This is a genomic window from Bradyrhizobium hereditatis (assembly GCF_020329435.1).
In the GTDB taxonomy this organism is placed as follows: Bacteria; Pseudomonadota; Alphaproteobacteria; order Rhizobiales; family Xanthobacteraceae; genus Bradyrhizobium; species Bradyrhizobium hereditatis.
Map to the genome: position 1 here is coordinate 331,300 of NZ_JAGKJK010000008.1, position 56,322 is coordinate 387,621.

General features: G+C 62.6%; 52 protein-coding genes and 2 pseudogenes (2 of these 54 cut by a window edge). 31 read left to right on the top strand and 23 right to left on the bottom strand.

What is annotated here, in order from left to right; translation table 11 throughout:
* Positions 1-86 carry the end of a TetR/AcrR family transcriptional regulator gene (locus tag J6524_RS20900; protein ID WP_225673908.1) on the top strand. The gene continues 568 nt to the left of window position 1, outside the view, so 86 of the gene's 654 nt are visible here — the last part of the coding sequence; its start codon lies beyond the left edge, outside the window; its stop codon occupies positions 84-86.
* 331 nt (positions 87-417) lie between these two features.
* Here J6524_RS20900 and J6524_RS20905 read toward each other — a convergent pair whose 3' ends face one another.
* The 9 genes from J6524_RS20905 to J6524_RS20945 all read right to left on the bottom strand — a co-directional run bounded on the left by J6524_RS20905 (position 418) and on the right by J6524_RS20945 (position 14,673).
* Positions 418-633, bottom strand: coding sequence for a hypothetical protein (locus J6524_RS20905; RefSeq protein WP_225673910.1), 216 nt, complete (start codon positions 631-633; stop codon positions 418-420).
* Positions 634-635: 2 nt separating this feature from the next.
* Positions 636-1,058 (bottom strand): type II toxin-antitoxin system VapC family toxin, encoded by a 423-nt coding sequence (locus J6524_RS20910; protein WP_225673912.1) that lies wholly within the window; start codon positions 1,056-1,058, stop codon positions 636-638.
* A gap of 314 nt (positions 1,059-1,372) precedes the next feature.
* Entirely contained in the window at positions 1,373-2,515 is a 1,143-nt protein-coding gene (locus tag J6524_RS20915) for a T6SS phospholipase effector Tle1-like catalytic domain-containing protein (RefSeq protein WP_225673913.1), read from the bottom strand.
* A 286-nt stretch (positions 2,516-2,801) separates the two neighbouring features.
* Positions 2,802-4,874, bottom strand: a complete 2,073-nt coding sequence (locus tag J6524_RS20920) for an SWIM zinc finger family protein (protein ID WP_225673914.1) — start codon at positions 4,872-4,874, stop codon at positions 2,802-2,804.
* Between the two features lie 13 nt (positions 4,875-4,887).
* Positions 4,888-6,057: a VWA domain-containing protein gene (locus J6524_RS20925; protein ID WP_225673916.1), complete on the bottom strand. Its 1,170-nt coding sequence runs from the start codon at positions 6,055-6,057 to the stop codon at positions 4,888-4,890.
* The gene (locus J6524_RS20930) at positions 6,054-8,483 is read right to left on the bottom strand and encodes a DUF5682 family protein (protein ID WP_225673918.1); all 2,430 of its coding nucleotides are present in this window, start codon (positions 8,481-8,483) and stop codon (positions 6,054-6,056) included. The genes J6524_RS20925 and J6524_RS20930 overlap by 4 nt, the downstream gene beginning before the upstream one ends.
* A gap of 10 nt (positions 8,484-8,493) precedes the next feature.
* Entirely contained in the window at positions 8,494-9,597 is a 1,104-nt protein-coding gene (locus tag J6524_RS20935) for an ATP-binding protein (RefSeq protein ID WP_225673920.1), read from the bottom strand.
* Positions 9,597-13,382: a DUF4132 domain-containing protein gene (locus J6524_RS20940; protein WP_225673923.1), complete on the bottom strand. Its 3,786-nt coding sequence runs from the start codon at positions 13,380-13,382 to the stop codon at positions 9,597-9,599. Before J6524_RS20940 ends, J6524_RS20935 begins: the two co-directional genes overlap by 1 nt.
* 502 nt (positions 13,383-13,884) lie before the next feature.
* Complete coding sequence (locus tag J6524_RS20945; protein ID WP_225673925.1) at positions 13,885-14,673, bottom strand: type 2 periplasmic-binding domain-containing protein; 789 nt, start codon at positions 14,671-14,673, stop codon at positions 13,885-13,887.
* Between the two features lie 274 nt (positions 14,674-14,947).
* Between J6524_RS20945 and J6524_RS20950 the strand changes: the two genes are divergently transcribed.
* Together J6524_RS20950 and J6524_RS20955 are read left to right on the top strand one after the other, a co-directional pair.
* A complete protein-coding gene (locus J6524_RS20950; RefSeq protein WP_225673926.1) occupies positions 14,948-15,376 on the top strand; it encodes a hypothetical protein in 429 nt (142 codons plus the stop codon).
* A 459-nt stretch (positions 15,377-15,835) separates the two neighbouring features.
* Complete coding sequence (locus tag J6524_RS20955; protein ID WP_225673928.1) at positions 15,836-16,210, top strand: hypothetical protein; 375 nt, start codon at positions 15,836-15,838, stop codon at positions 16,208-16,210.
* Positions 16,211-16,299: 89 nt separating this feature from the next.
* On the opposite strand, the gene J6524_RS20960 is transcribed toward J6524_RS20955, so the two are convergent.
* Positions 16,300-17,619: a polysaccharide deacetylase family protein gene (locus J6524_RS20960; protein WP_225673930.1), complete on the bottom strand. Its 1,320-nt coding sequence runs from the start codon at positions 17,617-17,619 to the stop codon at positions 16,300-16,302.
* 143 nt (positions 17,620-17,762) lie between these two features.
* The gene (locus tag J6524_RS20965; protein ID WP_225673931.1) at positions 17,763-18,557 is read right to left on the bottom strand and encodes a polysaccharide deacetylase family protein; all 795 of its coding nucleotides are present in this window, start codon (positions 18,555-18,557) and stop codon (positions 17,763-17,765) included.
* Positions 18,558-18,661: 104 nt separating this feature from the next.
* Between J6524_RS20965 and mgtE the strand changes: the two genes are divergently transcribed.
* The 4 genes from mgtE (at position 18,662) to tolA (ending at position 22,341) form a co-directional block, all read left to right on the top strand.
* Complete coding sequence (mgtE, locus tag J6524_RS20970; RefSeq protein WP_225673933.1) at positions 18,662-20,095, top strand: magnesium transporter; 1,434 nt, start codon at positions 18,662-18,664, stop codon at positions 20,093-20,095.
* 65 nt (positions 20,096-20,160) lie between these two features.
* Positions 20,161-20,493: a helix-turn-helix domain-containing protein gene (locus J6524_RS20975; RefSeq protein ID WP_225674045.1), complete on the top strand. Its 333-nt coding sequence runs from the start codon at positions 20,161-20,163 to the stop codon at positions 20,491-20,493.
* A gap of 134 nt (positions 20,494-20,627) precedes the next feature.
* Positions 20,628-21,446 (top strand): aldo/keto reductase, encoded by an 819-nt coding sequence (locus tag J6524_RS20980; protein WP_225673934.1) that lies wholly within the window; start codon positions 20,628-20,630, stop codon positions 21,444-21,446.
* Positions 21,447-21,510: 64 nt separating this feature from the next.
* A complete protein-coding gene (tolA, locus tag J6524_RS20985) occupies positions 21,511-22,341 on the top strand; it encodes a cell envelope integrity protein TolA (RefSeq protein WP_225673936.1) in 831 nt (276 codons plus the stop codon).
* A gap of 573 nt (positions 22,342-22,914) precedes the next feature.
* On the opposite strand, the gene J6524_RS20990 is transcribed toward tolA, so the two are convergent.
* Complete coding sequence (locus tag J6524_RS20990) at positions 22,915-23,589, bottom strand: DUF599 domain-containing protein (RefSeq protein ID WP_225673938.1); 675 nt, start codon at positions 23,587-23,589, stop codon at positions 22,915-22,917.
* Positions 23,590-23,690: 101 nt separating this feature from the next.
* Here J6524_RS20990 and J6524_RS20995 point away from each other — a divergent pair, with 101 nt between their 5' ends.
* From J6524_RS20995 to J6524_RS21010, 4 genes are all read left to right on the top strand, one after another.
* Positions 23,691-24,347, top strand: a complete 657-nt coding sequence (locus J6524_RS20995) for a glutathione S-transferase family protein (protein ID WP_225673940.1) — start codon at positions 23,691-23,693, stop codon at positions 24,345-24,347.
* A 292-nt stretch (positions 24,348-24,639) separates the two neighbouring features.
* Entirely contained in the window at positions 24,640-24,843 is a 204-nt protein-coding gene (locus J6524_RS21000; RefSeq protein WP_171712330.1) for a hypothetical protein, read from the top strand.
* 151 nt (positions 24,844-24,994) lie between these two features.
* Positions 24,995-25,966, top strand: a complete 972-nt coding sequence (locus J6524_RS21005) for a hypothetical protein (protein ID WP_225673942.1) — start codon at positions 24,995-24,997, stop codon at positions 25,964-25,966.
* Positions 25,967-26,006: 40 nt separating this feature from the next.
* Positions 26,007-26,447: a DUF1489 family protein gene (locus J6524_RS21010; protein ID WP_225673944.1), complete on the top strand. Its 441-nt coding sequence runs from the start codon at positions 26,007-26,009 to the stop codon at positions 26,445-26,447.
* Positions 26,448-26,465: 18 nt separating this feature from the next.
* On the opposite strand, the gene panC is transcribed toward J6524_RS21010, so the two are convergent.
* A complete protein-coding gene (gene panC, locus J6524_RS21015) occupies positions 26,466-27,317 on the bottom strand; it encodes a pantoate--beta-alanine ligase (RefSeq protein ID WP_225673946.1) in 852 nt (283 codons plus the stop codon).
* A gap of 316 nt (positions 27,318-27,633) precedes the next feature.
* Here panC and J6524_RS21020 point away from each other — a divergent pair, with 316 nt between their 5' ends.
* The gene (locus J6524_RS21020; RefSeq protein ID WP_225673948.1) at positions 27,634-28,569 is read left to right on the top strand and encodes a division plane positioning ATPase MipZ; all 936 of its coding nucleotides are present in this window, start codon (positions 27,634-27,636) and stop codon (positions 28,567-28,569) included.
* 14 nt (positions 28,570-28,583) lie between these two features.
* Here the strand turns inward: J6524_RS21020 and J6524_RS37730 are convergent.
* Positions 28,584-29,665: pseudogene (locus tag J6524_RS37730) on the bottom strand (zinc-binding dehydrogenase).
* Between the two features lie 105 nt (positions 29,666-29,770).
* Here J6524_RS37730 and J6524_RS21030 point away from each other — a divergent pair.
* The 4 genes from J6524_RS21030 to J6524_RS21045 all read left to right on the top strand — a co-directional run bounded on the left by J6524_RS21030 (position 29,771) and on the right by J6524_RS21045 (position 33,413).
* Entirely contained in the window at positions 29,771-30,556 is a 786-nt protein-coding gene (locus J6524_RS21030; protein WP_225673952.1) for a helix-turn-helix transcriptional regulator, read from the top strand.
* Positions 30,557-30,859: 303 nt separating this feature from the next.
* Entirely contained in the window at positions 30,860-31,759 is a 900-nt protein-coding gene (locus J6524_RS21035; RefSeq protein ID WP_225673954.1) for an alpha/beta fold hydrolase, read from the top strand.
* 105 nt (positions 31,760-31,864) lie between these two features.
* Positions 31,865-32,629 carry a VWA domain-containing protein gene (locus tag J6524_RS21040; protein ID WP_225673956.1) on the top strand — a complete coding sequence of 255 codons (765 nt, stop codon included), beginning with the start codon at positions 31,865-31,867 and terminating at the stop codon, positions 32,627-32,629.
* 70 nt (positions 32,630-32,699) lie between these two features.
* A complete protein-coding gene (locus tag J6524_RS21045) occupies positions 32,700-33,413 on the top strand; it encodes a DnaJ domain-containing protein (protein WP_225673958.1) in 714 nt (237 codons plus the stop codon).
* A 250-nt stretch (positions 33,414-33,663) separates the two neighbouring features.
* Here the strand turns inward: J6524_RS21045 and J6524_RS21050 are convergent, their stop codons facing one another.
* A complete protein-coding gene (locus J6524_RS21050; protein ID WP_225673960.1) occupies positions 33,664-35,523 on the bottom strand; it encodes a serine hydrolase in 1,860 nt (619 codons plus the stop codon).
* A 402-nt stretch (positions 35,524-35,925) separates the two neighbouring features.
* On the opposite strand from J6524_RS21050, the gene J6524_RS21055 reads away from it, so the two are divergent.
* Entirely contained in the window at positions 35,926-36,264 is a 339-nt protein-coding gene (locus tag J6524_RS21055) for a phasin family protein (RefSeq protein ID WP_225674047.1), read from the top strand.
* Positions 36,265-36,341: 77 nt separating this feature from the next.
* Here the strand turns inward: J6524_RS21055 and J6524_RS21060 are convergent, their stop codons facing one another.
* Positions 36,342-37,745: a vWA domain-containing protein gene (locus J6524_RS21060; protein ID WP_225673962.1), complete on the bottom strand. Its 1,404-nt coding sequence runs from the start codon at positions 37,743-37,745 to the stop codon at positions 36,342-36,344.
* 438 nt (positions 37,746-38,183) lie between these two features.
* Between J6524_RS21060 and clpS the strand changes: the two genes are divergently transcribed.
* Positions 38,184-38,582 carry an ATP-dependent Clp protease adapter ClpS gene (gene clpS / locus J6524_RS21065; RefSeq protein ID WP_225673964.1) on the top strand — a complete coding sequence of 133 codons (399 nt, stop codon included), beginning with the start codon at positions 38,184-38,186 and terminating at the stop codon, positions 38,580-38,582.
* Between the two features lie 267 nt (positions 38,583-38,849).
* Positions 38,850-41,255, top strand: a complete 2,406-nt coding sequence (gene clpA / locus J6524_RS21070) for an ATP-dependent Clp protease ATP-binding subunit ClpA (protein ID WP_225673966.1) — start codon at positions 38,850-38,852, stop codon at positions 41,253-41,255.
* A gap of 58 nt (positions 41,256-41,313) precedes the next feature.
* On the opposite strand, the gene J6524_RS21075 is transcribed toward clpA, so the two are convergent.
* Both J6524_RS21075 and J6524_RS21080 read right to left on the bottom strand, forming a co-directional pair.
* Entirely contained in the window at positions 41,314-41,499 is a 186-nt protein-coding gene (locus tag J6524_RS21075; RefSeq protein ID WP_376712054.1) for a DUF1737 domain-containing protein, read from the bottom strand.
* Between the two features lie 52 nt (positions 41,500-41,551).
* Positions 41,552-41,932: a PilZ domain-containing protein gene (locus J6524_RS21080; protein ID WP_225673968.1), complete on the bottom strand. Its 381-nt coding sequence runs from the start codon at positions 41,930-41,932 to the stop codon at positions 41,552-41,554.
* Positions 41,933-42,165: 233 nt separating this feature from the next.
* Here J6524_RS21080 and J6524_RS21085 point away from each other — a divergent pair, with 233 nt between their 5' ends.
* The 4 genes and pseudogenes from J6524_RS21085 (at position 42,166) to tsaA (ending at position 45,035) form a co-directional block, all read left to right on the top strand.
* Positions 42,166-43,119, top strand: a complete 954-nt coding sequence (locus J6524_RS21085) for a lytic transglycosylase domain-containing protein (RefSeq protein ID WP_225673970.1) — start codon at positions 42,166-42,168, stop codon at positions 43,117-43,119.
* A gap of 262 nt (positions 43,120-43,381) precedes the next feature.
* Positions 43,382-44,126, top strand: a pseudogene (locus J6524_RS21090) (AzlC family ABC transporter permease).
* Entirely contained in the window at positions 44,123-44,467 is a 345-nt protein-coding gene (locus J6524_RS21095; RefSeq protein WP_225673972.1) for a branched-chain amino acid transport AzlD family protein, read from the top strand. Before J6524_RS21090 ends, J6524_RS21095 begins: the two are co-directional and overlap by 4 nt.
* 76 nt (positions 44,468-44,543) lie before the next feature.
* Positions 44,544-45,035: a tRNA (N6-threonylcarbamoyladenosine(37)-N6)-methyltransferase TrmO gene (tsaA, locus tag J6524_RS21100; RefSeq protein WP_225673973.1), complete on the top strand. Its 492-nt coding sequence runs from the start codon at positions 44,544-44,546 to the stop codon at positions 45,033-45,035.
* 104 nt (positions 45,036-45,139) lie between these two features.
* Here tsaA and J6524_RS21105 read toward each other — a convergent pair whose 3' ends face one another.
* From J6524_RS21105 to J6524_RS21120, 4 genes are all read right to left on the bottom strand, one after another.
* On the bottom strand, positions 45,140-45,562 hold the full coding sequence (locus J6524_RS21105; protein WP_225673975.1) for an HIT domain-containing protein: 423 nt from the start codon (positions 45,560-45,562) through the stop codon (positions 45,140-45,142).
* Positions 45,563-45,608: 46 nt separating this feature from the next.
* Positions 45,609-46,841, bottom strand: coding sequence for a GNAT family N-acetyltransferase (locus J6524_RS21110; protein WP_225673977.1), 1,233 nt, complete (start codon positions 46,839-46,841; stop codon positions 45,609-45,611).
* Between the two features lie 103 nt (positions 46,842-46,944).
* Positions 46,945-47,715 (bottom strand): glycerophosphodiester phosphodiesterase family protein, encoded by a 771-nt coding sequence (locus J6524_RS21115; protein WP_225673979.1) that lies wholly within the window; start codon positions 47,713-47,715, stop codon positions 46,945-46,947.
* A 14-nt stretch (positions 47,716-47,729) separates the two neighbouring features.
* The gene (locus J6524_RS21120) at positions 47,730-48,197 is read right to left on the bottom strand and encodes a RidA family protein (protein WP_225673981.1); all 468 of its coding nucleotides are present in this window, start codon (positions 48,195-48,197) and stop codon (positions 47,730-47,732) included.
* Positions 48,198-48,453: 256 nt separating this feature from the next.
* On the opposite strand from J6524_RS21120, the gene J6524_RS21125 reads away from it, so the two are divergent.
* From J6524_RS21125 to J6524_RS21155, 7 genes are all read left to right on the top strand, one after another.
* Entirely contained in the window at positions 48,454-49,320 is an 867-nt protein-coding gene (locus J6524_RS21125) for a cell envelope integrity EipB family protein (RefSeq protein ID WP_225673983.1), read from the top strand.
* 441 nt (positions 49,321-49,761) lie between these two features.
* On the top strand, positions 49,762-50,847 hold the full coding sequence (pdhA, locus tag J6524_RS21130) for a pyruvate dehydrogenase (acetyl-transferring) E1 component subunit alpha (RefSeq protein ID WP_249789565.1): 1,086 nt from the start codon (positions 49,762-49,764) through the stop codon (positions 50,845-50,847).
* Positions 50,840-51,820, top strand: a complete 981-nt coding sequence (locus J6524_RS21135; protein WP_225673987.1) for an alpha-ketoacid dehydrogenase subunit beta — start codon at positions 50,840-50,842, stop codon at positions 51,818-51,820. Before pdhA ends, J6524_RS21135 begins: the two co-directional genes overlap by 8 nt.
* An 18-nt stretch (positions 51,821-51,838) precedes the next feature.
* The gene (locus tag J6524_RS21140; protein ID WP_225673989.1) at positions 51,839-52,939 is read left to right on the top strand and encodes a dihydrolipoamide acetyltransferase family protein; all 1,101 of its coding nucleotides are present in this window, start codon (positions 51,839-51,841) and stop codon (positions 52,937-52,939) included.
* Positions 52,940-53,024: 85 nt separating this feature from the next.
* Positions 53,025-54,434 (top strand): NfeD family protein, encoded by a 1,410-nt coding sequence (locus J6524_RS21145; protein WP_225673991.1) that lies wholly within the window; start codon positions 53,025-53,027, stop codon positions 54,432-54,434.
* On the top strand, positions 54,424-55,188 hold the full coding sequence (locus tag J6524_RS21150) for a slipin family protein (protein WP_225673993.1): 765 nt from the start codon (positions 54,424-54,426) through the stop codon (positions 55,186-55,188). The genes J6524_RS21145 and J6524_RS21150 overlap by 11 nt, the downstream gene beginning before the upstream one ends.
* Positions 55,189-55,313: 125 nt before the next feature.
* A complete protein-coding gene (locus tag J6524_RS21155; RefSeq protein ID WP_225673995.1) occupies positions 55,314-55,607 on the top strand; it encodes a GYD domain-containing protein in 294 nt (97 codons plus the stop codon).
* 18 nt (positions 55,608-55,625) lie between these two features.
* On the opposite strand, the gene J6524_RS21160 is transcribed toward J6524_RS21155, so the two are convergent.
* Positions 55,626-55,973: a hypothetical protein gene (locus tag J6524_RS21160; protein WP_225673997.1), complete on the bottom strand. Its 348-nt coding sequence runs from the start codon at positions 55,971-55,973 to the stop codon at positions 55,626-55,628.
* 303 nt (positions 55,974-56,276) lie between these two features.
* Between J6524_RS21160 and J6524_RS21165 the strand changes: the two genes are divergently transcribed.
* Positions 56,277-56,322, top strand: partial view of a RidA family protein gene (locus J6524_RS21165; RefSeq protein ID WP_225673999.1) — the 5' portion only. It continues 356 nt past the right edge of the window; the window shows 46 of its 402 coding nt (coding positions 1-46); its start codon is at positions 56,277-56,279; its stop codon lies off the right edge, out of view.

Here is a 56,322-nt window from a genome sequence, read left to right on the forward strand (position 1 = left end):
TCCGAGGAGGCCGTGTTAATCGGCAAACACTCCGCCTTGGGCGCAAAAAAGCATCCAATAAACGTCGAACAAAGCGTCCAACATGAAAATGAAGCCTCGATCTAAGTAAATTGTTGGAGCAACGAAAAATCGAACAAAAATTCCGACTGCGAGCGCTTCACCCGCTTCGTCGGACGACGAGAGGCGATGGGCTGATGGGATGGCTGCGTGACGGTTAGCGCAACAGGAGTTGAGGCTGGATATCAACTCGCAAAAGGCACCCTTGGGCTTGATAGGCACCTTTCAATTCGGCTCATTCCGAGCCATTGAAATCGCAAAAATGCGACCGCCCTCCGAGCGCTCTCTAAGCGACGGCCTTCGGCATCAACGGGGCTTGGAGATCGACACGAGAAATGTCGTCAAAATCTGTTTCAAACATCAATGGTTATTCGAACGATATAACAGCGCTCGTCCGGTTGGTATGAGCTGGAAAAGAATATCATAGTCGCCGACATTTGCAGTCAGGACAACGAGGCCGAACTTTTGCGCCTGCAGGAAGAGCACGCAGTCTTGAAGCGCGCGCAACTTGCCGTCCTTTTCATATCCCTGGAGGCGGCTGAGGATCCCCGATAGCAGCGCGGCTGGTCCCAGCACCTCTATGTCCGGCGCAAAGATCCGATGGGCGGCATCGCTTTGATCTGCTTGCCGATCACATCGACGACAGAGGCGGTTCGCGCGTCGGATGGATTCAGCACGCCGACCGTGTGCATCAACTCCTGTATCGCGACAGTCGAATGGTTGACTTGTTGCTGCGCGATCAGGTCGTCCAGGACCTGAGGCGAACGATCTTGCATTTGATCGATATAGACGCAGGTATCGAGCAGTAGTCCCTGTCCGGCGATCAGGCTCGATGCGAAATTGTCCTCAAGTGCGACCGTCGCCAACGCAAACTCGATCAAGTCCGTATCCGTCTCGATGCCCGTCTGGCGCTTGGCCTGCCGGACCAAGGCCTGACTTACCCGGCCACCGATGCGGCCGCCTTTTTCGCTCAAGAGGCCAGATTGTTTGGCCGCCAGCATGACAGCTTCAAATCGTGCCTTGCTCACGACAAGCCGCCCGTCGCAAGCTCACGATTCAAGGTCTTGGATGCAGCTCTCCTCCGTTTCGCCCGGAGCAGTGCGGGCTTGCTCGCTGATGCCTTTGCCATGGAACTTCGCCTATGTTAGACAAAATTTGATTTTGTCTAACAAAGCGCTTTGCTGCCCCATGTTCAAGGCGTCTCCAAAAAGGAGCCTGGTGGAAGGGCAGAAACCCACTACCTCCGTCCCCGGCGGCGTTCGCAGGCTGTTCGTTTCGGGTGACCGTAGAAAGTCGCCGTGCGCCATTTCAAAATTCAATAGAAACCCAAATAATCGCGGTGCTTCGCCAGCGCCTTTGGACGATAGGGGCAGTCGCCGGTCACGCAACGTGCCTTGGCTAGGCCAAAGCGGTTGCGAACAAAGTCTTCATGTAGGATGTCCGGCCCCTTGCCGTCTCGTACGCCTTCCCTGGTGCCCTCGGTCCAGGCGCGACCCCATCCGGTCCGCTCGTCGTGCTGGACGCCCGCGAATGAGGGCTCCAATTTCAGCTTGGTCATATCCACGATGAGCGGATGCTCGACTGCCATTGCCTCATTGATCATCCACTCCAGCGCCAAATCGGATAGGCCCGTCTCGGGATAGCCACCGCCCACGTCGGAATGCACGCCAGGAAACCAAACCTGCTTGATACGACCACGCGCTCTGGCTTCCGGCGATTCTTGCGACTCGTCCCAAATCTCCGGCGCGAAGATTTCGCGGTTTTCGTCGATCGAGAGCGCCTGGCGTCCGTAGGGGACGCAGGGATTTAGCGAGGCATTGTGGAAGGCGTGACGCCACAAGACCAATCCGCTCGAGCCTGGAATGCCGAGCGCGCGCACGGTGTCCCAGACTCCGATGAAATAAGGAAAGGGAGGGTTAGTGGAATCGACGGAAAAGCTCTCGTAGCGGTCGCGATATTTCAGGCCAAGGGCAATGCGCTCTTGTTGCTTCTCATTGCTGCCGTAGTGCTTGTAGACCGTCTCAACCGCCTCTTCGACAAGCGCCAATCGACCCTTCTTGTTCTGAGGATCGCGGGGACTGTTTCCCGCGGCGTCGCGTTGCGGAATACCACACAGCGACAGAACGCCGCCAAGACTACGCACGGTAAAGGCGCCACGGCTGAATCCGAACAGAAAAACGCGGTCACCCGGTTCATAGTATTCGATGAGTGCTGTATAGCAGTCCTTGATATTTTGCGAGATTCCGAGGCCGGTCGCCCGGCTGGCGAGATCGTACGCCCAACGCCACCACTCGCGCTTGTGCTCAGCGCCCAGCCCTTCATCATAGAACGTTACCTGTTGAGCAGGGGCAGCCTTTTTGGTTGCGTTCCATAGCTTCCAGACATTGGTGCGCTCCGCCTTTGGCATGCTGGCGCCTTGGCCAGTTCCATCGGAAAGTATCACAACGTTCTTCGCCATATTCCTGCTCCGCATTTACCCGGAATGGGACGCATCAGTCGGCGGATTGACATGTACGGCCAGCCTAAGGGAACTGAACTCCGTTGCGGCTGGATCAGACAGCGACAGGCTCCTGCTTCTCGGTAGAGATCCTCCCCTAGCCGTAGGCGACCGCGAGCATCCCTTGCGGCGAAATCCCTGTGCAGCTCATCTATGTGTTCTATTCCATTGAAAGTGGGGTGGCCAGCATGCTTGGCACGTTTCGGTTCTTTTGCTGACCAAAGCAACAGCAGTTTAGTCGCGCCGATCACGTCCAGACCTGAAGCCGACTGGTGAAACTCTGCAGCGTGAACACTCCTTGCGCGGCAGCCAGGGCGGTCGGTGAGATATCGCTTTCGCTGCTTTCGATGGTCCGCAAAAGCAGCTGGGCCAGCGGGGGCAGCGACGCGAGCTGATAGGTCTTTGCCAGCGGAGCCAGTAGCCTTTCGCGCGCGGAGCCGTGAAGACCTGCTTCCGCGAAACTGATCAAGGCATCGATGCCGGCTTGAAGCAATTGCGTCGTCTGGCGCATGGTGACATCAGCCGGCGGCGGCGGGGCGAACTGGGCTACTCGCCGGCGCAGCCCTGCCATGATCCGTGAGACAACGTCGGTGCTTTGCCGAAGGATGCGATCGGGGAAATCCAGCGACATCTGGGTCTCTCCCCATAGCGCGATCGGCTCCAAAATGATCTTTCCACCCTCGGGCCGGGCGATCGCGACAATGGCGAACGGCCGCTTGTTGTCGCCATCGCCGATCGCGGCCTCAAGCGCCGCGATACGGCTGGCGCCAAGTCCACGGCCTTCATCATCATGGTCGAGCGTGAGCGAAATCCAGGCGCCACTTACATCCATCAGCGGCCAACGCAGACGCTGAGTCAGATCGTCAAACGTCACCGGCGCGATTCGGCTCGGAACAAGGATCACCGGCTGCGCCGAAAGCAGCGGCCTATCGAGTGAAGGCGCGAAGCATCTGCCAAGATAGTCGGCAAGGATCGGCCAGGACATATAGGTCAGGTCGGCCAGCTGGCCATTGCGATCCTGAGCCCAGGCGGTGACTAGCTCCCGGTTCGGCCGGAACGGTTGGATCGCATCAGCGCGGCTCGCCTGCGACAGCGAGAGCCGACCGGTGGAGGAAGCGTGCGCGCCGGACAGGCGGTATGCGGCCGACGAAAGCTCGGCCAGCGTCTTGCCCCAGACCGCCTGGGTCCGATAGGCGGCACGCGGATCGAAGCGCGTATCGTGCGTGGTCCCTCTGGCAAGCGACGCAGTGAAGCGGCGCCCCGTCGTCGGTTCGATGAAATGGGCGGTGACGCCAGCCGCGCCAGTCATTGTCTCGAACAGGGTCGCACCAAGACCGATCAGATCGACATCGCCGACCGGCTCATATTCAGCACGCACTGTACCCGCTAGCCTGCGCAGACGTCCGTCATCTCTGGTCTGCGACATCGCATGGAGCAGGGCGTGAGCGAACGCGATTTCACGCAGTAGTTCCACCGCGTCATGGTTGACGTTGCGCGATCTCCGCTGCTCTAGTCCTTCCGCGATGCGCCGCAGGCTGGCGGAAAGGCGCGGCATCGCCTCGGCGCGGCTGGAAACCGCCAGCAACATCAGCCGCTCTTCGAGTGCGCGAGAGGGGAAAGCGAACCCCTGGGCATAGGCGCGGCGGACCGCGTCCTGCATGGCTGTGAGTAGCAGTGCGTCGGGAACGAACTCCTTCTGATCGGCAACAGCTTCCGCCTCGTCGAACGTGATGGCCTCGAGGCCGAAATGGCCGCGGGCTGCGAGAATGGCGGCGGCATGGCTTGCTAGTCGGCGGCGCTCGGGGAGGCCAGAGACGACGGAGGTGAAATCGCCCTGCGCGGGGATCGCGACCTCGATATCTTCCGAGTTGAGCCGCAGCATCACCTTGAGCGTCAGTTTGCCGGCTTCGACCGTCGTCGCTTCGGCGAGGGCCAATAGCCGCATTGCCTCGCGCAAACCAGTCTTGCCGACGGCGCTCTGCAATGTCTTGCGGTCGAACGTCGAGAGGCGGGCCAGCCAATCGATCTCCACCGCCGACGCGGCTTGTTGCTCGCCAGCCAGGGTGCGTAGCGCGAGGACAACGGCGATCTTGTGCCGGCAGGTTGTCGCCGCTGGGCAGCTGCATCGCGCCTTGGCGAGGCCCTTGTCGTCGAGCCGCACTGTGGCACCCTCGATCTTACAGACTATTTCTTCGGCGCCCATTGATTCAAAGCGCACATTGGCCGCATCGGTTCGCGCGCGGCGAACAATGCCCCTGGAAGCCATTGCCTCTAGGGCTGACTCGTCGATCTGCGCATAGAGCGGGATGAGCGGGGACATGATCGCGGCAGGCCTAGTCCATGATGCCCACCAGCCATTCGGCGAAGCGATCAGGCGTCATCGCCGCGATATGCATGCCGAGGCCTGCCAGCTTCCCGGCAACGGAGCGGTCGAACATCGCCTGACCATCGCTATCGAGCGCGGCCAGACCGATCAGCCTGGTGCGCGCTTCCGCGAGACGCCGGACACAGCGCAGGAGCTCGGAGAGCGAGCCGCCTTCCTCAAAATCGCTGATCAAGGCAATGACGGTGCGGCTCGGGTTGACGACGAGTTTCTCGCAATAGGCCATCGCGTGCGCGATATCGGTGCCCCCGCCAAGCTGCACGGAGAGCAACAGGTCGACCGGGTCGGCGAGCTTGTCGGACATGTCGACAATCGAGGTGTCGAAGGCGACGAAACGTACCTCGACCGCCGGCAATCCCGCGAGGATCGAGGCCATAACCGTGGCGTGGATCAGCGAGTTCAGCATCGAGCCGCTCTGGTCGACGCACAGGATGATCGTCCACGGCATGCGTCGCTTCTTCCGGGAAACAAAATGCAGCCGCTCCGCGATGACGGCGTTGCGCTCCGGATTGTAGTGCCGCAGATTGTCGCGGATCGTGCGGCGGAGATCGAGATTGGCCGCAGATCGGAGTTTTCCGCGGTTGAAGCGATCGCGCCGGCCCGACAACGCGCGATCCATCTCGGCCTTCAATTTCCGCCGGAGCTCTTCCACCACGACGTCAACAACCCGGCGGATCGCCTCGACCAGGTTCCTGTCCGCCTTGCCCTTGAACGCGAGCAGCACCTTCATCAGATCGAGATTTGGTTGCAATTTCTGCAGCGATGCTGGATCGGCGAACAGGCCTGCAAGGCCGAGATCATTGAGTGCATGGCCCTGAATCGTTTCGAAGACCGAGGCCGGAAACAGCCGGCGGCTATCGTTGAGCCAGTCGGGGATGGTGATCTGGCTCGGATCGAGCGAACCCTTGCGGTTCGCACCCAGACGCAGCCCGCGTTGGCGCGCGCGCTCTGCATAGATGCGTTCGAGCAATTGATCGCGGCGCAGATCTTCTGCCGAGAGGCCCGAGCTGCCGATCTGCCTATCGGCATAGCGTCCGAGTGCCATGCGCCAGCGCAGGAGGCGGCGGGTTTGCTCCGCTGACAACGGTTGGCCGGACTTGTCGCTGCGCCCGCCGGTCATGGCTGTGGCTCCAGCCAGGCTGACAAGCCGTCCTCGAGCCATTGGCTCCGCAGTCTTCCACTGAGGGCCAAGTGGTCCGACAGAACGCGCGCATCCGGAACGTCTCGCAGAATAGCGATATCGTCCTCACCGACACCATGGGCTGCCGCGACGACAGCGGCAATCCGATCGGTTTCGTTCGGGCTCAGTTCTGCGAATGCCATACGCAGTTGCGGTAGCAGGTCCAGGAAGCCCTGGTCATCAACTGCACCGAACAGATGATCGATGGCTGCGATGACGCTGCTGTCGTTGATGAAAAGCTGTGGCGCCAGCGCCATCACACCCGAGACCGTGCGAACGGCTTCGCCGGGGCGCTCGAACGCACCGGCCAGGGCAGCCGACAGACGCCTTCCTGCTTCGGCGTCATCGATCAGGCCTATCAAGGCAGCCAGCGCGATGACGGCTCCGGTCAGCTCGGGATCGAGTTGTTCGGTCATGAGATCCTGCAGGGCGTCGCGGAGCGGCTCTGTCGGGAATGGCGGATCGGGATCGGCCATCGCTTCCGCCAGCGCCGCCAAGCTGCCGATCGCTTCGCCGACATTGTCGGGGCCGACGGCGGCAAGGTCGCGCAGAAGCTCCGCGATGCGTCGCGCCAGCTGATCAAGCAGAGGAGGGAGCAGAGAAGCGAAAGCCTGGACGGTGTCTTCAGACTGCATTCCCTTGGCTCTAGCCTTGAGGGCTTGGCCGACAACCAAGGCTCTGGTCAAACGCAGCAGGTTGCTGTCTGCGCGGGCCGCGTTGCCGACTGCGGCGGCCAACGTGTCGGCGGCGCTGCCAATTCCGGCATCGAAGGCGACGCTCAGGAGGTTAAAGGCCGCCTCGGCGTTGTTGCGTTGGCCTTCTTTCTCAAGGTCTTCGAGGCGCCGGATCAGGACCGTGGCCGCAGCATCCCTGACTGTCTCGCCATCAGCCGCCCGCTCGATCAGGGATGCCTCGACGGCCGGGGACCAGGCATAGGTCCAGGTCTCCATAAGGACATCGGCGCGAAAGCCATGCACCCTGTCTGGGCCTTTGACGCGTTCAGCGAACGCAGGCGCGACCAGCCGCATCGCGTGCAGAAACTGGCTGCACTGACGATGGCGCACCTTGCGGTAGATATCGAACTCGCGGGTTTTTGGCACGGCGTCTTCGAGAGACAGGCCGTGGGATCTGGCTTCGCGCCGGGCCCGCTCGATCAGGGGCGGCAGCCGGCTGCCGGGCGGCAGGTCGCCCAGCCGGTCCCCCTGCAGGAAAGAGGTGAAGGCGGCGAGCAGCGGATGGCTGCCGAGCTCGATCTCCTCCTTGATGGCCGAAGATCGCAGCGCATCGAATAGCTCCGTTCGTCCAGGTTCGGAAAGCCCGCGCAGGTCGGCAAGCCGTGTTGCCGCCTCGACCATCGATCGAAGGGTCGGGAACGAGAAGGTGAGGGCCGGCTCGTTTGCGATCAGATGCGCGCGAAAGCCGACCAGGATCTCCTCCGTCAGCGAGTTCTTGCTATCGCCCTTCGCGCCGGTCAGGCGCTCCCACACACGCTCGTAGAAGCCCGGCAGCGGCAGGCCGGCGCCGTAGCCGTTCAGGCGATCGAGTGCACGGTAGTCGTAGCGAATGAGCCAGGCATTCGAGCGAGCCGGAGCGCCGATGGCGGCGTGTTGCGCTTCTGGTTGCTCGTCGATCAGCGCCGGCGTGTGAAAGCCGCCAGTGATGATTGCGATCGGTCCCGACACGGTTGCGATCGTATCGCGGAGGCAAGCGCGCATCATGGCTTCGCGAGCCAGCGTCCCGTCAGCCTGCAACTCATCCATATCAGATGCGGCTCGCAAGGCTGAGCAATAGGCGCCGACGCTGGCAAAGAAGCCGCGCCAGTCGGCGCTGCGGGCGCGCGCCTCGAACAACCCGTCCCACAATGCCAAGCCGTCGCGAAAACCGGTTCGCTCACACATTGCTTCTACATAGGCGCCACGGTCGAACATGGTCTCCCGCATCGGTAGCAGCGGCTGGTCCTGCCTGTCGCGGCCGCCTGAAAGCATCGCGGGGTGACGCGATGGCAGGTCGATGAAGCGGATGGTGGCGCCGAGCGCCTTGGCATCCTGGATCGCGATATATTCGGGCGAGTGGTGGCAAATCGGATAATAGGTGGTGCCGGCACGGCCCTTCTCGGCGCGCGCTTCGCTGTCGGGCAGCGCCACCATCGCCACCGGCGGCACGACGCCTGGCGCGAGCAGCTCGCCGATCAGCGGCTCGAAATCGACGGGCCCCTCGATCAGGACGGCAGCGGGACGGATGGCGCGCAGCGCTTCGCGCAAATGCAATGCGCAAGCCGGCGAGTGGTGGCGGACAGGGAAGAAGTGAAGATTGCGTTTGGTGTCAAACAGGCGGGCGGCGGTTGCGGCCGGATCGAGTGCGCTCATGTCATGAGCCTCAGCACTCGTCCTTCATCGCCTTCACTGCGCCGAGAAAGTCCGACCATACTTTGCTGCGGCGGGCCCGCTCCTTGACGATGTGATCGACATAAGCGCGAACCTTCTTCACGTCCTCCGCATTGTCCTTGACGATGACTCCCTGCAACTGTCGCCCGATATGGCCGCCGCCGACATCGCCATTGCCGAGGAACGCCGCTTCCAGCGCTGCCGCATGGGCGATATTGACGGCCTCCGCTGTCGACATCACCGCCGACGGTTTTGACAGCGGCACCTGGTCCTTGGTCTGGCCGCGGCGCAGATCCTGGAAAGTTGTGACGAGAAGGTCCGTGACCTCATCGGGGAAGTTCACGGAGATGTCCGCCTGACCGAGGCGCTTATCGACTTCCTGACGGATCAACTCCATTTCCATGGTAGGATCAGTCAGCGGAAGCACGGTCTCGAAGTTGAAGCGGCGCTTGAGCGCGCTCGACATTTCATGCACGCCGCGGTCACGGAGGTTGGCGGTGCCGATCACCGAGAAGCCCGGCGCGGCGTAAATGCTGGCGCTCTCGCCGAGCTCGGGTATCGCCATCACCTTTTCCGACAGCACAGAGATCAGGACGTCCTGAATCTCGGGCGGGCAGCGTGTCAGCTCCTCGACGCGCACGATGCGGCCCAGTCGCATCGCTTCCATCACCGGGGAGGGGACGAGCGCGCGCGGGGTTGGTCCCTCGGCGATCAGCAGCGCATAGTTCCAGCCGTAGCGGACATGGTCTTCGGTGACGCCGGTCGACCCCTGCACCACCAGCATCGAGGAGCCGCTGATCGCGGCCGCCAGCAGCTCTGACAACATCGACTTGGCGGTGCCCGGCTCGCCGACCAGCATCAGGCCTTGCTCGCTCATCAGGGCGACCAGGGCCCGTTCGACCAGCGCATCGTCGCCATAGAATTTGCGGCGGATGGAAAGTTTACTGTCGCCAAGAATGAAGGTGCGTACCGCGCGCGCAGAGAGCGCCCAGCCTGGCGGCCGCCGCCCCTGATCGGCGGCCTTCAGTGCCGCGAGTTCGTCCGCAAAGCGAGCTTCGGCGCTGGGGCGCAGTTGCAAGGCATTCCGTTGTTCCATTACCAGCCCACCCTGTTGCGCCAGTCGGCGGCAAATCCGGGTCCGGCCGCCGCGATCTGATGAAGGTCATTCCAGACTTCGCTCAGGAGCACCGGCGGCACGTCATTGAGCGCAAGCTGCAGGCCGTAGCTCGACCGCTGACCTTTGCGTGCGCGCACGAACTTGGCCGCGACCAGTGCCACGTTGCGATTTTCTTCGGGCAGCGGCGACCCCGTGAACTCGATCACGGCGTTGATCGCAACGCCAGCGAAGGGTTTGATGTATTGCGTGAACCAGCCGCCATCCTCGGCCTGCGCGCGGTCATAGCCCAGCTTTTGCGCCGTGCTGCGCAGCTTGAATGCCTCGATAAGGTGGCCGGCCCGGTCGTCGATGGAAGTTCCGGCGCTGCTCGTCAGCACTGGACGGTCCAACTGATTAAACAGCGGCTCGATCTTGTAGTCGGCGAGATGTTGTTTCCAGGCTTCGCTTTGTTCTGATGTGAACAGCGAACGGTGTGCCAACTGGACGGCGGCGAAAGAATCAAGATCGACGGCGCCATCGCTGCTGTCGGTCAGTGAGAGATCCTCAAGCGGCCGGAACGACCCGATGATTTCGCCCTGCGCATCGAGGCCGAGCCAGACCAGGCGCTGCACCAGCCGTCCAACGATCGGGTGCTCGAGCATGAAGCGCCGCCAGTCGGCAGCCTGCCAGCGCCGGCCGACACACAGCGCTTCGTAGAGCCGCTTGGCCTGAAACTCGTGAACCTGTTTCAATTCCTTCTTGGCGTTAGAGAGTGCCTTCTTGGCTTCCGCGGCGCTTTCCTTGTCAGGTCCTTCGCTGACCTGAGGCAGGCTCTTCACCACCTTGCCATCGGGATTGTAAAGCGTGAGCACGTCTTCGGCATCGAGCCTCGCCTGATAGACGCGGCTACCGATCTCAAGGTCGAGAATGCCGCGCTCATCGAGACCTGCCGTCGGGATCGTGCGGTCGGCGAGCTCGTCGGTGGTCCAGTCCCGTTCGTCGGCGAGGCGTTCGACCAGCGCTTGCGCCAGCACCTGGACTGCATTGGTGCGATGGCGGCGCGCGATCGACAGCAGCATCTGCAGCGCGGCCGTCGACGGGTTGCCACTCAGATATTCCGTAAGCGCCTTGACCTGCGACGTCCTCCTATAGTGATCGCGCATATAGGCGCGAACCATCTGGACCGCGAAGGTGCCCTCCGCACGTGTCGCAAGGCCAAGGATGCCGCGATCGGCCTGGGCGTTGTTGAGATAAATGGCAAGTCGCTCGGCGCGGAGATCGGCAAACGCCTTCTCATACGTATAGGACCGATAAAACTCGTTATTCCAGCGCTTGGCATAGTCCTGATACTGCTCGTAGCGCTGCTGTGCATGGGCCTTGGCGTGTGCATTGGCTTCATCTTCGGAGCAGTGCGTTGCATCGTAACGCAGAAAGCTACCAAGGATGTGACGACCAAGCGCCTCGGCGCTTTCAGGCGTGAGCTGATCGAGCCAGAGCGAGAACAGGGTGTTGCCGCCCGGCTGCGCGAGCTTTCCCGCGAGCGCGATCCACCAGCGTGGAACGTCTGACGGTACAGCCGCGCCGCTTGCCCAGGTGAGAGCAGGGAGGCTATCGAGCGGAAACCAGCCGATATCCTTGGCCTTCTTGCCTTTGAGGGCGGTGGCGGCTTCCTTGATAAGGATTTCCGGCGAGACGTAGCTGGCGATATCGACATTGAGCCGACGCAGCGCGCCCAGCAAAGCTGCTCGCACCAGTTCGGATTTTTCCTTGCCGAGCGCCTTCTTGAGCGGCTCGATGGCGCTCTCGGCCCCGATGACGCCGAGCATCTGGGCGACGCCAGAGCGGACATCCTGCTTGCTGTCCGAAAGGAACGGTAGCAAACGTTGCTCAATTCCCTCGATCCCGAGCAGTAACGCGCGGGCCGGCTTGTTGACGGATTTCTTGGAGGACAGCGCGTGGGTCAGGACCGTGTTGAAATAGCGCGCCGGCAATTTCGGAAACAGGCGAAGCAGGTTCAACGCGTTCAGGATCGGCGGGTCGCGAAAGGCCGTTGAAGCGATTTGCCCGAGCGCCTGGTCAAGTATGTCGAAATGAGCCGCGAGATAGGGCCAGATCGCCTCTGCAGACAGGTCTTCGGAGATGCCGCTGTTTAGCGCCTGCATCGCCAGTTCCTTGGGCTCCAGGTTCTGCTGCATCAATGCCGTCACGGTGCGCAGATCGATGCCATTGGTCAGTCGCGCATGAATGGCGGCGGGAATGGCCCCGCGACCATTCAACAGATTCCCCGTGAGCCAATAGGAGTTCTTTGTCCCGCGAGCCTCGATCGAACGCGCACGGCAGAGATGCCACAGCGTCAGATCCGGATTGTTGAACGGCGCATCAGCCGCGGCCTCGCTGTTGTAAGGAGCGAACGGAGCGACGTTGCCGATCTTGGCGATCGCGGCCTCGTCGATCGGACTGTCGGAGGCCAAAAACGCGCAGTATCTGTCGGCAACGGCGTGATCGATCGGTTTGGGCGGTACTGGTGCGCCCGATTTCCAGCCTTTGCGTTGCTCGGCCGTGGCCTGCTCATAATATGCTTTTTGGGTTTCGTAGGTCTTCATCCACTGGGCGTGGGCTTTGTCGAGCACATTGCAATACCCGGCCTTGACGCTGTCGGGCAGCGGCGTCGGTCCCGGCAACGTCACTGGCGGCGAAAGCACTTCAGTGCCATCTGCGGCCAGGTAGCCTTCGGCGCCATCGCCCTTCAATGTGCGCACGGTCTGGGCTTTATCATCGCTGACAACCGCCGATCCCAGCCCGAGCTCGATGACCTTGCGGACGGTCTTCGACCTTTCTTTCGCGAGATGGTTTTCGAGCAGCGGCCGGGCTCGTTCGCCCATCACAAGCGGCAGGATCTGCGCGGCTTGCGCACGTGCCGTCGGGTTACCTTCGGCAAGGGTCTGCGTGGCGCTTGCGGCCAACGTTTCTGGCGGGGAGGCGAGCAACGCATTCTGCGCCGCCTCGCGAACCGCCTTGCTGGTTGACAGGAGATACTGCTGGTAGATGAAGTGAAAATACTCGTCCTTGACCAGGTCGAATTGCTTCAGGATGTGGATGACAATGGCTTGGCACACGCGGTCATATTTCGCAAAGGCCTCTATCACCGCCTGCTTCTCCGCGAGCAGGCCGCTCTTGAAATCAAACCTCGATTCGACGTTGCGGTCGCGAAAGTAGTATTGGTTGACCTTCTCCAGAACGAGAAGGTCTAACGCGAAAACCGTCGCGCTATCTTCAGCATCGCGCCAGCTCAGGACCGTATTGAAATCGGTTGCCAGCTTCGTTTGCAGGCCGAGCTCCGATTGGGCAAAAAGGCCCCGAAGCCACGATGGACTCGGTCCCTGGTGGGCGAACATACCCCAGCGCGCACCCTTGTGAGGCAGCGTGAGCACCTCGAAATAGCGGCGTATCCACGTCGCCTCGGGTCCATGTTGACGCCCAACAACATTGTTCCGCGCCGTGGCCGCCGCCTGCCCTGCTTTTTGAGCCGCATTCGCCGGGGTCAGATACAGGTGATAGTGGCCGAGGGCATCTTGAACGGCGCTTGCCTGTTGCTCGACCTGAAGCAGCACGGAACTGCCTTCGCCCGTCAGAACATAGGCGATGGCGCGCTGTGCGAGATCCGGGCTGACCGTCTCCAGCCGCTTGAGGTCGGTCACGATGTCCCTGACGGTGGTGTTGTCGGCCTCTGTGGCAATTCCCGCCGGCTTGCCTATACCGATGAACGATTTGAGGAAATCAAACATGCACGCATTCTGGATTGGAGAGCGATCCTGCGATCGGCGACATCAGGGATTTGATGAAGGGATTTCGTGAAATTCGGAAGGCTTGATCGGCTCCTTGTAGCGCCCGCAGATCATGGCTGTACGAACAATCGCTCAATTTCGACCTGAACTGACGTCGGTTGCGTTCAAGGAAGACAATGAGCGCCGCACTCCGCAGTATCGCTTGATTCTGCAATATCATTTAAGAAACATGGCTCAATTCTGGTGCGAAGCTTTGGAAGTTCGCAAGAATGGCCGCAGAGTTTGCGCGATCCGGCGTGCGCCATCCGATCCCGGTTCTGCGCCGTGGGTGCTGGCAGGCGCATGGCCTTGAGGTGACAGTGAGCAGCATCATTGCGGAGTGAATCCCTCCGAGCCGGCCACTTCAGAATATCAGCTTTGTTTTTGTTGGGTTTTTGGCTTTGCGCTTTTTTGATCGGGAACGAATTGTCCCTTGATAATGCCCGCGCGACTTCAGCACCGCCTACGGTTGCTTGTTCGCGGATCGCGATGAGAGCGGGACTCGAAAGGTCCGCAGGCGCGCGAGCTCAGGAAAGCTTTCCGCGGCGCTGGCCGAGACCAGCCCGACGACCGCGGCCGGAACTTCCTTAGCGACCAGCCGGCTGATCGCGCTGGCTTGGCTCTTGCTCAGTTGGACTTCGTTCGCGCCCGCCGCCGCCATCGCGGTTCTGACCCTGCTGATCGACGACTCCGAATATCTATCGTCGATCGCAATTGTCTTGCCGGCCAGATCCGGGACGGACTTGACGTCGGGGCCGGCGACCAGGATGGCCACGAGAGCGTCCAGCGACGCATCCAGCGTCGGGACCGACATCCGTTCGGCGACCGCGGAGGCGGCCGCCACCTGGTGCTCTGTCGTGCGGGCCTGTGGAACGTCAGTCGTCGAATGCGGTTCAGGGGCGCTTGCATGAGCAGCGTTGGAGGCAACCGCATTGCCTGTTGTCTGCTGGTTAGTTTGCGGAGAAGGACGCGGCAGGGGAACGGCCGGCGTGGCCTTCGCCACCTTGATTGGATTGGGCGCTCGACGGACGGCGTGCTCCGCATGAGATCGGGGAGGTCTGTCATCGCGCAAGGCAACGGTGGATACTGGCTTCACTGTGGCAGCATCGCTGTCGTACGAGGCAGGTTCAATCGGCACATCAACCGCGGTGAGGCAAGCTAACGGGTTCAGGCCAACGCATGATGGCTGTGTTGGTTGGCTGCTGCAGCCGACGAGGGCCGTAGCCAGCGCGCAAATGACAAGCGTCCTCAATCGATCCTCCTGAAGAGGTTGAGTTCGGCCCGCAATTCTTGCGGCTTTCAAAGACGTTGCGCTGGAACCTCAATCATTGATGCAAACCGTTAAGCGCGCATTAAGCCTGGGCCACGCGCGGCCGGATGCGCCGGCATGGTTAATGCGCGGGCCGGCGTCGCCTGTATTCACACGTTCGCCTTTTAGTTGCTTTCTTCAGCGCAGGATTTCGCCACGAATCGGTCGCCATGCTCACGCGGCTTGGGGGTTGTTCATTGAGTCATGGAGATCGCCTATGGCGAGCATCGAACGACTTCACAGAAACGCGCCGCTGGACTTAGCCAAGCTTGAAGAAGTTGTCGTAGGGAGCCTTCCCCCGCCGATCAGGGCGGCTCCATCGGGATCAATGCCTGATTACGTCGAGCATGAAGAGGGCGTGACGCGCGTCGGCGCGCTTACCGCCGAGGCTGTGGTGCGCGACTATGAAGCCGCGGCCAAGGAAATCGAAGCGATGGGAGCGGAGCTGATCAACGCAGCGAAGAAATGTGAGGCGATGACCGCCGAAGTGCATAATGCCATTGCCTTCGTGCGCGATACCGCAACCTCCTATCGTGAGGAAGCCAAGAAGATCTTCAAGCGCATTGAAGAATGCGCCATCATGACCGAGCAGGTGCGGAAGACCTGCGAGAGCGTCAAACTCAAGGTGAGCGAAGGCAAAGTATAGTCGCCGTGGGATCCGAAACATCGGGTTTGCCGTCCCGGCGGGAGGCCATGTTTTTCAAATAGCGTGTGTCAATTGCGGTACATGTTGATGCCGCGAATCAGCTTAGTTTGTAGTTCCTCCCTAGACTCGCACCCGCCGCAAATGGCGGGTCCTCTTTGCAGTAACCGACAGTCAGACTAGCTTCACGGCGATGCGCGGTGGCGGGTCCGCATCCGCTTGTAGACGGCTTAGCACGCTTGGGTAATGCGATATCCTCCGAGCGCAACCGCAACTTGGCTTTTGGGCCTGTTACAATCGGTTCTGCGAGCATTTGCGTGTCCGCGATGACACGACGCCGCGAATCCTTGCTGCATGCTGCGCGTTGATACCCCTACCTTCGCACCATTGGCGTAAAGTGAAAAAGCCGGCCGGCTGCTGATTGCTGCCGTCGGCGCTTCCAAGACCACCCGGAGCCCCTTCATGCTGTTTCTGAGCTACGCCTATCGATTCCTCTCCAACTTCGTGTTCCTGGCGCTGGTCTATTTCGCTCTGAACTTCCTCGAAAAGTACCAGCACCGCGTGGTGGTCGCGGTCCTCGTGCTGGTCTATGCCGGCATGCATGCGGCGTCCGCGCTGCGGTCGTTTCACTTCTTCCAGCGCATCGAACGGCTGGAATTGGAGGCGCGCCGTCTGGTGGCGGCGCTGGGCGAGGGGCCGAATTCGACCTCGATACGCAAGCAGGTGATCAGCGAGGTCAGCACGCTTCGCCAGGCCGGCGAGATCAAGGCCTATATTGACCTCTTATTTCTCGCCATCGTCATCCTGCTCTGTCTCGCCAAGATCGTGGCCAGTTGAGCCGGTGGCGCGAGGGTGGCCGTCGGGAAACCCAATCAAGACAAATGATCAGAACGCGGTCCCGATCCGACCAAACAGGACCGCATTGGTCAGCGCTTCTTCAGGCCGGCAACCCGTTTGCCTGGAGCAGCAGGCTTGGGCGCGGTCCCGCCTGTGGCGCCTTGCGCCGCGGGAGCGGCTTGTCCGGTGGCCGGCGGCTCGGCTGCGGCCGCGCGGTCCCGGCGGCGAGATTTGCCGTCGAGCTTCGCGGAGACCTCCGTTGATCGCGCCTGCGCAACGGGTGCCGTCCGGCGTGCGGACGAAGCCAAAAGGGTCAGGCGTGCCGATTCCGGGATTTTGAAAATGCTCGCCGCCGGGACCGGCAGTGCTGCCAGCGTAGTGGCCGCCGGCAATGCCGCCTGTCGCGGCCATGGTGCAACCGGCGGCAGCCCGACGCCGCGCCCGCGGCGTGGTGCGCCGAGATTGGTCGTGTGCCAATCGAGATCGGACAAGGCCGGGGCCGGGAGCGCCGGACCGCCGGCAAACGCAAACCTCGGAACCTTCGGCCAGCGCGAGGTTGCCACCACCTCTGGCGCCGGGCGCACCTGCCATTGCTGCGGCTCGGTCGGCGTCGCCGGCCGCTCCGGTGTCGCCGGCACCACATGGACGATGCGATACCCGCGTGCCTTCATTTCACGCAGGATCCTCGGCAACGCTGCGACCGTGCGCGGCTGAATGTCATGCAGCAACAGGATGCCTTTGCCCTTTCGCTCCAGCCGCTGCATCGCCAGCTCATAGACGCGATTGGCGGAGACGTCCCGCCAGTCATCGGCAGGGAAATCGGCGCTCCAGAGCTGAAGCCCCTTGGATGCGGCAAATTCCTCGATTTCGTCGGTGCGGCGCAGCCCAGGAATGCGCAGAAACGGGGCCAGCCCAGTTCCGTCGCCAAGCGCCGCGGTAACCGAGGCGATACCTTGCTCGATCTCCTGTTTGGAGCGTTCGAACGGCAGGCGATCCATGCCGACGGGATGGTTCTGGGTGTGGGTGCCCACCGTATGGCCAGCGTCGCGCACCTTGCGCACGCCTTCGGGATTGGCGTTGGCCTGACTGCCGACCAGGAAGAAGGTCGCCTTGGCGCAATGGGCGGCGAGAATCTCGAGGATCTGGTCGCTGTATTTCGGCAGCGGACCGTCGTCGAAGGTCAGCACCACCTCATGGTCTTGCAGCGGCAGCGTCTTGCCGTATTGCATGGTGCCGATGATCGGATAGGCGAGCGGATCGACCACGATGGTGCGCGACGTGCCGATGGCGTCAGGATGACCCGGGCAATCGGCGGCCGATGCTGTCTGCGCGGCAATGGAGGTCAGTAGTCCGACGTACAGCGCGGTCCAAGGATGCCGCCGAAGCTCCCCAAATACGCTAGTGATCATTGAACCCCGGCTTCATTCCAAGAGCACGCAACTACGTACATCTGGCGCCATGAATGCCGCCTTAATCATCTGAATTCCAGACCTAATTTGGGTTCGGAGCGTGATCTGGACGGCAGAACGGCGCTAACGAAAAACTTAGTGATCTAATGTGCTTTGCCGGACACGGTTTGGGCGCCCGCTGGAACCAGATGGACCACGCGGTAGTGATTGTCGCGGAGGTAGCGCAGGAAGGCCGGCAGCATGGCAGCCGTCTGCGCCTTCGGATCATGCAGCAGGATGATGCCCTTGCGGACGACCTGCAGGCGCTCGGTGAGCAGCTTCAACTGCTGCGCGGGCGTCATCGGCGTCCAGTCGCTGGCCCAGAGATCCGCGCCGAACACTGCGATCCCGCGCTTTTGCAATGCGTCCAGCGTGGCCGGCGTCATTTCAAAATAGGGGAAGCGGAAGAACGGCGTGCTCGGGATCCTGTTGGCTGTGCCGTGCAGCGCCGTTTCGGTCGCGGCGATGCCCTTGTCGATCTCGCCGACCGCCGCCTCAGGCTTCATGTATTTCAGATTGTGGTGAGCAAAGGTGTGGTGCGCGATGGTATGGCCCTCGGCCGCCATTCTTCGCACCAGCTCGGGATGCGCCGAGGCGTTCCTTCCGATCAGGAAGAAGGTGGCGCGCACGCATTCCTGCGCCAACGCCGCCAGGATTTTCTTGTCCGTGGGCGGCCACGGCCCGTCGTCGAAGGTCAGCACCACTTCGCGGTCTTCAAGCGGCAGCGTCTGCGGAAAGCTCTTGAGGCCGACGCGCGGAAAGGTAGCCGCGTCCACCTCGAGAACGCGTGAGGTGCCGAGCGCGTCCTTGCGGGGACATTCGCCAGCCTGGACCGTCACAATGAAGGTCATCAATGCCGCAACCGCCGAGCACAGCGCCGCGCTAAAATGTCGGGTCATTTTCGATGGGACATATTTGGCATTGCGCACTGTGTTGCGGATTGGGTAAGCGTGCAGCGTAACTCAGACAAATTCCCTCAACTGTCAAACCGGCAAGGCGCGGCATGGCCGAGAAAATCGACGTTGCCCAAGCCGAGGCGCGACCAGCGCAAGGCTCCGTGCTCGACCCTCTCCTGATGCGGGACGAGGAGGGGCAGCTCCGTCATGAGTTTGTCGAGGAAATCACGCGTGCGATCCACGCCGCCGGCCGGCCGCTATTGTGCGAGGTCGTCGCGGAACTGCACGAGGCCGATCTCGGCGATCTGATCGGGGCGCTCGAGCCCGAGGATCGCGTCACCCTCGTCGAGATCACCGGCACCGATTTCGACTTCTCGGCACTGAATGAAGTCGACGACGCCGTTCGCGAGGAAATCCTCGAGGAACTCGAGCCGGAGACGGTCGCCGAGGGCGTCCGCGAGCTGGAATCCGACGACGCCGTCCAACTGCTCGAAGGCCTCGACGAGGAGGACAAGGAAGAGATCCTCGACAAGCTGCAGCCGGACGAGCGCGAGCCGCTGGAGCGCAGCCTGCTTTATCCGGAGAATTCCGCCGGCCGGCGGATGAGTTCGGAGTTCATCGCAGTGCCGCCGGACTGGACCGTCGGGCAGGCGATCGACTACATGCGCGACACCCCCGATCTGCCCGACCGCTTCTATGAGATCTACGCGGTCGATTCCGAAAAGCACTGGCAGGGTGCGGTCTCGCTCGACACGTTGTTGCGGGCGCGGCGGCCGGTGCCGCTTGCTGATCTGATCGAGGAAGACCGACGCCGCGTCTCCGTGCTGGACGACCAGGAAGAGGTCGCGCGGATGTTCGGCAAATATAATCTGGTCGCGGCCCCCGTCGTCGACACCACTAACCGGCTGGTCGGCGTCATCACGATCGACGACGTCGTCGACGTCATCGAGGAGGAGGCGGATGAGGACCTGAAAGCGCTCGGCGGCGTCACCAGCGACGAACAATTGTCCGACAACGTCTGGACCATCGCGCGCGGCCGATTCAACTGGCTGCTGGTCAATCTGGCGACGGCGTTTCTGGCGTCCTCTGTGCTCGGCCTGTTCGAGGGCCAGCTCGAAAAGATGGTGGCGCTTGCAGTGCTGGCGCCGATTGTGGCGAGCCAGGGCGGCAATGCCGCGACCCAGACCATGACGGTGGCGGTGCGGGCGTTGGCGACCCGCGAGCTCCGCTCCAACAATGCGTGGCGCGTCGTCCTGCGCGAGGCGATGGTCGGCCTCGTCAACGGGCTGGCATTTGCCATCATCACGGGCGTCGCTGCGGTGGCCTGGTTCAAGATCCCGGGCCTCGGCGTCGTGATCGGCCTTGCCATCATCTGCAATCTGGTGGCCGGCGCGCTCGGCGGCATCCTGATCCCGATGGTGCTGGAGCGGGTCCGCGCCGATCCGGCGGTGGCTTCGGGAACTTTCGTCACCACCATCACTGACGTGGTCGGCTTCTTCTCATTCCTCGGTATCGCCACGTTGTGGTTCGGGCTGAAGTAGCGCCTTAGTTATCGTTAATCGGACCTTAAGGCGCTTGCCCGATGATGTTGGCCCACGAGGTCAACATGCGGCGCTTGCGGCTGAAAGCGGACGGACGGATCGTCGAACTGCGGGACGGGCAGGAGTTTCCGCTCGCGCCGGCTATACCAGAGGCGCCGGTTGCCGTTGCAGCATCCGGCGACGCCACGCCGCTGCCTGCGGTGCGCGATCTGCGCCGCCGGGCCCAGCTGACGCAGCTCGAATTCGCGGCAAGGCTTGGCGTGCCGGTGGAAACGATCCGGAACTGGGAGCAGGGCAAACGTGTCCCCCGCGGGCCGGCGCGGGCGCTGCTCGCGGTGATCGCCCATTCGCCAGAGACCGTTTTCGCCGCGCTCGCCACGGAGCCGGCGCCCGCCTAGTCTTTTTTGACGTTCCTCCCGCGAACCCAATCCTTCTCAGATCAAATGAGTGGCATGCGCCCGAGCGGAGGCGGTATCTGTTGGCACGGCTGTTTACGCAGCCCATAATGGGTCTGGGCCCGCGGATGCAACCGATGCTGTTTGTCGAAGCCAATGGCGCAAAGATCCCGGCGATCGGGCTGGGCACCTGGGAATTGCGCGGGCGCACCTGCGCGCGGCTCGTCGAGCAGGCATTGCGGCTCGGCTATCGCCATATCGACACCGCGCAGATGTACGACAACGAACGCGAGGTCGGCGAAGGCCTGCGTGCTGCGGGCGTGAAGCGCGACCAGGTATTCCTCACCACCAAGGTCTGGCCCTCGCATTTCGCGCCTCACGATCTGGAACGCTCTGCCAAGGAAAGCCTGGTGCGGCTGCGCTTGACCGAGGTCGACCTGTTGCTCTTGCACTGGCCGAACCCGCACGTGCCGCTGATCGAGACGCTCGGCGCGCTGGCGCGCGTCAAGCAGCAAGGGCTCGCGCGGCACATCGGCGTGTCCAACTTCACGGTCGCCTTGATCGAGGAGGCGGTGGCCTCGTGTTCGGAACCGCTGGTGTGCGACCAGGTCGAGTACCATCCCTACCTCGACCAGACCAAGGTGAGGGAGGCCTGCGCACGTCACGGCATGGCCGTGGTGGCCTACAGCCCGGTCGCCAAGGGCCGCATCAAGAGTGACCGCGGCTTGCTGCGGATCGGCGACCGCTACCGCAAGACGGCAGCGCAAATCTGCCTGCGCTGGCTGGTACAGCAGGGCGTAGCCGCGATCCCCCGAACGTCGAAACTCGAGCGGCTCTCGGAGAACATCGAGATCTTCGATTTCGAGCTGTCGGATGCGGACATGCAGGAGATTTCCACGATGGGCACGGCCAGCGGCCGGCTCACGGATTTCGGTTTCTCGCCGAAATGGGATTGAGGCGCGGCACCGCCGAACGCTATGCTGGCGAACATTAGGGGATACCTGACATCGCTTCGATCCGATGGACCTGCGGCGGATCATACCCACTGAGATCACGGCGTCGGCGGTCGCGCATGTGTCGCTGCTGACGCTGCTCGTGCTGTTTTCCGAGGTGCATCCGTTCGGCGCGGTGACGGCCGAGCAGATACCGGTCGAGATCGTGACACCGCAGGATATTCCCGAAGAGCCCAAACTGGCCGAACAACGCGCTGCCGAGATCAAGCCGGAACCGGCACCACAGCCCGATTTCTCGATGGCCGACAAGCCTGCTGCTGCACCCACGCCAGCCCAGGAGCCTCCACCCGCCGCGCAGTCGCAGAAGCAGGCTGCACTCGCTACGTCGCCCGCTGCCCAGCCACAGCCGGCGGCCCAGCCGCCGTCACAGCCGGCCGCGCCGGCCTACAAGGCGCCCGAACCGGATATTTCGATCAAGTATCAGGTGCTACTGGGCTTGCCGCCAGACCTCTTGCCGACGCCGCCAACATCCCCGCACGGCCGCAACAAGGGCGAGGACAATTTTGATGCGCCGGCGATCGAGGCGGCCGACATCTCGAGTACGCTGGTCGCCGAATTCCGGCGGCACCTGAAGACCTGCTCGAAGTTGCCGGCCTCGCTGGCCAGGAGTGACGACGTCAAGGTCAAGCTGCGCGTCTTGATGACGCCAGACGGCCGGCTCGCCGCAGAACCGATCCTGATTGAAGCGAGTGCTTCCATGAAGGGACCGTTGCTGATGCAGGGTGCGATCCGCGCGTTGCAGTCCTGCCAGCCCTACGCGATGCTGCCGACGGACCGCTACGGCGAATGGAAGGTGCTCGATCTCAGCTTCACGCCGCAGGACTTCAGCGGCAGCTGACAAGGTTCGCGGCCTAAATCGATCCTGGATAAATTGGTCGCTTTGCGCGTCGCTGTGCGCGCGGTTGTGCATGTGTATTCGAAGGCATGAAGTCTTCATATCGCCTGGCCGCCAACCGCCCGCTCGGCGTGCGACGCTCCGTAGGCCGAGTGGAACTACGGCCTACGGAGCGAAAATGATGGCAAATGATAGGGGCCGAGAGCCCTGGCTAGACGTTGAAATATAACCGACGAAAGGGTCGTCGAGCCATCGCCCGGGGCAATCTCGCGGCCCTTTCACTGACGGGAGGTGAGCATGACACTCATTTGGCTTGGTGTGCTCCTTGTCCTCGGGGGGGTGTTGCAGATGGCGTATCAGCCAATCTGGCATGGCCGATTAAGCGGTAGAAGGCGACTTCGCGCCGGCCAACCCGGCGACACTTTGGAACCGTCAAGACCGGCTGGCGGCTTTGGGTTCAAATCGAATTGGCCTGGTCTGGTACTGGTCGCGCTCGGCGGCGCGTTTTTGCTTGCCGGGGCAGCCATCTGAATTTTGAAACCAGTTCCACGAGCAGGTTGCGCGTGAACGAAGGCTCTACCCCATCGCCCGCCAGGCATTCGATGCGAATTGTCGCCGCCAGGTGACTATGACGACGAGCGCGGTCGTGACCAGTAGCAGCCAGGGGCTGACGAACCAGCCGAGATAGCCGAGTGCGAAGAAGAACGCGCGCTGGCCGCGGTTGAAGTGCCGTCCCGCCGCTTCGAACAGCCGTGTCGTGCGCATCACATGGGTTTCCGCTTCCGCGGTATCGCGCTGTGACGACGGCGGCATCGCGCCGAGCAGGATCGCGACATAGTTGAACAGGCGATACGACCAGGCGAATTTGAAGAAGGCGTAGATGAAGATCAGGATCAGCCCGACGCATTTGATCTCCCAGAGCGCCGGCGAGGGGGTGAGATCGACCGGCAGCTCGCGAAGCACGGCGAGCGCGTCATTGGTCGCGCGCAAGAGTGCCAGTCCGCCGCCGATCGCGATCAGGCTGGTGGAGGCAAAGAAGGCGGTGCCGTTCTGCAGCGAAGCCATGATCTGCATGTCGACCATGCGCGCCTCGCGGTCGAGCATGTTGCGCACCCAGACCTCGCGATAGGCGTTCATGCGCGCCGACAGGCTGTTGCGGCCGTAAGCCGTGTGCTCGAGCGTAAACCCATAAGCCAGCCACTCCGCGACAAAGAATGCGACGGCGGCGATATCGACCCAATAGGCGCCCATGTGGCGGCATCCCCGGTGGTGGCTCGGCAAGCGTGATGTACAGGTTGAACGTGTGCGGTGCACTATGGCAAGATGCCGGTTCCAACAGGATTTCCCCGCAAATGTTGAAGCTGATCATCGGCAACAAGAACTATTCGTCATGGTCGATGCGGCCGTGGCTGGCGCTGCGCGCCAATGACATTCCGTTCGAGGAAGTGTTCATCCCGCTCTACACCAACGACAAGGCGGACAAGGACCGGCTCCTGAGCTTTTCGGATTCGGGCAAGGTGCCGGCGCTGATCGACGGCGACATCACGGTGTGGGATTCGCTCTCGATCATCGAATATCTCGCCGAGAAATACCCGCAGGCGAAGCTGTGGCCGGACGACCGCGCCCGCCGCGCGCATGCGCGTTCGATTTCGGCGGAAATGCATTCGGGCTTCCTGCCGCTGCGCAACGAATGCGGCATGAACCTGCACCGTCCTGTTCGCGCGGTCGAAATGTCGGATGACGCGCGCGCCAATGTGGCGCGCATTCAGGATATTTGGGCCGACTGCTATCGCCGTTACGGCAAGGACGGGCCATTCCTGTTCGGCGCATTCGGTGGCGCGGACGCCATGTTTGCGCCGGTGGTGCATCGCTTCCGCACCTATGCGATCGAGGTGAAGGATGAGGCGCGGCATTACTACGATGCGATGATGTCGTTGCCGGCGTTTCAGGAGTGGACCCGCGCCGGTCTTGCCGAAACGCTGGTCATCGAACGGTTCGAGACGGTCTGATTTCGACCCGCGGAGTGGGCAGTCGGAGCAGGGCAGCTGAGGGCTGACCGCAGCCCGTGTCACCTCCGCCGGTTGTCCGATTTTGGGAAACACGGCCTCTTGGGGCGGACGGGCGGATTCCAGGGAACCTGGGTCTTTATTGGTTACGGCCCTGAAAAACATGCGGAATTTGCGTGTTTGCCATGCCTCGATGCTGCTGGCTTTTGGGGAGGTGCCTGTGCTAGGTTGCCGCAGGGTTCTCAAGTCGGCCGAAAGCTAGCGGGACCGTGAGCGCGGCCGGCGTTCTTGCGTAATGGAGAGGGCGTTGAAGCATAAGTACTCCGTTGGAGAGACTGTCTATTTTACTGCCAGCAATGTTGCCCGTCCGGCCGCCAGCGGCACCTATGAGGTCGTCCGCCTGCTGCCGACCGATGGCGACGACTGTCAGTATCGCATCAAAAGCTCGACCGAAGCTTTCGAACGGGTCGCCAAGGAAAGCCAGCTCGCGATTTCCTGAAACAGTTGTGTGCAAGCAGCCGGCTGACGGAGTTCCGTTCGAAACGCCGTCAAAAGGCCCCGTTCGCAGAACCATTCTGCCGAAAAGCGAATGCGATAAAGACGCATTCGCTTTTCGACCGCGTTTGATGCTGCGTTAAGGGACATTGCGCATGAACTGGGCTTGGGCCGCTTCGCTGGATCAGATCTGGCAGTCGCCGAACCTTCCACTGTACCTGACGCTGGCCACGGCCGGCTTTGTCGGGATCGTCGTGCTGATCACGCTGTTGCGTGCGGAGAGGTCCGTGGCCAACGGGGTGCTGGCGCTCATCACGCTGCTAGCAATCGGCGTCGCGGGCACGGTGGCCTTTCGCGGTTCGGCAAACGTGCCGCAGCAGGCGGAGGCGCGTCCGGTCCAGATGGCGACCGCCCCGTTGCCGCAGCTTGCCTGCATTGACGAGCTTGCCGGCGACGCTGTTCTGGCGGCCTGCGAGAAGGTGCTGTTCGGTTCTGCCGAGTCGGTCGCCGCAGCGGTAGCCTATGCGGCCTCCCAGATCACGTTGCTGACCTCGCTCGGCGATGTCGCCACCGCAAACAAAGGCGCTGGCTCTGACCTGCTGGCGCTGCGCCGCGCCGTCGAGCGCGACCGTTATGGATTGATGGCCTATGTGCTGACGGTGCGCGACCGCTGCACACCGTCGTCCTGCCGTGCGTTCCGTTCGCTGACCGAGACGCGCCAGATTGCGTCCAATATGGAAGACCGCGTCTACGAAAGCCTGATCATGCGCTACGCGGCGTCATGGAATGCGCCGGCGCCGGGCGCTGCGGGCCTGATTGCGGCGCTGCCTCCATCCATGCCCACGGGCAAACCTACCAACGCCGAATTCCCGACCTCGGCTTCCACCCCAGCGGTCAGCATCATGACGCCCGAGCCGCCGGCGAAGCCATCGCCACCCGCGGCCGCTGCCCCGGCGTCACCGCCCGCACCGCGGCCGGCCACGGCGGCGACACCGCCGGCTCCAGCGCCATCACCCGCGGTGGCTGCCGCCAAGAAGTCGCCGCCCCCGGCGCCAAAGCGGCCATCCACCGCCCCGGTCCCGCTCGCGCCGTCGGCTTCGCCGCCTGCGACCTCCGAGAACGAGTGATCTTTTCAAAGCACGCACGGCCCGCTACATCGGCGTGATCATGCCGCTTCATCTCATCAAGCTTGCCGTCGGCTGCGAGTCGGTCAAGGAACTCAAAGGCTGGGTCGCCGAACGCATGGCGACCGCCAAGAAAAAGGGCCTGCCGCTCCGTCACGTCCACATCACCCGAATGACGCCGAAGCGCGACGAGGAGATCCTCGCCGGCGGCTCACTCTATTGGGTGATTAAGGGTGAAATCGCCGCGCGGGAAAAGATCATCGCGATCGAGCCGTTCCGCGACAAGGACGGCATCGGGCGGTGCCGCCTGGTGATGCAGCCCAAGGTCTTTGCCGTCTCGCCGCGGCCGATGCGCCCGTTCCAGGGCTGGCGCTATCTGACCGAAGATGCCGCGCCGCCGGACCTCACCAAATCCTCCGCCGCCAGCGTGGCGGCGATGCCGGAGCCGATGCGGCGCGAACTACGCGACCTGGGGTTGCTCTGACGGGGGCGCGTCTCCGGCTTACACGCCGATATTATCGATCAGCCGCGTCGTGCCGAGTTTTGCGGCAACGAGCAGCCGCACCGGCCCTTCCTTCATCGACGCGATCGGCGCTAGCGTCCCGGCGTGCCGGGCCTCGAAATAGTCCAGCGCGAAGCCCGCGGCAGTGATCTGTTCGCGGCCGGCCGCCATCGCGGCCTCAAGTTCCTCACCGGCCTTCAGCCGCTTGGCGGTGCCCTTCATGGTGCGGTAGAGCGTCGGCGCGACTTGTCGCTCCTCGGCCGAGAGGTAGACATTGCGCGAGGACATCGCGAGGCCGTCGCGCTCGCGGACGGTGCGCGAGCCGATCACTTTAACGCCGAGGTCGAGATCGGCGGCCATCTGCGTCACCACCCGCAATTGCTGAAAATCCTTCTCGCCAAAGATCGCGACATCAGGCCGGACTTGCGTGAACAGCTTGCCGACCACGGTCGCGACGCCGCCGAAGAAGTGTGGCCGGAAGCGATCCTCCAGCCCGACCGTGGCCGGACCTTCCGGCACGATCCTGGTGGCAAAGCCGTCCGGGTACATTGCCTTGACGTCGGGATTCCAGATCAAGTCGGTCTTCTCCTCCGTGAGCCGGGCGAGGTCGGCCTTCCACGTACGCGGGTACGAACCGAAATCCTCTGAAGGTGCGAACTGTGTCGGATTAACGAAGATCGAGACGACCACCTTCTGAGCGCGCTGCTTGGCGAGCCGCACCAGCGACACATGCCCGTCATGAAGCGCTCCCATGGTCGGCACCAGCCCGACGGTGGCTTTTCGCGCGCGCAAGGCTTCAACGGCGCGACGCAATGCGGGGACGGTGCGGACGACCATGGGACTTCGCGGCATCTGGCTTCGATCTCTTGCGGGTTGTGACGGGGTGAGGGGGCAGAAGACCCCGTTCGGTTCGGCGGGCGGGCCGACCTTATAAGGCCAGAGCATTGCCGCCAAGGTTGCTTGGAGATGGCAAGCCTGCGGCAACTCAACGCCAAGGTCAGGCGCGCGCGTTGCTGGTTGCTGAGCACTGATCTTTGCAACGGAACGAAATCCGCACCATCGGGATTCATGATTAAAGACACACTGCGAGTGATTTGAATGCGTCGTCGCGCATTTCACTTGACGCGCAGTCGTGCGTGATTTGAAGATATTGTGCGGGGGTTGAATCATGTTGGTTCAGGCGAGTCAGGGGCAGTTGGGATCGGCGCACGTCGTCGTCCTCGGCAACGAGAAGGGCGGTTCCGGAAAATCCACCACCGCCCTGCATATTGCCGTTGCCCTGCTGAAGGCCGGACAGCGCGTCGCCACCATCGATCTCGACTGTCGCCAGCAGAGTTTCACCCGCTACATCGCCAACCGCAGCGCGTGGGCGCGCCGCACCGGTCTCGACCTCGAAATCCCGGTGCACTATTGCATCAAGCTCGGCGAGACGATGCAGATCGCCGACAATGAAAATTCCGAGTTTCAGCAATTCGCCGAGGCGGTCGGCGCGGTCGAGCGTGCCTTCGATTTCATCGTCATTGATACGCCGGGGTCGGACTCCTATCTGATGCGGCTCGCACATTCGATGGCCGACACCCTGGTGACCCCGATCAACGACAGCTTCCTCGACTTCGACGTGCTCGGCACCGTCGATCCGGCGACCTATACGGTGACCGGTGAGAGTCATTATGCCGAGATGGTCCGCGACGTCAGGCGCAAGCGCCGCCAGCTCGACGGCGCCACCACCGACTGGATCGTGGTCCGCAACCGGCTGTCGATGATCGGCTCGCGCAACAAGCAGCTGGTTGCCGAGAGCCTGAAGGACCTCTCGTTGCGGCTCGGCTTCCGTTCGATCGACGGATTTGCCGAGCGGGTAGTCTACCGCGAATTCTTCCCGCGCGGACTGACGGCGCTGGACGACATCGATGAGGCCACCCTCGGCACGCGGCCGAGCATGGGCCATGTGACGGCGCGCGAGGAGGTGACCAGTCTCCTGCGTCAGCTCAAGCTGCCGCTCGACGAGCGTGGCCGCCGCCGGGCCGCCAATCGCGCCGAATGGTTCACCCAGGTCGACAAGCCGCTCGAAGTCCACGACATCTTTGGCGACATCATCAGCGCCTGAACCGCTATCACCGGCTATCGCGGCTGGATCACCGTCATCTCGAACGGACCGCTATGGTTGGCTGCATGCGCAACCGCCTCGTTGGCGCGGTCGAGACCGAACGCGGTGACCTCGAACTGGTCGAGGTCGACCAGGCCGGCGCGGATCATGCCGGTCATCAGGGTGGCTGCGTGCGGCGGGTACATCCATTGCCCGCGCAAGGTGATGCAGTTTCGCATCATCCACGAATAGGACAGGTCGAGACCGGCGCCATCAGCCATGCCGACGCCGCCCATCAGCACCACGCGCCCGTAGGGCCGCACCGCCATGATCGCGGTCCTTACCTGCACGGCATTCGCCGCGGGCGGCAGGATATCGAGCACGCAGTCGATCGGGCCAGGAGCGGCCTGCAGGATGCGTGCGCGATCATTGGCCTCGTCGCCCCGCATCGGCACGGTGCGGACGCGAGCGCCGAACCGCCGCGTCAGCTCCGCCAGCGCCTGCTCGTTACGCCCGGTGGCGACCACACACCGCGCTCCCATTGCCAAGGCGACGGCGACTGCGGCGCTGCCGAAACTGCCGGTAGCGCCGTTGACCAGCGCGATCTCGCCGGCTTGCAGTTGTGCCGCGAGGAACCCGCCATGGGGGACGAGCAGGGTGCCGAGCGCGCACCATTGTGCGGCGTCCTTCTCCTCGATATCGCCGATCGGAACAGCGTTCTCGGTCGGCACGCGCATCTGCTCGGCCCAGGCGCCGTATGGAAGTATCGTTGCAGGCGCAGGCCGCCCTCGCTACCGGCGGTGAGACCCTGCAGCGTGATGTCAGGCGACAGCGCATTGTCGCGCGAACGCACCGTCGGATCGCAATAGACCCAATCGCCGGGACGAAGACGGGTGGCATCGGGACCGGCGGCGCGGATCCGGCCGATCGCGCCGGGGCCGGGCACCATGGGCAGGTCCATCAGGTATTTTCGCTCCCCGCTGAGGACCTCGTTGGCATAGGCCAGCACGCGGCTCGCCATCACCTCGACAATGACCTCGCCGGTGCCAAGTTGCGGATCGCGAAGGGTTTCGATCGCAAGCGGCGATCCGAACGCATTCAGAACGGCAGCCTTCATGGGGCCTCCTCATTTCAATGGAGGCGCATTCTCGCCAGGTTCAGGGTCGCAGCAAGACCTGGTATTATCCTAGGACTGCCAGACCCTTTCTCAGGCGCGGCGCTCATGGCGATATCGGACGTGACTACGAGGCAAAGCGAGCTCGGCGACTTCCTGCGGTCGCGCCGGCAGAAGCTGACGCCGAAGGCGGTGGGCCTGCCGCTCGGCCGTCGCCGGCGAACGCCGGGACTGCGGCGGGAGGAGGTGGCCGAGCTCGCCGGCATCGGCGTCGACTGGTACATCCGCCTTGAGCAGGGACGCTCCGTCAGTCCTTCGGCTGCGACTATTGATGCGCTGGCGCGTGCGCTACGGCTGACCAAGGCCGAACACCGGCATCTGAAGGAATTGGCCCAAAGTGTCGACGGGCGCGCCTTCGTGCGCGAGAGCGTCCCCCCGGCGATCCAGCGCACCATTGAACAGCTCAACCTGCCGGCCTATATCACCGGCCGACGCTGGGACATTCTGGCCTGGAATGCGGCTGCCGATGAGATCTTCGCCTTCAGCCAGCTCGCGGATGCCGATCGCAACAGCCTGCTCCTGGTGCTGACCAATCCCGCTACGCGACGGCTGTTCGGCGCTTCATGGGCGGATGAGGCGCAGCGTATGGTCGCGCAGTTCCGGGCGACGCACGACCTCTGGGCCGGCGATCCCGCTTTTCGCGACCTGCTGGCGCGTCTGCGCGAAGGCTGTCCTGAATTTGCAGACTGGTGGGAGGCTCATGACGTCGGGGGCGCCGCGGCAGGACGAAAATCCTTGACCCATCCCAAAAAGGGCCGGCTCAAGTTCGAGTATGTGAGTTTCCAGGCCAATGACGATCCCGCACTGAAGCTCGTCATCTACATGACAATTTAGCGCAGAGCTTGCCGGTATTATCGCACCTGCTGGCGTTGGTTCCCGGGAACAAGTCCTGTAGGACGCCGTTTTCCTTAGACTTTATCTAGTCCTCGAACCAATGCTTGAATGGAGGCGTCGTAAGGAAAAACAGGTCGAATTGTGGGATTGAGCGGTGCCCAAGAGATAGGTGCATCGCACAATGATCAGGCGGTCAATACACAACATTTGGCCTTTATGTCACGCCATCGTGACATATATCATCAACAAGGGACCGGAAGAGTCTCAAACAGGGATAGCCCCTAGCGGGGCGCGAGGACGATAATGAAACGTGGAATTCTGGTTCTGCTTTCACTCTCAGTGCTGGTCGCCGTCGCGTATTTCACCGCGAGCAAATGGGCGATCCGGCACGAGACGATTGCATTCCACGATCCCGTCCGCGACAACCGTCTTGTCGCCGTGCAGATCGCTGTCCGCCGCGACAAGGAGATGCAGGCCAACGCGGGGATGATCAAGCTGCCGGTCGCGATCCTCAACCACGGCAACACCGTCAAGAACACCGAGTACTCGTTCCTGTCGAACGTCTTCGCATGGCGCGGCTATCTCGCGATCAGTCCGCAGCACGACCTGCCGACCGACCCGCCGATGGTGACCAAGATCGGCGAGCCCTATGTCGGCCGACTGCCGCAGATTCAGCGCGGCGTGGCCAATATCCATTTCGCCATCCATGAGATGAAGAAGCTTCAGCCCAACGCCGACTACGAGAAGGTGACGATGGTTGGCCACTCGATGGGCGGCGATATCTCGATGTACTTCGCCAAGCAGTATCCCGACGAGATCAAGAAAGTCGTGACACTGGACAATCTGCGGGTGCCGTTCCTGACCGAGGGCAAGTTCAAGATCCTGTCGTTCCGCTCCCAGGATACGCATTTCAAAGCGGACCCCGGCGTTGTGCCTGACGACGAGCAGTGCGAGCAGGCTGGGATCACGGTCGTGAAGACCGGCTTCCAGCACAATGACATGCGCGACACCGGACCGGAGGCCGCCAAGTCCTCGATCCAGTCGATGCTCGACAAGTTCCTCGACGAGTCTGACAGGAGCGGCGCGTTGAAGCCCGTGCCGACCAAGGTGCCGGACGTGCTGAGCAGCAGCCCTGGGCCCGTGCCGCTCTCAACCCCTCTGGCCAGCAATCCCCAGCCGAAGAACAAGCCGGTCACGAACTAGACGACCGACCGCCATGGTGCATATCCGGCTGCGTCACGAGCCGGCGCATTGACCGGCTGAGAGTGCCGTCCCACATAGAGCTTGCTGTTATCTGCGAGCGCGCTCATGGCCGGCGAACCCATCAAGCCGAAATCGGCAGGCGACGTTGCTTCGGCAAAGGCCGACGCACGTAAAGATGGCTCGTTGCCCGAGACCAAGTCGTCGACGTCAGAAGACATCGCTGCCTTCGTGGCGAAAGCGCGCGCGATGTCGCCGCATGGTGCAGGCGCGCGGGGAAGGCTGGTGTTTGCGCTCGACGCCACCATGAGCCGGCAGCCGACCTGGGACATGGCCTGCGCGTTGCAGGCCGACATGTTTCGCGAGGCGGCGTCGCTCGGCAGCCTCGACATCAGGCTGGTCTACTACCGCGGCTTCAACGAATGTCGCGCCACCGGCTGGATCTCCGATTCAGCGCAACTGGCGAAGCTGATGAGCAAGATCGGCTGCCAGGGCGGCAACACCCAGATCGGCAAGGTGCTGTCGGAGGCGCGCCGTGAAGCCGTGGCATCCGGCGTACGCGCCGTGGTGTTCGTCGGTGACGCCATGGAGGAGTCGGTCGACCATCTCTGCGTCAAGGCCGGCGAGCTTGGCTTGCTCAAGGTCCCGGTTTTCATGTTTCAGGAAGGCCATGACCCCGTGGCCGAACAGGCGTTCCGCGAGATCGCGCGGCTCACCGGCGGCGCCTGGTGCAGGTTCGATCCCGGCGCCGCGGCGCAGTTGCGCGAGCTCCTGCGCGCCGCCGCAGCCTATGCCGCCGGCGGGCGCGAAGCTCTGCTGCGGCTATCGAAGACCACTAGCGGTGCGGCCGCGCTGATCGGCCAGATGAAGTGAATACGACTTTGGTTGCCACCGCGCCGGGCGCCATGCTTTTCGGCGCCGGTGCCGCTATATTATTAGAGCCATGCCAACCCTGATCGCCGGCGTCGTCGCCGTTGTCGTTCTATACTTGCTGCTGCAGATGCTTCGTGCGGCCAATCCGGTCGTGCTCGCACGCGCGATCAGGATCGTCGGCGGCGTGCTGGCGCTGGCGGTCGCGGCCTTTACTGGCCTGCGCGGCGAGCTGGCGATCGCCATTCCGCTCGGGATTTTCGGCGCCGGTCTGCTCGGCTGGTCGCCGTTCGGGCAGTCTATCGGCGGGATTTTTGGCGGCGGCCAGCGCTCGTCGGGGCAGGCCTCGCGCGTCCGCTCGCAGTTTCTCGAGATGACGCTCGATCACGACAGCGGCGAATTGTCGGGACGGATCGTCGATGGACCGAACGCAGGCCGCTCGCTCGACGAATTCGATCTGCCGCAATTGATTGCGATGACGGCAGCCTTCGACGCCGAAAGCGTCGCGTTACTTGAAAGTTATCTTGACCGCCGGTTTCCCGCTTGGCGTCAGAACGCGCAGGGCGATACGGCAGGGGGGCAGCGTCGCACGGCGGCGAGCGGAAAAATGACGAACGAGGAGGCCTATCAGATCCTTGGCCTGCAGCCGGGGGCGGGGCGCGACGACATCACCCGGGCGCACCGCACCCTGATGAAGAAACTGCATCCCGACCAGGGGGGCTCGACGTATCTCGCTGCCCGCGTAAACGAGGCCAAGGATACCCTTCTTCGCACGCATTCTAGCTAACTCCGGCTCACGCCACCGACGCTACAAACCGCGAGTTGCTGCCAAGCTGTTCTCTGACTGACGCCCCATCGCCCGCCGTTGTCCCGGCGTGGTCGATCCTTCGTGCAGCAACCTAGCTGCAAATTCTTGACGAGAAGTTTGCGTTTTCCGCTCTAGGCCCGATCACGCGAGAGGCGCTGCAACTGTGCTCGGGAAACAACAAAGCCGGCGCTTGCGGCGCCGGCTTCGTGAAGTTGAACGAAACGTCGGGTCAGTTGCGAATGGTGATGCAGGAGATGTCCGCGCGCTTGAGCGCGCGGCACACTGCTTCAGCCTGGTCGCGCTCAAGGCCGGCGAAGCGGGCGCGGTAGAGCGTGCGGTTGTCCTTGGATACGACCGGTTCGGTGAAGGGATCGGCCTTGCCGAGCAGGTTGCTCGCCTTGGTGCGCGCGAGATCGATCCGCTGCTTGGCTTCGCTTTCGCTTTCAAGCGCGCCGACCTGAACGATCCAGCCGGTACGAACCACCGCCGGCGCGGCCGGCTTGACGGCGTCGTTCTGCTGCGCGGCCTGCGGCTGCGCCCGCGGAGACGGATCGGCATAGGCCAGCGCCTGCGCGTGCGGCGCTTGCGAGGGAGCCGGTGCCAGGCTGGAAGCGGGCAATACGCCGAGCACGCCGTTTCCGGTACCGTGATTGGCCGGCTGCGGGATCTTGGCGGCTTCAGGCCTGATCTCGGCCGCCTTGTTCTCTGCGGCCTTGTTCTCAGCTGCCTTGGCGACAACGGCGCTGGAAGTCTCGGCGACCTCAGGGCGGGCAGAGATGGCGTTGGTGATCGGCGGGGCCGCAGGCTGCGAGGGGCCGGCGGCCGCCAGCTTCATCGGGCCCGCCTTGACCTGCACCGTCTTGACCTTGACCGGCTTCATCGGCTCGGCCGAACCCGGGATCGCCGAGATCGGCTGGGTCTGGATGACGCCGTTGGTGAGCGGTGCGGGTTCGGGTTTGGCCTGCGGCTCGACCTTGGCGGGCGGCGGGGGCAGGGCCGCGGCGGCGGCTGCCATCAATGAGGGTTTTGCCGGCGCGATCGAGCGGGTCGCGGGCATGGCTGCGAGGCCCGGCTCGGCAGCGGCGAGGGCGCCGCCGGATGGGGCGACGTCTACCGGGCGCGAGGCCATTGTCTCGGCTTCCGCCACGTCGACTGTGCCATCAGCGGCAGGATTGCGCTCGGTTATCGCGGCGACGGTACGTTTGGTTGCGGCTTTCTCCACGTTCTCGGCGAGCAGGTTCCGCATGATTGCGTCGCGCGAACCACCGCTGCGGCCGCCCAGCACCACACCGACGAGGTGGCGGTTGCCGCGGCGCATCGAGCTCACGAGGTTGAAGCCGGAGGCGCGGGTGTAACCGGTCTTGATGCCGTCGACGCCTTCGACATTGCCGAGCAGGCGATTGTGATTGCGGATCGACTGTCCCCGATAATTGAACACCGAGGTCGCAAAGTAACGGTAGTAGCGCGGGAAGCGATCCTGGATCGCGCGGCCGAGGGTGGCCTGATCGCGCGCCGTCGTCAGTTGCTCGTCGTTGGGCAGACCGGAGGCGTTGCGATAAGTGGTCTTGCTCATGCCGAGCGCGCGCGCCTTGCGCGTCATCAACCTGGCGAACTCGGCTTCGTCGCCGGCAATAGCCTCGGCGACCACGACGGCGGCGTCGTTGGCGGAACGCGTCACCAGGCCCTTGATGGCGTCCTCGACCTTGAGGGTCTGGCCGGGGCGCAGGCCGAGCTTGGTTGGCGCTTGTTCGGAAGCATGTTCGGAGACTTCCATCTCGGTATCGAGCTTCATCTTGCCGGATTCCAGGCGCTCGAACAGCAGATAGAGCGTCATGATCTTGGTCAGCGACGCCGGGCGCCGGATACCGTCGGGATTGTTGGAGGCGAGCACAGCGCCGGAATTGGCGTCGACGATGATCGAGGAAAATTGGGGGCTATAGCTTTCGCGTACGACGTGATGGTGGCGGCGGTGCTTGTGGCGGCGCGCTTCGGCGCTCTCGGTCGAGATCAATATCGCGGTGGTGAAGGTAATGAGTCCGAGGGCGCACACTCGCAACGCGCGCGAGGAAGCCAAGGTTGTACGAAGCATTTACTTCCCCGTCCCAATTTCTGTCTTGATCACCGGCCCGTGAGGCAAAATTGTGCCCACCAGCCAGTGATGTTCCGCTGCTCGGAGCGCCGATCCGGCCGTTACGCACGGCCCGGCAGGCCGATCAGATCGCTGTTCTAGCTAAGATACTGTTCCAAAACAGCTTTCCGGCTGTCGGTCAGAAGGCGAACAGGTCCAGGAATCAGGTTAGGCGGAGCGAGTTTCCAAAAGATTAATTAACCGTTGCGTAAGACCTCGGATTTTTCCGCTAATTGGCCGTATTTGTGCATTGCACAATATTCGTTGACTTTTTTGTGCAGCGCACATATATGTGACCGGGTCAGGGAGCCGGGACCTCCCGGCAATTGGTTTGCACCTGCAAGTCTGGGAAAGGACTCCATGATGGTAAAGGTTGAAGACATTCAGAACTACGGGAAAGAGCATCTCGAAACGGTTGCGGCTTCCGCGAGCAACCTGCAAAGCGGCGTTCAGGCGATCGCGACCGCCTATGGCGAGTACGCCAAGAAGTCGTTCGAAGACACCAAATCGTTTGTTGAAAAGCTCTCCGGCGTGAAGTCGCTGGACAAGGCGCTCGAGGCGCAGAGCGAATTTGCGCGCTCTTCCTACGAGTCCTTTGTTGCGGAAGCGCAGAAGATCGCGGGCCTCTACACCGATCTCGCCAAGCAGACCATCAAGCCCTACGAGGGCCTGGTGGCGAAGTACTCCTCGGCGGCGCATTAATTCGTTCGCGATCTGATAGTTCGACAAAAAAAAGCCCGGCCGGAACGGCCGGGCTTTTTCTTGACGCCTGTAGGCGCTTATTTCGCGACGCGCAGCTTGGCCAGCGACTGGCCGATCGAATTGAACACCGACAAGGTCTGGCTGGCATTGGTGATGCGGTAGAACTTGTCCGAACTGCTGGCGCATCCCTTGAGCACGGCGGACTCCCCATCCCCGCCGGTATCAACCTGGACGGTGTAGATCGTGATGTTGTGCGGTGCCGCCTTGGCGTTTGCGCACAGGATCGCCTGTCGGGCATCGATCTGCGACGCGTTCGAATACCAACGATTCTGCGTGTTCAGGCCGTCCGACAGCAGGACGATGGCATCCTTGTAGGCATAGTTCGCCGTGTCCTTGGCCGGGGCATTGAACGGCGGCACGCCTACGCCGAGCGTCAGCCAGGCCCATGCCATACCGATGCCCTGGTTGGTATTGCCGGTCGGCTGCAAATTGTCGATCAGCGTTTTAAGCGCGGTCCAGTCGTAGCTCAGCGGCATGATCGGCGGCATATAGGGATCGTTGCTCGACTTGCAGTATTGTTCGTTGATGGTCCCGTCCCATCTTTTTGTAACATATTCCTCGGCCACAACCATCGTCGGCGCGTTGGACGAGGTCGGAGGCGTATTCTTGGTATCGAAATCCTGCGTGCGGTCGGTGACGCAGCCGGTCCACTTGGTCTTATCCGGCGTCCAGATCTTGCCGGCATCCAGGCAGGAACTCTTGCTCGTCTTCGTGGCCTGGCTGCACGTCCCCCAGGTCGGGTTCTGATCACTCCACAAGTCCCAGTCGATCCAGCTCTCGTCCTTGAAGCTCGTGCCAAGGTTGACGTCCTTGGCGAAGGGAATAATCGAAATGTACATGTCGCCGTTATTCTTCGCGAGCTTGCTCAATTGATCGATCAGGCTTTTGGCGGCCGCCTGCATCGCCGGCATTTTGCCGTCGTCTCTCATCGATCCCGTCACGTCGAGCGCCATCGCGACCCGCATGCGGACGTTGCCCCAGGCCGAGGTGGAACTGGTATTGAAGCCTAAGGTAGGGAAACCGGCGACCCGCATGAAGCCGGTGTCAATGGCGCCGGAGCCGTTGACCAGGATGGTCGACCCGTTGCCGGAGTTCTGCGTGTAGCTTGCGTTGATCGTGACCGACTTGGCTTCCTGATTGGTGTAAAGGGCCTTGAAATACGCCTCTGCCTTCGTCGGGATCTGCGAGGTGTTGATCGTGCCCTCGGTCAGGTCCTTCGCCAGCATCAGGGCGGTCGAGTCGAGGGCGGCCTGCATCGAGGAGCGGGCGCTGTTGGCGCGCGTGTAATCGACCGCTGCCCCGACGAAGCCGATGATCGGAATGACCGCGATCCCGAACAGGATAGCGATGTTGCCCTCATTGGCGCCGGCGAACCGGCGGGCAGCCGTGCGAATGCGACGGATAGCGACTGTATCGAGCATGGCTCTCACCGCAAATGTGATTTCTGCGGGCATTCCGCCCGAGGCCGCTAAACAGGCGGTAAACCGGTTCCGCCAAAAAAGGGTCAAAGCTGGCGGATCGCCGGGCCGGCCGCCGAAAGCACCTGCTATCCTCAACGGCGGCTAAACGGGCGTACTTGGTCCTTTGTCAAATCCGGCAGAAACGATTAACCTTGAGCCGGATGGCCGAGCCGGGAATCGGGCCGGTCGCGGATCGCGCAAAGGCTGCATCAACGCGCTTGCGGCGATCGGGCGGCAGACCCATATTCCAGGTGCCGATCCGGCCACGGGTCGGGATCGGGAGCGGCGATCTGGAAATGGCGTTGCTGGAAACTTGACGGTGGCTCAGGCCAGAGCCGATCGCGAGCGCGCCAGCATACGTGCTCCGGTCACCCCCTTGGAATTTCGAACGCCTGAGCCATGTTGCAGTCAACCTTCAAAGTTTGTTCGTCCGTGTCGGCAACGTCATCTGCTTCAGCTCCCCGAACGAGCAATGACGAGAACCGCAACAATGGAACCAGCGGGCCGTCGACGTCGGTTATCACCAAGGTGAAGCCGAAGGCCAAGCGCCCGAACCTCTACCGTGTCCTTATTCTGAACGACGACTACACGCCGATGGAGTTCGTCGTTCATGTGCTGGAGAAGTTCTTCCAGAAGGACGTCGAGGCAGCCACCAAGATCATGCTCCATGTCCATCACCACGGGATCGGTGAGTGCGGCGTGTTCACCTACGAGATTGCCGAGACCAAGGTCACGCAGGTGATGGATTTCGCGCGCAAGCACCAGCACCCGCTGCAATGCGTGATGGAAAAGAAATAGCGGCGCATGGCGTTCGACCCGTCCGGAGAGAGGAACGGGTCTTGCAGTGATCGGCTGACGGAAGCCGATACCATTGGCGGCAGTTTCGGGGCGGGTGGTATGCCGCCGCGTGGTACTCGAATTTAGAGGAAAACCACGCTTGCGGAACCGGTCTTTCGCCATGATCGTATGTAACTATATGACGCTATGTGACAGGGGATGACGAAGGTTGCTGTTGCCTGACCGGGAAATGGCGATCATGATGACCGGGGGCCATAGAGGACGCGAATGCCAACTTTTTCCCAAAGCCTTGAACAATCCCTGCATCGTGCGCTGGCGATTGCAAACGAGCGTCATCATCAATACGCGACGCTCGAACATCTTCTGCTGTCGCTGATCGATGACTCGGATGCGGCGGCGGTGATGCGTGCCTGCAGCGTCGATCTCGACAAGCTGCGCACGAGCCTCGTCAACTATCTCGAGACCGAATTCGAAAATCTGGTGACTGATGGCGCCGACGACGCCAAGCCGACCGCCGGATTCCAGCGCGTGATTCAGCGCGCTGTGATTCACGTTCAGTCCTCCGGTCGCGAAGAAGTGACCGGCGCCAACGTGCTGATCGCGATTTTCGCGGAGCGCGAGAGTCATGCCGCGTATTTCCTGCAGGAGCAGGACATGACGCGCTACGACGCGGTCAACTATATCAGCCACGGCATCGCCAAGCGGCCGGGCGTCTCCGAAGCACGCCCCGTGCGCGGCGTCGACGAGGAGACCGAGACCAAGGGCAACGAGGACTCCAAGAAGAAGGGGGAGGCGCTCGAAACCTATTGCGTCAACCTCAACAAGAAGGCGCGCGACGGCAAGATCGATCCGGTGATCGGGCGCAATTCCGAGATCAACCGCGCGATCCAGGTGCTGTGCCGCCGGCAGAAGAACAATCCGCTGTTCGTGGGCGAGGCCGGCGTCGGCAAGACCGCGATTGCGGAAGGACTCGCCAAGCGCATCGTCGATTCCGAAGTGCCGGAAGTGCTGGCCGCCGCCACCGTGTTCTCGCTCGACATGGGCACGCTGCTCGCTGGCACGCGTTACCGCGGCGATTTTGAAGAGCGCCTGAAGCAGGTTCTGAAGGAACTGGAGGCGCATCCGAACGCCATCCTGTTCATCGACGAGATTCATACTGTGATCGGAGCGGGCGCCACCTCCGGCGGCGCGATGGATGCGTCCAACCTGCTCAAGCCGGCGCTCGCCGCGGGCAACATCCGCTGCATGGGCTCGACCACCTACAAGGAATACCGCCAGCACTTCGAGAAGGACCGCGCGCTGGTGCGGCGCTTCCAGAAGATCGATATCAACGAGCCGACGGTGGAAGACGCGATCGCAATCCTGAAGGGCCTGAAGCCCTATTTCGAGGATTACCATCGGCTGAAATACACCAATGAGGCGATCGAGGCGGCGGTGCAGCTCTCCTCGCGCTACATCCACGACCGCAAGCTGCCTGACAAGGCGATCGACGTGATCGATGAGTCCGGCGCAGCGCAGATGCTGGTGGCCGAGAACAAGCGCAAGAAAACGATCGGCATAAAGGAGATCGAGACCACGATCGCGACCATGGCGCGGATTCCGCCCAAGAGCGTGTCAAAGAACGATGCCGAGGTGCTGAAGCACCTCGAGCAGACCTTGAAGCGCGTGGTGTTCGGCCAGGACAAGGCGATCGAGTCGCTGTCGGCCTCGATCAAGCTGGCACGCGCCGGCCTGCGCGAGCCGGAGAAGCCGATCGGCAGCTACCTGTTTTCCGGTCCGACCGGCGTCGGCAAGACCGAAGTTGCAAAACAGCTTGCGGCCTCGCTCGGTGTCGAGCTGCTTCGCTTCGACATGTCCGAATATATGGAGCGGCACACGGTCTCGCGTCTGATCGGCGCGCCTCCCGGCTATGTCGGCTTCGACCAGGGCGGCCTGCTCACCGACGGCGTGGATCAGCATCCGCATTGCGTGGTGCTGCTCGACGAAATCGAGAAGGCGCATCCGGATCTCTACAACGTGCTGCTGCAGATCATGGATCACGGCCGGCTGACCGACCACAACGGCAAGCAGGTCAACTTCCGCAACGTGATCCTTATCATGACCACGAATGCGGGCGCCGCCGATCTCGCGCGTCAGGCCTTCGGCTTCACGCGCAACAAGCGGGAAGGCGACGACCATGAGGCGATCAACCGCCAGTTCGCGCCGGAATTCCGTAACCGGCTGGACGCGATCGTTTCGTTCGCCCACCTCAACGCCGACGTCATCGGCATGGTGGTCGAGAAGTTCGTGCTGCAGCTCGAGGCGCAGCTCGCCGATCGCGACGTCACCATCGAGCTGTCGGAGACCGCCAAGGCCTGGCTGATCGAGCATGGCTATGACGAGCAGATGGGTGCGCGGCCGATGGCGCGCGTGATCCAGGAGCACATCAAGAAGCCGCTCGCGGACGAGGTGCTGTTCGGTCAGCTCAAGGGCGGCGGCCATGTCCGCGTGGTGCTGGTCAAGGACGCCGATGACAAGGACAAGATCGGCTTCGAGTTCGTCGAAGGCCCGGTCACGCCCAAGCCGGAAAAGCTGCCGGGAGCGCGCAAGCGCAAGCCGAAGCCGGGCGGTCCTAACGGAGGCGGCGGAGGCTCCAAGGGCCCGGCCTCAAAGGGACCGCTGGTCAAGGTATAGACGGCTTCAATTCGAAACGAAGAGCCGGCGTGTCGCAAGACCGCCGGCTTTTTGTTGACTAACGGTCCGGCCAAATCAACGCCTGGGCGGCCACGACGTGTTCACCGTTGAACGTCAGGGAAGGCGAGCCATACAGCACGTAACCGAGCTCGATTGCTTCCGAAACGCGCCGGCAGAACTCAGCATCGTCCTTGCCTGTCAGGAGGCGATAGACTGGCAGGTCCTGTGGCGGTTTTGCAGACATGCTACCTCCAACAATACCATGGTGGGCTGCGGACTATAGGGCATCTATTGCTTTACGGAACGCCCCGGCAGAGGCATTCAGCGTTCGCCCAGCAGTTCGTCAATCCGCCGCTGCAGCTGGCGCTTCTTGATCTCGCTCCGGCGCAGCCGCTCCTCGAGGTCGGAGACCGGCTCGGCCGGACTTTCCCCCTGAATGCGACGCCGACGAAATTGTCGCGCCACCAGATCACCTTGGCGAGGAATGAGCGGCCCTTGCGCGCGATGCGCAGCGAGAGCTGCTCCTTCGGCAATTGGAGATCATCGCTGAATTCGATGGTCGCGCCATGGTCGGAAATATTGCGGACGATGCAGTCGCGCGTCGTGCCGCGTTCGCCGATCTCGGCGACGCCGCCATACATCACTTTATCGCGCACGCTTTCGCGCCGGTCCTGCATTGCAAGTCTCCCAACAAAGTGAGGTGACTTTTACCCCGCTTTATTGCCCGTAAAAGTCCGGCGAGCGCAAAATGCGGCGTTAACGTAAATTAACGGCGGCCCCGATGATGCGGATTTTGCAGCAATGCGGCGCAAAAAATGCCGGCCTGAAGCAGGCACGGCGGGATCAACCTGCAAGCGATAGCTGTTAACTGACGTTTGACTGCCAATGCGCTCTCGGAGTGCAAACTGCCATGCAACGAGATCGGTTTATTTGCGCCCTGTGCTGCTCGGTGTCGCTCTTGTTCGGCTTGACCAACGCCTTTGCCGAGGACGCGGGCGAGGCTACCCGCTCAAGCGCGACCGCTACTCCAAAGGCGGGCGCATCTGTGCGCGAGAGTGACGCGCGCGAGGCGATGTGCCTGATGATTGAATCCGCGGCGCGAGAATCGAACCTGCCGCTGGAATTTTTCGCGCGCGTGATCTGGCAGGAAAGCCGCTTCCGCTCCGATGCGGTCGGGCCGGTCACGCGAAGTGGCCAGCGCGCGCAGGGCATTGCGCAGTTCATGCCTGATACGGCGAACGAACGCGGCCTGCTCGATCCCTACAATCCGGTGCAGGCGCTGCCGAAGTCGGCGGAGTTCCTGACCGAGCTGCGCGAGCAGTTCGGCAATCTCGGCCTCGCGGCCGCCGCTTACAATGCGGGCCCGCGGCGGGTGCAGGAATGGCTGGCCGGCACCGGACCGATGCCGCTGGAGACGCGCAACTACGTGCTCGCCATCACCGGCTCCACGGTGGAGGATTGGGCGAAGGCGGGAAAGGGCGGCAAACAGCCCGAACGTATCAAGACATCGAGCTGCCGCGAATTGATGGCGCTGTTGAAACAGGCGCCCAATCCCTTTGTCGCCGGACTGGAGCAGCGCGTGACGCTCGCCGCCGCAAAACAGTGGGGCGTGCAGCTCGCCGCCGGCTTTTCCCGCGACAAGGCGCTCGCGATGTATGGCCGCGCGGTCTCGCGCCTTTCGAGCGTGATCGGCAATCGCGATCCCTCGATCCTCACCTCGCGCCTGCGCAGCCGCGGCCCGGCGACGTTTTACCAGGTGCGCTTCGGCGCCGACACCCGCGGCGAGGCCGACGACCTCTGCAACCGCATCCGCAAGGCCGGCGGGGCGTGCTTTGTGTTGAGGAACAGGGGCGTGGCGGGGTGAGGGACGTTGCTGCGGGGGTGACCTCGTCATTGCGAGGAGCGAAGTGACGAAGCAATCCATCCCTCGGCTTGTGGCGCGATGGATTGCTTCGCGGAGCCTGTCATCGGGCGGGCATTCGCGCGACCCGTTGGCTCGCATTGACGGTGGGGCTGGCAGGTGGGCCCTGCTCATGCATAACAGCTCTGTAGCCAGAGTTTCTTGACGGAATGTCGTTTCGACAGCCCTATGCCCGCGGCTACTTCAACGGTCATCCCGGTCACCCGTGGCGCTACCCGCACTCGACTCTCCGCACTGGAAAAGCCCCATTCGCGCGTTCGCGTGGGGGATGAGCTCGGTCGCCTCCACAGTGCTGACGCTGGTGCTGTTTGCGACCTATCTTTGGCATCGGCGCGCTGGCCCATGACAGCCATTTCAGCTTGGGTTGGGTGCTCGGCTCTACGCTCTTGGTCTGGGCGGGTCCTGCGCAGATCATCCTGATCTCGACGCTCGGCTCCGGCGCGACCGCGGTGCAGGCGGCGATTGCGGTGACGGTGAGCGCGATTCGCTTGTTTCCGATGGTGGTGTCGGTGCTGCCCCTGATGAAGACTCCGAAGACCAGGCGCCGTCATCTCGTGCTGGTGACGCATTTCATCGCGGTAACGCTGTGGGTCGAGTGCTACCGGCTGCTGCCGAAAGTGCCGCGCGAGCGCCGCATCGCGTTCACGCACGGGCTCGGCTGCGGCCTCGTCAGCGTCTGCATGGTCGCGACGACGCTCGGTTACGGCCTCGCCGCCAATCTGCCGCCGCTGTTTGCCGCGGCGATCCTGTTGCTGACGCCGCTGGCGTTCCTGCTGTCAACCGCGCGCAACTGCAGGCAGATATCGGATGTGCTGGCGCTGGTGCTGGGGCTTGCGCTGTTTCCGCTGATCTCGATGCTGCATACCGGCGTCGACATTCTGATCAGCGGCGTCACGGCCGGCACCATCGCCTATGGCGTGCATTGGTGGCGCGAGAGGGGGCACGCATGAGCGAGTTCTTCGGCAGTCCGCACGCGCTGTTGATCCTGGTCCTCGCCGGCTTTCTGCCCAACGAAATCTGGCGGATGGCCGGGCTGTGGTTCGGCGCCGGCGTCGACGAGGGTTCCGAAGTCCTCATCTGGGTGAGGGCGGTGGCAACCGCGATCCTCGCCGGCGTCATCGCGCAGATCCTGGTGCAGCCGCCGGGCGCGCTGGCCGGCGTGCCCGACTGGCTGCGCTACGGCGCGGTCGCCGCCGGCCTTGCGATGTTCATGCTGACGCGGCGCTCGATCTTCGCCGGCGTGGTCGCGGGCGAGGTTATCCTGCTGGCGGGCAAATGGTGGCTTGGTTGATTGTACGGCGCAAAATCCGGTACTGTCCCGCGCAAGACAGATCGCACGCGATCGAGCTCCACATACTGGGTAGGTAATGATTGAGGAAACTAAACTCCGCGAAGGGGAAGTTACCGTCGACATGCCGCCGGCCCGCGATGCCGGCCTCGTCTTCATCGGACGCATCCGCACACCCTGGACCTCGCGGCTGGAGACGCCGCGGCAAGGCCGCCATGACGGCCCGGTGTGCCGGCTCGAGATTTTCGAGCCGTGGGTGCCCGCAATCAAGGGCGTCGACTTCTATGAAAACCTCGAGGTGATCTACTGGCTGCACCAGTCGCGCCGCGACCTCGTGCTGCAAAGCCCGAAGGACAACCAGAAAACCCGCGGCACGTTTTCGCTGCGCTCGCCGGTGCGCCCCAATCCGATCGGCACGTCGATCGTGAAATTCGTCAAGATCGAGGGCAATGTCATCCTGGTGCGCGGCCTCGACTGCCTCGATGAGACGCCGCTCCTCGACGTCAAGCCTGACCGCTGCGAGTTCACGCCGCTGGCACAGCCGAAGGTGGGGGATTTTCAGACGGAGTAGGTTTCTCCCTCGTCATTGCGAGCGCAGCGAAGCAATCCATGTCTCCGCTTGCGGCGCGATGGATTGCTTCGCTGCGCTCGCAATGACGGGGTGAGACTGCCCGTCTACCCCAGCGCCGCGGCCAGCTTGGTTGCGTTCTCTTCCAACACCTTTACATCTTCCTTGCGGCTTGCGGGCGGCAGCAGGGCGACGCCGTCATGGCGCGGCATCACGTGCATGTGCAGGTGAAACACGACCTGGCCGCCGGCCGGCTCGTTGAATTGCTGCACGGTGATGCCGTCGGCGTTGAAGGCCTTCATCGCGGCGGCGGCGATCTTGTGGGCGGCGCGGGCGACATGGGCGTAGTCCTCGGGCGTGATGTCGAGGATGTTGCGGGCAGGCACCTTCGGAATAACAAGCGTATGGCCCGGCGAGCGCGGCATGATGTCGAGGAAGGCCAGCACATGGTCGTCCTCGTAAACCTTGTGGCAGGGAAACTCGCCGCGCAGGATTTTTGCGAAAGGGTTGTTGGTGTCATAAGCGGGCATGGCTTCTTCTTCCCTCGGGTTTGATCTCAATTTCACGTCGGACAGGTCAAGCCTCGTCGGCAGCCTTGCGGAACGGTCCGGCTTCCGTCAGCTCGCGCCCGACCTCAGCCACATACGCGCGCTCACGCTTCAGGTAGTCAGCGATCGCGCGGCGCAGATCGGGATCGGCGATGAAATGCGCGGAGTAGGTGGTTTGCGGCAGGTAGCCGCGCGCCAGCTTGTGCTCGCCCTGCGCGCCGGCCTCGACGATTTTCAGGCCGCGCTGGATCGCGAAATCGATCGCCTGATAGTAGCAGACCTCGAAATGCAGGAAGGGATGATGCTCGATCGCGCCCCAGTTGCGGCCGAACAGCGTATCGGAGCCGATGAAATTGATCGCGCCGGCGATCCAGCGGCCGTTGCGCTTGGCCATCACCAAGAGCACGTCGCGGCTCATGCTCTCGCCGATCAGCGAGAAGAATTTTCGGTTGAGATAAGGCCGGCCCCATTTGCGCGAGCCGGTCTCCATGTAAAACGCAAAGAACGCGTCCCAGGCGTCTTCGGTGATATCACTGCCGGTCAGATGATGAATCGTGATCCCGGCGGCGACGGCCTCGCGCCGTTCGCGCTTGATCGCCTTGCGATGCCGCGAGTTCAGCGACGTCAGGAAATCGTCGAACGTCGCGTACCCTTCATTGTGCCAATGAAACTGCTGATCATTCCGCAGCAGGAAGCCGTGCTGGCCCAAAAATTTCGCTTCACCCTCGCGGGCAAAGGTCACATGCACGGAAGAGGCGCCGGTCGCGTTGCACAGCGCCATCATCCCGCTCGCGAGCGCCGAGCCAATCCGCTCGCGGTCGACGCCGTCGCGGATCAACAGCCGCGGCCCGGTCGCGGGTGTGAACGGCACCGAGACCTGCAGCTTCGGATAATAGCGTCCGCCGGCGCGCTCATAGGCGTCGGCCCAGCCGCGGTCGAAGACGTATTCGCCTTGCGAATGGGATTTCAGATAGCAGGGCACGATGCCAACGATGTCGTTCCCCAGCCGCGCCAGGAGATGCCGAGCGGCCCAGCCGGTGCGGGGGCAGGCCGAGCCGGAGGCCTCGGCGGCTGCAAAAAATGCGTGTGAAACGAAGGGGTTATAGGTTGGCTTTGAAACGGCGCAGGAATGAAGCTCGCGCGGGGCCAGCGTATCGAGCTTTTCGAGACCGCCACGCGGATTGGCGCAGGCGTCCCAATCCGCAGCCTTGATGTCGCTGGCGGCGGGGACGGCTTCGAGGGTGATTTCGGATGATGCCATCTAGAACTTCAAACCGGTCCCATCATGCGATCAGCCATCGCCCATGTGGATCAATGCCCATGTGACCAACGCCTTGCAAAGATCGTGCATCGGCGGGGCGACTTCAAGGTGCGCGGCTGCAATCAGGTTCCGGCAGGAACCCCTCGAAGATCATCTGATCGGCGTAGCTTGCGGCGCGAGCACGCTGTTCCGGCGTACGCACCGTCCAGGCCAGCAGCGGCAGGCCGAAGATGTTGCGCGCGATCCAGGGCGCAGCCGCGGGCAGTTCGTCCACCCAATAGGCGACGAAATCCGGCCGGCTCCAGTAGGCGTGACGCAGATGCATCATGCCGCGACGCTGTTCAGGCGAAGCTTCCGGCCATTCCGCGGCGGTATATTCGCGCTCTGCCACGATGCCTCGGGCACGGCCGGGGATCAGTTCGCGCAGTGCCACCACCTGGTCCGGATCGAAGGACATGCCGACCGCAGGACCGTCATAGGAGGCGAGCACTTCCGCCATCCGCTTCACCAGCCGGCGGTCGCCGTCGAAATGGCTTTTCACCTCGATCACCAGCGGCACGCGGCCGGCGACGAGTGCGCAGAGTTCGCCAAGCGTCATCATCCGCTCCGGCGTGTTCTTGAACGTGACCGCCTTGAGCTCGGCCGCAGTTTTGCCGAGCAGCGCGCCGGAGCCTTCAGTCAGGCGGCCGAGCGCATTGTCATGATGCACCATCGCTTCGCCGTCGGACGAAAGCTGGATGTCGCATTCGATGGCGAAATTGCCGTCCACCGCAGCCTGCGCGGCGGCCGGCATGTTCTCGACGATGCCGCGCGCAATGTCATGCAGGCCGCGATGGGCGACCGGCCGTGCCGTCAGCCAGTCCGGCGCGCGCATGGCAGGCGCTCCGCTCAGGATACCTCGAAGATGGCGTCCACCTCGACCGCGGCATCCGAGGGCAGCGAGGCGACACCCACGGTGGTGCGGGCGTGCCGGCCCTTGTCGCCGAACGCGGTGACCATCAGGTCGGAAGCACCGTTGAGCACCTTGGGCCCGTCGAGAAAATCAGGCGCCGAATTGATGAAGCCACCGAGCCTGACCACCCGCACGACCTTGTCGAGGTCGCCGAGCGCGGCCTTGACCTGGGCCAGCAGGTTGACGCCACAGCCCTGTGCCGCGGCATAACCCTGTTCGATGGTGACGCCGGCCCCGAGCTTGCCCTTGGCGATCAGCTTGCCTTCGGCATTGGCGCAAACCTGGCCAGAAACGAACAGCAGATTGCCGCTACGCACGAAACCGACATAGTTCGCCATGGGGGTGCGCGGCTCGTTCAGAACGATGCCTTTCTCCGCCAGCTTCTGTTCGACCGTACCCGCCATTGTTTCTTGTCCCCACTTGAGATGTGACTGTTTCTAACCCGCGATCAGGCCGCACTGTTTCGCGCATCGCGCCGTTTGTTGCAAGCGAGGCGGGATTTGGCGGCGCAAGCCAAGCCCTCGGCGTCAATTCCCGTAGAAATGCCGAAAAACGGGGCAGCCCGGCGTCAATTTCCCGCGTTTCCGAACCCGCGCCCTAGTTGCGACGCAATGGAGCCATCACTAATGTAACGAATCTCCATCGAGGAAAACACAGGACATGGCTCGCTCGTTTCCGGTTCCGGTTCGTGCTTTGGCGTTCTCGGCTGCGGCCGTTTTACTCTCAGGCTTCGCGAACGAACCGGCGCTGGCCGGCGCCAGCGGGCCGTTTCTCGCCCACCAGGCGCTCTATGAGCTGAAGCTGGTCAAGTCGCGCGGGTCGAACGCGATCAACAGCGCGCGCGGCCGCATCCTCTATAATTTCTCCGGCAGCGCCTGCGAAGGCTACACGTCCGAATTCCGCCAGGTGTCGGAGCTCGATAGCGGCGAGGGCAGGCTGACACTGAGCGATCTGCGCTCGCATTCCTGGGAAGATGCTGCCGGAAAGAGCTATCGCTTCAAGATCGATTCGCGGATGAACGACACCGAGTCCGCGCCGGTCGACGGGATGGCCGAGCGGGTCGGCGACCGTATCAAGGTCAAGCTGAAACAGCCCGTGAACAAGACGTTCGAACTCGACGGCAAGATCGTGTTTCCGACCGAGCAGATCCAGCACATCATCGCCGCTGCGCGTGAGGGCAAGTCGGTGCTGGAACTGATGGTCTATGACGGCTCCGACAATGGCGAGAAGGTCTACAATACGTTGTCAGTAATCGGACAGCCGATTCCGGGCACCCGCAGCATCGCGGCGCCCGATCCCTCGACCGACAATGACCAGATGAAGGCGTTGACCCGCTGGCCGGTGACCGTGAGCTATTATGACCGCGACGCCAAGGCGAAAGACGGCGAGCAGACGCCGGTTTACGCAATGTCGTTCGAGCTGTTCGAGAACGGCGTCTCCCGCGCTCTGGTGCTCGATTACAACGATTTCGTGATTTCGGGCGCGATGGGTCGCTTCGACGTCAGGGACTCCAAGCCGTGTAAGTGACGGCACCGTCGAGCAGGTCGGCGCGCGGGCGCCTCAAGCTGATTTTCATCCGCGCGTGAAGTCGCCCGGCTTCAGTCCGAGCGCTTTGACCGCGGGCTCCGGAAGTGGCCCCCAGGCTTCGACCCTTTCGTTCGGAGCCATCATTGCACTGATAATCGCCTCGGCCCTGGCCGGATCCTGTTCAGCTACATAGTAGACCGAGCGAACGGGTGCTCCGCCGCCCAACGGTTCAGTTGTTACGAGGACAACCTGACCATTCGCCATGCCCCGATATACCACTGGCGCGGTGCCGTTTCCACGATGGTAAAGGGTGCCCGACCGCGCGCCCGCGGTGCAGCATGCAAGATGGGCGCGCCCATCTTGCAATGTTGGGGCGCGGCACCAATTACAAATCGTGGGATGCAGAATCGCTCTGGGAGCGAGGACGTGGCCAGCAAAAAAATGGCAGACGGAGGCCTTCCGGTCATTGCGCGCTTTGAGGTGCGCCACCGCAACTATCTCGCGCCAGACGGCTCGATTAACCGGCCGCTCCCTGCATTCGCCTCTGATGCCGATCTCCTCACCGCGCTCTATCGAGCGATGATGCTGCTGCGCAACTTTGACCGAAAGGCTGTCGCACTGCAGCGTACCGGTCGGCTCGGCACCTACGCCGTTTCGCTCGGCCAGGAGGCGGTGTCGGTCGGCATCGCCAGCGCGATGCGCGCAGACGACGTCCTGTTGCCCTCCTATCGCGACAACGGCGCGCTGATCTGGCGCGGGGTCAAGCTCGAGGAAATACTTCTTTTTTGGGGAGGGGATGAGCGAGGCAATGACTTCTCCGGCCCGGTCGAGGATTTCCCGTTTTGCGTTCCCGTCGGATCGCAGGCGCCGCACGCCGCGGGCGTGGCCTATGCCTTCAAGCTGCGCAAGCAGCCGCGCGTTGCCGTATGCATGTTCGGTGATGGCGCCACCTCGAAGGGTGACGTCTACGAGGCGATGAATTTTGCCGGGGTGCACAAGCTGCCGGTCGTGTTCGTCGCCACCAACAATCAATGGGCTATTTCCGTCCCGTTGCGACTACAGACCGGTTGCGAAACACTGGCGCAGAAAGCCATTGCCGCCGGCTTCACCGGCGAGCAGGTGGACGGCAGCGATGTTGTAGCGGTACGCGCCGCGGCCGAAGCCGCCATCGCCGCCGCCCGCGACGGCCAGGGCCCGCGCTTCATCGAGGCCATCACCTACCGCCTCGGCGATCATACGACCTCCGATGACGCGTTGCGCTATCGTTCGGCCGACGAAGTCCAGGCCCGCTGGAAGGAAGAGCCGATTACGCGCCTGCGGAGCTATCTCGTCGGCCAAAAAATGTGGAGCAAGGCGCAGGAGGAACAGCTTGCCGCGGAGTGCCATGAGCGCGTCGAGGCGGCGGTCGAGCGCTATCTGGCAACGGAGCCACGTCGACCCGAATCCATGTTCGATCATCTCTATGCCGATCTACCGGATGTCTATGCCGCGCAGCGCCGTGAACTTGCGGGAGAGGGCGATGTCTGAGGTGACGCTGGTCGAAGCCATCAATCTGGCGCTCGCCCGCGCGATGGAGGAGGATCCTGATGTCGTCGTGCTTGGCGAAGACGTCGGCATCAATGGTGGTGTCTTCCGCGCGACCGTCGGGCTGCAAACGCGTTTCGGCCCGGAGCGCGTCCTCGATACCCCGCTGGCCGAACTCCTGATCAGCGGGCTCTGCGTCGGCATGGCAGCACAGGGGTTGAAGCCCATAGGCGAGATCCAGTTTATGGGGTTTCTGTATCCCTGCATCGATCAACTGGTGAACCACGCCTCCCGAATCCGCAACCGCACCCAGGGGCGGCTCACCTGTCCAATGGTTCTGCGCACGCCACACGGCGCCGGCATTCGCGCGCCCGAGCATCATTCCGAAAGCACCGAGGCGATGCTCGCCCATATCCCCGGCCTGCGCGTTGTCATTCCTTCGTCGCCGGAGCGCGCATACGGGTTGCTTCTTGCGGCGATCCGCGACCCCGATCCGGTCGTATTTCTGGAGCCGACCCGCATCTATCGCGCGGCGAAAGGCGAGGTGGAAGACAACGGTGAAGCGCTGCCGCTGGATGTCGCCTTTGTCCTGCGCCAAGGCCGCGACATCACGCTAATCAGCTGGGGCGCGATGCTGAAGGAAACCATGGCGGCCGCCGACGCGCTGGCTGCCGAGGGCATCGCCGCCGAGGTCATCGATCTCGCCACGCTCAAGCCCTATGACGAAGCCACTGTGCTCGGCTCGCTCGCAAAAACCGGGCGTTGCATCATTGTGCACGAGGCGACGCGCACCGGCGGTTTCGGAGCCGAGATCGCCGCGCTGATCGCCGAGCGCGCCCTGACTTCGCTGCTTGCGCCTGTGGCTCGCGTCACCGGCTACGACACGGTCATTCCAATGGCCCGGCTTGAGCAGCACATGATTCCATCGGTCGATCGCATCGTCACGGCCGCGCGAAAGGCCTGCCAATATAATTGATTTCAGCGGACTTGTCCCATGCGCCAGTTCGTATTGCCGGATCTCGGAGAGGGTCTCGAAGAGGCGGAGATCGTAAACTGGTATGTCAACGAAGGCGATCACGTCGTCACCGATCAGCCGCTGGTTTCCGTCGAGACGGACAAGGCTGTCGTCGAGGTACCCTCGCCGTCGAGCGGACGTATCCAGCACCTGTTCGGCGCCAAGGGAGATGTGATCAAGGTCGGCGCGCCGCTCGTCGAGTTTGCTGAAGGTCCCGAGCAAGACACCGGTACGATTGTCGGCGAACTTGGCCCTGGCGAGCCACCAGCTGCGGCAGCTGCACCTTCCAGGCGAACGACCGGACAGAAGGGGCAAGTTTTTCCGGCGGTACGTGCGCTCGCACGCAAGCTCGATGTCGATCTCGATCTCGTCGAAGCCACCGGACCCGACGGCACCATTACGCGTGCGGATGTCGAACGTGCCGCAAGGTGTTTGTCTCAAACTGGACCCGCCGAACCCTTGCGCGGTTTGCGGCGCGCGATGGCCCAGCGCATGACGACGGCTCATGCCGAGATCGTCCCTGCGGGGGTCACCGACGAGGCCGATATCGACGATTGGCGAACCGGTGAGGATGTGACGATCCGACTGGTGCGCGCGATCGCGGTCGCCTGCAAGACCGAGCCTGCGCTCAATGCCTGGTACAATTCCGGTGCGGGTGAACGGCGTCTGATCGATCGCATCGATCTCGGCATCGCCGTCGATACCGGTGGCGGCCTGATCGTTCCCGTGTTGCGCAATGTCGCAGAGCGGGACGTGTCAGACCTCCGAACCGGGCTTGACCGGATGCGGGCTGACGCTATCGCGCGCTCGATACCTCCGGAAGAACTGCGCGGGGCGACGATAACGCTGTCGAATTTCGGAATGATCGGAGGCCGTTTCGCCAGCCTGATCGTCGTACCGCCACAAGTCGCGATCATCGGCGCCGGCCGCATTACCCAAGGGGTAGTAGCGTATCGGGGCCAGCCGGCGGTCAGGCGCGTGCTGCCATTGTCGCTCACCTTTGACCATCGCGTGGTGACGGGCGGAGAAGCCGCTCGCTTCCTGGTGGCTCTCAAGGCGGATCTCGAGCAGTTCTCGTGAGACGGCTGCGCGCAGGACCTCCATACGAGTATATTGAGGTCCGACGAGGCGATCTCCATATCATTTCGATAAGGGAGTCCTTGCTGTGCAGAGTGTACAGGCGACTCTTGTTGCAGCCGCTGCAGCGGTAGCTCTGGTTGCTTCTCCCCTTACCGCCGCAGCGGGGGAGAACGATAGCAAGCTTGCGCTGACCATCTCGGTCGACGGAGCGATCGGACCGGCAACGGCCCGTTACGTGAAGGACGCTCTGACCAAGGCAAGCGAACGACGTGCCGCGGTTGTTGTTCTGCGCATGAATACACCGGGCGGTCTCGCAACCAGCATGCGCGAGATTATCGCAGACGTGCTGGCCTCGCGCGTTCCCGTGGTCGGTTACGTTGCGCCCTCCGGGGCCCACGCGGCCAGCGCCGGAACCTATATCATTTACGCTACACATATCGCGGCGATGGCGCCGGGCACCAATATCGGAGCGGCGACGCCGGTGCAGGTTGGCGGTCCGTTGCCAGGTCTGCCGGACGCCATCCCTGACAAGAACGATAAAGGCAAGAAGGACGACGGCGATCAAAAGCCGAAGACGAAGGATGCCATGATGGCGAAGGCGACGAACGACGCGGTCGCCTTGATCCGCAGTCTTGCCGAGTTGCGAGGCCGCAATGCCGATTGGGCGGAGAAGGCGGTGCGGGAGGCCGCCAGCCTTTCCGCCAATGCCGCATTGCAGGCGAACGTCATCGACGTCATCGCACGCGACCCTGCCGAACTGCTCAAGCAGATCGATGGTCGCAGGGTCGAGGTTGCGGGTGGCGAGACGCAGCAACTGACGACCAGGGACGCCGCGCGTGAAGCAATTGATCCCGGATGGATCTCACAATTCCTCGCGGTCATCACCAATCCTAACGTTGCGCTGATTTTGCTCCTGGTCGGCATCTATGGCTTGATTTTCGAATTCACTTCGCCCGGCGCGGTCGCTCCTGGCGTCGTAGGCACGATCTGCCTGCTGCTTGGCCTCTATGCCCTCAACCTGCTGCCGATAAACTACGCCGGTCTCGCCTTGATGGTGGTCGGGATCGTGCTACTGACCATCGAAGTCTTCAACCCGACCGTGGTTCTCGGCCTCGGCGGCATCACCGCCTTTGTGCTCGGAGCGATTATGCTCTTCGACTTCGAAGCGCCGGGCTACCGGCTGTCGTGGCCGGTCGTCGGAATCACGGCGGCAATGTTTACTGGTCTTGTTCTGATCGTACTCAGATCGCTTCGTCGCGCCGGTAAGGGTCCGATATGGGTGGGTGCACAAGCGATGCGTGGCCTATCTGCCCAGGTTATCGACTGGTCCGAGAATGAGGGCCACGTCTTCGCGCAAGGTGAACGCTGGCAAGCGCGCGGCGCTGAAGCCTTCAAGCCGGGAGAGGTGGTCGAGGTAGCCAACGTCATAGACTTGACGCTGGTGGTGCGGCGCCGGCCGGCGCTGACCGGCAAGGAGGTACATCATGACGCTTGAATATTTGACCTACGCATCGATTGCGGTGCTCGTGGTCCTGTTTCTGTCCTCGGCTATTCGTATCTTGCGGGAATACGAGCGCGGCGTCATCTTCACGCTCGGCCGTTTCACCGGAGTGAAGGGCCCGGGTCTCATTATCCTGATCCCGGTTGTGCAGCAGATGGTGAAAGCCGACCTCAGGGTGATGGTACAGGTAGTGCCGCCACAGGATGTGATTTCACGCGACAACGTTTCGGTCAAGGTCAATGCGGTTCTTTATTTCCGCATCGTTGACGCCGAGCGCGCGATCATCAAGGTGGGCGATTACATGGCCGCGACCAGCCAGCTGGCGCAAACCACGCTGCGGTCGGTACTCGGCAAGCACGAGCTGGATGAGATGCTTGCCGAACGGGACCGACTTAACGCCGATGTCCAGGAGATCCTTGATCAGCAGACCGACGCCTGGGGTATCAAGGTCACCACTGTCGAGATCAAGGATGTCGATCTCAATGAAACCATGGTGCGCGCGATTGCCAAGCAGGCCGAGGCAGAACGGTTGCGGCGCGCCAAAGTGATCAATGCAATGGGCGAGCAGCAGGCCGCCGAGAAGCTTGTCGAGGCCGGCCGCATCCTCTCGCAGCAGCCGCAGGCGATGCAGCTGCGCTATTTTGCGGCGCTGCACGACGTGGCCGGCGAGCGATCCTCGACTGTGGTCTTTCCGTTGCCGATGGATCTGCTTGGCCACGTGACCGGGCGGCGCAGCGAAGCGACGTGACCTTGGTTGTCGCCGGCAACAAGCCGATCGCGTGATGCCGCCCGACCACGAACGTTGATCTATCGGTTGCAGCCGGACAATCGGCCGGAAAGTTCGGCTGACGCCGACAATCAGGGAGAGCCACGATGGTTACCTATGTCGTGCTTGGCAATTTCACCGACCAGGGAATCCGCGCTGCCAAGGATTCACCGAAGCGGGCAGAAGCTTTCAAGAAGATGGCCGAGACCTTTGGGATCACCGTAAAGGAGCTGTTCTGGACGCAGGGACGGTATGATTTGGTGACCATCCTCGAGGCGCCGGATGAATCGTCCGTCATGACGCTTAGCTTGAGTCTTGGCGCGCTGGGTAACGTTCGCACCGAATCCTTGCGGGCCTTTTCGGCGACGGACATGGCCGGTATCGTCGGGAAGATGCTCTGACCGGCGTCCCAATCCGCCTCAGGGAGGATTTGACGCCTGCCGCTCGACTTCTCGAACAGAGGCCCGCGCGCGCGGCAACTCGCGATCATCCTCCTCGGACTCGAACTGCTCCTTGAAGATGCCCCGTAGCAACCGCCAGAGTTCACGGTGGCCGGCAGTTTGACCGCCTTGCGTCAGGTATGCCGGGATATCCATGACCTCCGTTCGGTAGTCCACCGCCCCACGGATATGCGGATCGAGCCGGGTCCACTCATGTTCGACATACAAGCGCTTGGTATCGGTGTCGAAGACCAGGTTCCAGAAATCCAGTTCGGTGACCTCCGGGCCTTTGACCTGCCGGTGCAACTCCCGTTTCAAGAAGGCCATTTTCCGCTCCTTTTTGCCTGAGGGGCCTGGAAGGCGTCCGGACTTATGTGCCCTGTACGAATTGGAGACTTGATAGAAATCTGATCATTTCCTTGCCGGTTCAAGCCCGGATAGTTGAATATTTTCCTTGAGGGGCTGGGCAATTCGGCGCCGTGAATTCCAAGTCCTGCAATTGAGAGGCTCGCTCTTGCAGCCATCCCTCAGAGCATGTGCGTGTGTCGCGTCCTGTGAGGACAAGTCCGGCCGAGAGCGCCGGACCCGGATACGCTTTCGGCCTAACCATGCACATCAGGGAGGCGCAACATGAGCAAGATCGAGAAACTTCGGCCAAGCGGTCTGCACCACAACC

What these genes read in the sequence shown, in the direction of transcription:
- J6524_RS20910 (WP_225673912.1), bottom strand. Translation starts at nt 1,058, where the DNA reads ATGCTGGCGGCCAAACAATCTGGCCTCTTGAGCGAAAAAGGCGGCCGC.
- J6524_RS20915 (WP_225673913.1), bottom strand. Translation starts at nt 2,515, where the DNA reads ATGGCGAAGAACGTTGTGATACTTTCCGATGGAACTGGCCAAGGCGCC.
- J6524_RS20920 (WP_225673914.1), bottom strand. Translation starts at nt 4,874, where the DNA reads ATGTCCCCGCTCATCCCGCTCTATGCGCAGATCGACGAGTCAGCCCTA.
- J6524_RS20925 (WP_225673916.1), bottom strand. Translation starts at nt 6,057, where the DNA reads ATGACCGGCGGGCGCAGCGACAAGTCCGGCCAACCGTTGTCAGCGGAG.
- J6524_RS20930 (WP_225673918.1), bottom strand. Translation starts at nt 8,483, where the DNA reads ATGAGCGCACTCGATCCGGCCGCAACCGCCGCCCGCCTGTTTGACACC.
- J6524_RS20935 (WP_225673920.1), bottom strand. Translation starts at nt 9,597, where the DNA reads ATGGAACAACGGAATGCCTTGCAACTGCGCCCCAGCGCCGAAGCTCGC.
- J6524_RS20940 (WP_225673923.1), bottom strand. Translation starts at nt 13,382, where the DNA reads ATGTTTGATTTCCTCAAATCGTTCATCGGTATAGGCAAGCCGGCGGGA.
- J6524_RS20950 (WP_225673926.1), top strand. Translation starts at nt 14,948, where the DNA reads ATGGCGAGCATCGAACGACTTCACAGAAACGCGCCGCTGGACTTAGCC.
- J6524_RS20955 (WP_225673928.1), top strand. Translation starts at nt 15,836, where the DNA reads ATGCTGTTTCTGAGCTACGCCTATCGATTCCTCTCCAACTTCGTGTTC.
- J6524_RS20960 (WP_225673930.1), bottom strand. Translation starts at nt 17,619, where the DNA reads ATGATCACTAGCGTATTTGGGGAGCTTCGGCGGCATCCTTGGACCGCG.
- J6524_RS20965 (WP_225673931.1), bottom strand. Translation starts at nt 18,557, where the DNA reads ATGACCCGACATTTTAGCGCGGCGCTGTGCTCGGCGGTTGCGGCATTG.
- mgtE (WP_225673933.1), top strand. Translation starts at nt 18,662, where the DNA reads ATGGCCGAGAAAATCGACGTTGCCCAAGCCGAGGCGCGACCAGCGCAA.
- J6524_RS20975 (WP_225674045.1), top strand. Translation starts at nt 20,161, where the DNA reads ATGCGGCGCTTGCGGCTGAAAGCGGACGGACGGATCGTCGAACTGCGG.
- J6524_RS20980 (WP_225673934.1), top strand. Translation starts at nt 20,628, where the DNA reads ATGCTGTTTGTCGAAGCCAATGGCGCAAAGATCCCGGCGATCGGGCTG.
- tolA (WP_225673936.1), top strand. Translation starts at nt 21,511, where the DNA reads ATGGACCTGCGGCGGATCATACCCACTGAGATCACGGCGTCGGCGGTC.
- J6524_RS20990 (WP_225673938.1), bottom strand. Translation starts at nt 23,589, where the DNA reads ATGGGCGCCTATTGGGTCGATATCGCCGCCGTCGCATTCTTTGTCGCG.
- J6524_RS20995 (WP_225673940.1), top strand. Translation starts at nt 23,691, where the DNA reads ATGTTGAAGCTGATCATCGGCAACAAGAACTATTCGTCATGGTCGATG.
- J6524_RS21000 (WP_171712330.1), top strand. Translation starts at nt 24,640, where the DNA reads ATGGAGAGGGCGTTGAAGCATAAGTACTCCGTTGGAGAGACTGTCTAT.
- J6524_RS21005 (WP_225673942.1), top strand. Translation starts at nt 24,995, where the DNA reads ATGAACTGGGCTTGGGCCGCTTCGCTGGATCAGATCTGGCAGTCGCCG.
- J6524_RS21010 (WP_225673944.1), top strand. Translation starts at nt 26,007, where the DNA reads ATGCCGCTTCATCTCATCAAGCTTGCCGTCGGCTGCGAGTCGGTCAAG.
- panC (WP_225673946.1), bottom strand. Translation starts at nt 27,317, where the DNA reads ATGCCGCGAAGTCCCATGGTCGTCCGCACCGTCCCCGCATTGCGTCGC.
- J6524_RS21020 (WP_225673948.1), top strand. Translation starts at nt 27,634, where the DNA reads ATGTTGGTTCAGGCGAGTCAGGGGCAGTTGGGATCGGCGCACGTCGTC.
- J6524_RS21030 (WP_225673952.1), top strand. Translation starts at nt 29,771, where the DNA reads ATGGCGATATCGGACGTGACTACGAGGCAAAGCGAGCTCGGCGACTTC.
- J6524_RS21035 (WP_225673954.1), top strand. Translation starts at nt 30,860, where the DNA reads ATGAAACGTGGAATTCTGGTTCTGCTTTCACTCTCAGTGCTGGTCGCC.
- J6524_RS21040 (WP_225673956.1), top strand. Translation starts at nt 31,865, where the DNA reads ATGGCCGGCGAACCCATCAAGCCGAAATCGGCAGGCGACGTTGCTTCG.
- J6524_RS21045 (WP_225673958.1), top strand. Translation starts at nt 32,700, where the DNA reads ATGCCAACCCTGATCGCCGGCGTCGTCGCCGTTGTCGTTCTATACTTG.
- J6524_RS21050 (WP_225673960.1), bottom strand. Translation starts at nt 35,523, where the DNA reads ATGCTTCGTACAACCTTGGCTTCCTCGCGCGCGTTGCGAGTGTGCGCC.
- J6524_RS21055 (WP_225674047.1), top strand. Translation starts at nt 35,926, where the DNA reads ATGGTAAAGGTTGAAGACATTCAGAACTACGGGAAAGAGCATCTCGAA.
- J6524_RS21060 (WP_225673962.1), bottom strand. Translation starts at nt 37,745, where the DNA reads ATGCTCGATACAGTCGCTATCCGTCGCATTCGCACGGCTGCCCGCCGG.
- clpS (WP_225673964.1), top strand. Translation starts at nt 38,184, where the DNA reads ATGTTGCAGTCAACCTTCAAAGTTTGTTCGTCCGTGTCGGCAACGTCA.
- clpA (WP_225673966.1), top strand. Translation starts at nt 38,850, where the DNA reads ATGCCAACTTTTTCCCAAAGCCTTGAACAATCCCTGCATCGTGCGCTG.
- J6524_RS21075 (WP_376712054.1), bottom strand. Translation starts at nt 41,499, where the DNA reads ATGTCTGCAAAACCGCCACAGGACCTGCCAGTCTATCGCCTCCTGACA.
- J6524_RS21080 (WP_225673968.1), bottom strand. Translation starts at nt 41,932, where the DNA reads ATGCAGGACCGGCGCGAAAGCGTGCGCGATAAAGTGATGTATGGCGGC.
- J6524_RS21085 (WP_225673970.1), top strand. Translation starts at nt 42,166, where the DNA reads ATGCAACGAGATCGGTTTATTTGCGCCCTGTGCTGCTCGGTGTCGCTC.
- J6524_RS21095 (WP_225673972.1), top strand. Translation starts at nt 44,123, where the DNA reads ATGAGCGAGTTCTTCGGCAGTCCGCACGCGCTGTTGATCCTGGTCCTC.
- tsaA (WP_225673973.1), top strand. Translation starts at nt 44,544, where the DNA reads ATGATTGAGGAAACTAAACTCCGCGAAGGGGAAGTTACCGTCGACATG.
- J6524_RS21105 (WP_225673975.1), bottom strand. Translation starts at nt 45,562, where the DNA reads ATGCCCGCTTATGACACCAACAACCCTTTCGCAAAAATCCTGCGCGGC.
- J6524_RS21110 (WP_225673977.1), bottom strand. Translation starts at nt 46,841, where the DNA reads ATGGCATCATCCGAAATCACCCTCGAAGCCGTCCCCGCCGCCAGCGAC.
- J6524_RS21115 (WP_225673979.1), bottom strand. Translation starts at nt 47,715, where the DNA reads ATGCGCGCGCCGGACTGGCTGACGGCACGGCCGGTCGCCCATCGCGGC.
- J6524_RS21120 (WP_225673981.1), bottom strand. Translation starts at nt 48,197, where the DNA reads ATGGCGGGTACGGTCGAACAGAAGCTGGCGGAGAAAGGCATCGTTCTG.
- J6524_RS21125 (WP_225673983.1), top strand. Translation starts at nt 48,454, where the DNA reads ATGGCTCGCTCGTTTCCGGTTCCGGTTCGTGCTTTGGCGTTCTCGGCT.
- pdhA (WP_249789565.1), top strand. Translation starts at nt 49,762, where the DNA reads ATGGCAGACGGAGGCCTTCCGGTCATTGCGCGCTTTGAGGTGCGCCAC.
- J6524_RS21135 (WP_225673987.1), top strand. Translation starts at nt 50,840, where the DNA reads ATGTCTGAGGTGACGCTGGTCGAAGCCATCAATCTGGCGCTCGCCCGC.
- J6524_RS21140 (WP_225673989.1), top strand. Translation starts at nt 51,839, where the DNA reads ATGCGCCAGTTCGTATTGCCGGATCTCGGAGAGGGTCTCGAAGAGGCG.
- J6524_RS21150 (WP_225673993.1), top strand. Translation starts at nt 54,424, where the DNA reads ATGACGCTTGAATATTTGACCTACGCATCGATTGCGGTGCTCGTGGTC.
- J6524_RS21155 (WP_225673995.1), top strand. Translation starts at nt 55,314, where the DNA reads ATGGTTACCTATGTCGTGCTTGGCAATTTCACCGACCAGGGAATCCGC.
- J6524_RS21160 (WP_225673997.1), bottom strand. Translation starts at nt 55,973, where the DNA reads ATGGCCTTCTTGAAACGGGAGTTGCACCGGCAGGTCAAAGGCCCGGAG.